Source organism: Prevotella sp. khp7 (assembly GCF_900109055.1).
In the GTDB taxonomy this organism is placed as follows: Bacteria; Bacteroidota; Bacteroidia; order Bacteroidales; family Bacteroidaceae; genus Prevotella.
On sequence record NZ_FOIV01000002.1, the window covers coordinates 461,372 to 519,042 of the forward strand.

Here is a 57,671-nt window from a genome sequence, read left to right on the forward strand (position 1 = left end):
CTCAAGATCGTCGCCCTTCATCATCATGCCAGGCACTTTGGTCAGCATCTCCATGGCTGTTCCCGACAGGCCGAGCACGGTTCCCTGAATGGTCGTCAACATAGAGTTTCCCGTCAGCTTGGTTTTCGGCATCTGCCCTTTCACGGTAATCTCGCTGAGCATGGTCTGGTCTGGCTCCATCTGAACGGCACCAATTTCTGAACCGTTCACATCAACATATTGTGTCTTGTAGCCAATATATGAGAATCGCAGGATACAGCACGTTTCTGTTGTCTTAATCTGAAAGCACCCGTTTACGTCGCTCGTGGCGCCTTGTATATAGGTAGAATCCGCCGTAAGTAGTGCCACACTGACAAATGGCAATGGGTCACCCTTTGCGTCAATCACGCGCCCGCCAACGTCTTGAGTTTTTGCCTGAACCGTCAGGCTCATCATCACTGCAGCCATGACTGCAGTCATCTTAATCATTCTTTTCATATCTTTTTTTTGCTTAAATGTTCTTTACTGACGGCAAAAGGATATGAATTAGTTGCAACGATGCTCGATAAAAAACACCTAACCACCTAACCCTTTCTTCCGAATCCTTAGTATTTACTAGGGTTTCAGAGGGTTAGGTGTTTGTGCAACACCTAACCCAACACCTCACTCTTTTCTGGGTTAGGTGTAGGGTTAGGTATGGGGTTAGGTGTTGGAGGACTCTGCTTCCGTGTAAGTCGTTTTGTGTGAGGCTCTTAGCAAAATCGCGGGTTAGGTGGTTAGGTGTTTTTGCAAAATCATTCGCTTACAAGATACCAACAGACTTTCTCGTAAGGAAAGTGGTAGTTTCTCGTAAGCAAACTCATAGTTTGTACTATCCAAACTCCCCTTGAGAACTATCCTCGTTCTCGTTGCGCAAACAGGCTAAAGAGCCTGTCTACGCTATGTTTCACAATGTGAAACCAATTGAATTCAGCGTGAATTCTCATCGAAAGAAACATTATTTCCAGAACTTTCTTCCTTTTTCCAAAAAACTTTCGTACCTTTGCCCTCGAACATTGGCAGCAAGCCTCAGAGGAGGTGCCAGTGTGACTTTTGTGGGTAAAAAAAGAAATAAGCGTTTGCTGTTTATTCAATAACGTTCGGGAAACTTGGCGGTGGAAAGAACGAAAAAACAGAGTAACAGTGGATGCTCACGTATGTGGGCACTACTACATCTGTTTTTTCAGGTTTCCGCCAAGTACCTCCGAACGAGATGTGGTTCAAGGTGTCCACTTCTCGTTTCTTCTAGGTGCTTGGCGGAAATTGTTGTTATCTGAATTTTATTCGGCTTGCTTGACTTTGATGATGTCCCACATCATTAAACAGTTAAGATTATGGCGGTAATTAATGACCTGATTGATAGAATCAGTGATCCAGAGCTGCGTCGTCGAATCAATGACGAGGTAGTACGTTTACAACAACAGAAGAAGTTCGGACTGGTGTTTGAAGAACATCTGCCCGAAGCTACCCCACTCTTTGATGTCCCCATCAAGGTGAAGTCGTTAGTGGCTCGTAAAGATGGTTACTTCAAAGAGTTCTTTCGTGTAAAACGGATAGAGGGAGAAACGTTGCTTTGCGAACGAGAAGATGACAGTCATGAGCAGGTAGAGTTAAACAAGAATGAAGCTGTAGCCGTTGCCCTCTTTGGTGAACCTATCTATCCATACCTAAAACCAATGGACGCTGTGAAAAATGCGCCAGACAGCGACTTGTGGCATACATTAATAGAGGCCGATAACTATCATGCCTTGCAACTATTGGTGTATCTTTATGGTGGCATGGTGGATTGCATCTATATTGATCCACCATATAATACTGGAGCAAGGGATTGGAAATACAACAATGACTATGTTGATGGTTCTGACACCTATCGCCACAGTAAATGGCTGAGCATGATGAAAAAGCGCTTGGTACTTGCAAAGAAATTGCTTAATCCGAAGGATTCTGTGCTAATAGTCACAATTGATGAAAAGGAGTATCTGAGATTAGGGTGTTTGATCGAAGAACTCTTTTCGGAATGTAGAATTCAAATGGTAAGTAGCGTTATTAATTCTGCAGGTGTAAGTCGTGGTGACGAATTCTCTCGTTCTAATGAATACATATTCTTCATCAAATCAGGATCATCTTCTCCATGCCGTCTCCCTTTGGAAGACGAATGGCGTGGAAATATGAAATCCAAGAAGAAGAATAAACTTGTATGGAACCAATTAATGAGGGCAGGTACAAATGCTCGTCGTATTGATAGACCAAAACTATTCTACCCACTTTATATATCTGATGATGGTTTGAAAATTGTTGAAATAGGTGAACCTCTACCACTTGAACACAATCGAAATGAGGTATTCTCAATGGAAGGTGTTAAAGCTGTATGGCCTATTCGTTCAAATGGTGAGGAGGGAAACTGGCAAGTTGAACCAAAGACATTAAGAGAACTTTATAAAAAAGGATATGTTAGACTGGGAAGTTTCACTAATAAAGGAATGGCTATTACTTATCTAAAAAGTGGAGAGCAACAGAAAATAGAAAATGGCTTTTTTAGAATCGTTGGCTATAGAAAAGATGGATCAGTAATAGAAGGAGAAATGGAAAATGAAAGGGAGTTTATACCAGGTTCACAATGGGACATTCCTTCACATAATGCAACATATCATGGTTCTCAACTCCTTAATAAAGTGCTGGGACAAAAACGTTTTGATTTCCCCAAATCCCTTTATGCTGTTCACGATACCATTCGTTTCTTTGTAACTAACAAACCAAATGCGCTGATTGTGGATTTCTTCGCAGGCAGCGGCACGACATTGCAGGCTGTGAATCTGTTGAATGCTGAGGATGAAGGGAATCGACGTTGTATCATGGTGACGAATAACGAAGTATCCGAGGCAGAAGCAAAGTTGTTAAGAAAACAAGGCTATCAACCTGGTGATGAGGAATGGGAGAAATATGGCATTGCCCGCTATGTAAACTGGCCTCGAACTATTTGTAGCATTGAAGGTCACGATATCAATGGACAGCCTTTGAAGGGAAATTATTTAGGAAGCGACATTCCTATGCAGGATGGATTCAAGGCAAATGCGAAATTCTTCAAGTTAGGTTTTCTTGATAAGAATTCTGTAGCAGCTTATCGCCAATTCCGTGAATTACTGCCATTACTCTGGATGAAAGCCGGTGCTTTCGGCGAGTGCCCATCATTGGAAGGAAAAGGTATTCCATCGTTCATGATTTTGGATGAGAATAAGATGGCTATTATGACAGAAGAAAGCAACTACGCCGTATTCTTAGATCAGATGAAAGATAGGAAGGACATTAAGACCATCTTCTTAGTTGTGGACTCAGAGATAGGTTTCCGCGAGATGGCAGCACCATTTAAGTGGGCCAAGACCTACCAGCTTTATAAAGACTATTTAGAGAACTTCACGATTAACTACGAGAAATAATATGGCTATAGCATCAGAACTTTTCCCTTTTCAGATAGAGGCATTAGATAAACTGCGTTCGTTCTGCAAGAAAGCAAAGCGCGACTATGAGGATGATGGCGAAAATACCATCATTACACTGGCAGCTCCTACAGGTGCAGGCAAGACCATCGTCATGTCGGGACTGATAGAGAAAATACTCTGTGGTGATGAAAACAACAAGAGCGAACGAGACTCCATCTTTATCTGGCTGTCGGATGACCCAGAACTGAATGAACAGTCCATGCACAAGGTGGAACGCGAGACAAGATTCCAGTTGCCAATCAATAGTCTGGAGATAATTCGTGAAGACTCTTTCGACAAAGCAGAATTAGATGATGGAAAGATATACTTCTTGAATATACAGAAGTTGAGCAAGTCGAGTAATCTGACCAAGAAAGGTGACGGACGAGATTACACGATCTGGCAGACGCTTCAAAATACTATCGAGAATAAAGGTCATCGGCTTTATTTCATTATTGATGAAGCACATCGTGGTACATCAAAAGCCAGTGAAACAAAACAGGCGAATAGTATCATGCAGAAGTTTATCTTTGGAAGTCCTGACGATGAACTAAACAGAATGCCTATCGTGATAGGCATGAGTGCCACTGTAGATCGATTTACTGAACTAATTAAAGACTCTGGTTCTACTACCCGATCATGGACTATTGATGCAGAAAAGGTAAAAGACTCAGGACTACTGAAAGATGAAATAGAAATCAGTTATCCTGACGATAATCAGATGCAGCGCGGTATGGCAATATTGAAATATGCCACGCATGAATGGATGGAGAAGTGTAAGCATTGGGAAGACTATTGCAAGAGGGAGCATGAGCCAATAGTATATCCTGTCATGGTGATACAAGTCGAGAACGGCCAAGGAGATAAGATTTCGGAAACGAATCTCGATGAATGCTTAAAGACAGTTGAAGAAGAGCTTGGCAGAAGTCTGTATGAAGGTGAAGTGGCTCATTCGTTTGGTGAACCTAAAACTGATATTAATATTAATGGTCTGAAAGTTCCCTATGTAGAGCCTTCAAGAATCGACGAAAGCCAAAAGGTAAGGATTGTGTTCTTCAAGGAGAGTCTTTCTACAGGTTGGGATTGTCCAAGAGCAGAGACCATGATGTCGTTCAGAACTGCTAACGACTACACTTATATCGCTCAGTTGATGGGACGTATGGTACGCACACCATTGCATCGCAGAATAGAAGGTGATGAATCGTTGAACAACGTACATCTATTTTTGCCTAACTATAACAGTGAGAATGTTCAAAAAGTCATTGATGCCCTAAGTAGTAAGGATGGTGAAGGAATACCTTCAAATATTAAGAAGAATACAGTAGGTAGCTCCGATGAACAAGAACTCCATGTAGCAGAAGATAAAAAGGATGTCTTTGAATGGCTGAATGATTTACAGTTGAAGACATGTGTTCTGAATAAGTTCAAGGTAAACAATTATCTGACCTCGTTGTTCAATCTGGCATATCTTGCAGCTAATACACAAGGATGTGATTCTGATGCTGCTGTCAGAGTGTCAAAGCATATAAGCAAGATGATATCCGAGTATATTGAAGGTCTGAAATCGGAAGGTACATATAATAATAAAGTACTCGACATAAAACAGTTTATCCTGACAGAAAGCAAAATGGAGTATCTTACAGAGAATAGGCTGAAAGATGCTTCAAACCTTGTATTAGAATTGACAGACTATGACATTGAGCGCGAATTTGCAAGAGCTGACTCAAAACTGAAGAACGTAGGACAACGCTATATTCGAGACAACTATGATGAAGAAGACCCCATGAAGCCAAAAGTGGAGGTGATTCTATTTGTTCAGTCAGAGGAATGTATGGCTGAACTAGATAAATATGCCAAAGACACGTTCTATCAGTATAAGCGCGACTATCGGAAATACTTATCGAAGTTTAGTGAGAATGTTAAGAGTAAATACGACAAATACACTCGAGAAGGTGAAGAAGTAAGTGACCATTCTTGGATGCTGCCTAATACCATTTATCTGCCTAAGGGGGAAGAGCAATGGGAAGATCATAAACATCTTTTTGTTGATTATGAAGGAAGGGCATTTTTCCCATTGAATAATTGGGAGAGGGAGGTTATCATCGAAGCAGAAAAAGATCCAGACTTTGTCTGTTGGTTACGTAATCAGGACCGAAAGCCATGGGCTTTATGTATTCCATATACAATGAATGAAAAAGTGCATCCATTCTACCCTGATTTTATCATTGTCAGAAAAGATGGACGAGGTAGCTATCTTCTGGATATTGTTGAACCTCATAAAGAGGATGAGGACAATGTTCCAAAGGCTAAAGCTATGGCCAAATATGCAGAAGGAGCTGATGGTGACGTTGAACGATTTGAAATGACAAGAATGTACGGAGACAAAATGTTTAGGCTTGACTTTGCAAATCCAGCAATCAGTCATTTGCTATCTGATGCGAACAAATACGATGACGACTATCTGAATGATTTGTTTAGGAAAATGAAAACGTCGAGTCAATGATAAAATCCATGGAATAATAAACCTCCACCTTTGCAAGGACAGATAGCAAAGGCGGAGGTTTATATTAGAACGATTGTCTGTCAAATGTTTCGAGTTGTGTGTAGCCTTAATTTTTGTAGTTTATAACTAGCAAATGGTCGAAAGCCAACTCTTTATCTATTCGTAATCCGTAGGGTCGGGGATGCCGGCATCGGCGAGGGCTTCCTTGCGCTCTACGCAGGTGCCACACTTGCCACAGTGCTTGTCGCCTCCACGATAGCACGACCAGGTCTTGCTGTAGTCGATGCCCAGCTCCTTGCCACGGGCGGCAATCTCGCCCTTGGTCATATTACAATAGGGTGAGAGCAGACGCACACCATTGAAGGTGCCGGCATGGACAGCAGCATCGAAGGCCTCGACAAACTCTGGGCGGCAGTCAGGATAAATGGTGTGGTCGCCTCCGTGGTTGGCCATCATGATATACTGCAGCTCGTTCGACTCGGCCATTCCTGCTGCGATGGCGAGCATGATACCATTGCGGAAAGGCACAACAGTCGACTTCATGTTCTCGCTGGCGTAATGGCCTTCGGGGATGGCAGCGTCGCCTTCGAGAAGCGAACTGCGGAAGTACTGACTCATGAACTCGAGGGGAATGACGATGTGTCTGATGCCCAGCTGCTCGCAATGCCAGCGGGCAAAGGGAATCTCCTTGGCGTTGTGGTTAGAACCATAGTCGAACGAGATGGCCAGGGCGATGCGCTCCTGGTAGTCGTATAACAGGGTGGTGGAGTCCATGCCTCCGCTGAGAATCAGTATACTGTCTTTTTTCATTTTCTTCTATTTATCAGGTGAGATGGCTTTATCGAAACCCAGCTTGATCACTTTAGGATATCTGGCTAGAAACTTGATGACTGCCAAGCCTAAGCGGCTGTAAAAGAGATTTGCTAACGTCTGCTCGCGGCGCTTTTTCTTGAATATCTTGTGATTAACCTTGCTGAAGGGTGTTCCCTCGCTGATGGCCTTTGCTGCATTCATGCCTGTGGCTATGGCATAGTATAGTCCCTCATAACTCACTTTGTTCGGAAATCCGCCAGCATCGCCTATCAGGATGATATTATCAAGGTCTGATACCACTTCTTTCACAGGAATATAGGCACCTCTGAGCTTTGTCTCTTTGATGCCGCGCTCGGCCAGTATCTGGCGGAAGCCCTCAATGGTTGTATTCTGGTCGCCAAAGCCTACTACATCGTAATCTACGCCAGGAAACAGGTAATAGTAGCCTTTGCTGAATTTCTCGCTTGACAATTCTATCTCCACCGCATCTTTCGACTTTTCGACATATTGCTCTAAACAGAGAATCTTTGGAGTTGTGCCTTTCATCTGGTTTCTTACGCGGCTATTAGCTCCATCGGCGCCTACCAGGTAGTTACATAGTATCTGCTGTCCTGACTTCAGCGTGACGAGTATTCGTCCGTCAGGCTGTAAGTCGTATCTCGCAAAACTTCCTTGCTTAAACTGTCCGCCAGCCTGCAGGTATTGTTGCAGTAGGCCATAGTCGAACACCTTTCGGCTAACAATCCTCAGTTCGTCGGCTGGCTCAAATTCAAAGACGGTATTCCCCATCTTTACCTTGACTTTCTTAATGCTCTGATAGTCGTATTTGAAGTCTGGCATCAGCTTGGCGAGTAATGTGTATGCCTTCGTTGTCAGTCCACCGCCGCAAATCTTGTCGCGCGGGAATTCTGCCTGATCCAGCAACAGACACTCTATGCCCGCCTTTCTCAACTGATAGGCACACGTGGTGCCCGCAGGTCCTGCGCCAACCACTACTACTTCCGTCGTTTGTTGTTCTTTAACCATTGCTCTCTTGCTTTTATCTGGTACAGACCCTGTATAAGGATTGCCATTTCGCTGCAAAGGTACGATTTACTAAGCACAATACAAAAGATTTTTCTTCTTTTTTGTCAAGACCCAGGTGCTTTCGCCATACTAATACAGAATTAAAGAGGACGGAAATCACGCCTGACCCCGCCCTCTCACGATAGAAACTACTAACGTATCAACCTTTTAAACATGTATTTCTTATCTTCATTAGTGTTTTGATGCAGGTTTAGCTGTCTCGTTTGAATATGAATAAGGGAGGCAGGAAGCCTGAGTGCCACGCTGGTGGTTGGGTTTGGACGACATACGGTAGTCGATGCTGCCGCCAGCCAGCAGATCGGTGTGTTCCAGATAGTTCTTATCATAGGGCGCACCATTCAGGGTCATCTCGCTTACATAGCAGTTTTCTGCGCTGTTGCTATCGGCGCGGATGACCAAGGTCTTGCCTTCGGGCAGATGCATGGTGACACGCTTGAAGTAAGGCGCACCAAGCGCATACTGACCTGATCCTGGGCAGACGGGATAGAAACCGAGTGCTGAGAATACATACCATGCAGAGGTTTGTCCGTTGTCTTCATCGCCACAATAGCCGTCGGGCTTTGCCTGATAGAGGCGGTCCATCGCCTGACGTACCCAATACTGAGCCTTCCAAGGTTCGCCAGCCCAGTCGTAGAGATAGATCATGTGCTGGATGGGCTGATTGCCGTGGGCATAGTTACCCATGTTCATGATCTGCATCTCGCGGATTTCGTGGATGACGGAGCCGTAGTAGCTGTCGTCGAAGACTGGGGGAAGGTTGAACACAGAGTCGAGCATGGTCACGAAGTGGTCTCGACCGCCCATCAGACGGATGAGTCCTGCGGGGTCGTGGAATACCGACCATGTGTAGTGCCAAGCGTTGCCCTCAGTAAAGGCATCGCCCCACTTCAACGGATTGAAGGGACTTTGGAAACTGCCGTTTTCATTGCGGCCACGCATCAGATTGCTCTCGCGGTCGAACACGTTCTGATAGTTCATGGCGCGCTCTTTAAATGGCTTCAACTCCTTCTTTGATTTGCCGAGTGCCTGCCCTAGACGATAGATGCACCAATCGTCGTAGGCATATTCCAGCGTACGGGCTACACTCTCGTTGATTCCTACATTATAGGGCACGTAACCCAGACGGTTATAGTATTCGAAGCCAAGACGACCTGTGCTCGAAACCTGGGGGTGAACTGCATTGGCACCATGTTTTACGGCTTGCCACAGTGTCTCAACATCATAGCCGCGCATACCCTTCAGGTAAGCATCAGCCACTACAGAGGCTGAGTTGTTGCCTACCATGCAGCCTCGATGACCCGGACTGGCCCATTCGGGCAGGAAGCCACTTTCCTTATAGGTGTTGACCAAGCCCTCCTGCATCTGCTGGCTCATCTCGGGATAAACCAAGTTGAGCAGTGGGAAGAGCGAACGGAATGTGTCCCAAAAACCAGTATCAGTGAATAGTCGGCCGCTGTGAACCTGTCCGTCGTATGGGCTATAGTGTACTGTCTCGCCTGCCTGATTAACCTCATGGAACATGCGGGGGAAGAGTACTGAGCGATAAAGGCAGGAATAGAAGGTGCGCAGATGGTCGATATCTGGATCATCGACCTCCAATCGGCCTAAGACGCTGTTCCATCGGTCGCGACCGTCTTTGCAGACGGTATCGAACGAACGTCTTGCAACCTCTTTCAGATTCAGGCGTGCCTGTTCGGTACTGATGAACGATGAGGCTACACGCAAGGTAACCTGTTCGTCACGTGTTGTCTCGAAGCCTACCACGGCACCAGCATGATTGCCTTGGAATTCATGCTTACCTTTCATAATCTTTCCATCAGCAACGGTAGAGATGAATGTGAAAGGCTTATCGCTCTCTATGACAAAGAAATTCTTGAATCCTTCGGGTACACCACCGCTGTTCTTAGTAGTATAACCCTCAATATGTTGGTCGTCGACAATGCGAATCATGGAACCATTATCGAAAGCATCGACGACAATGCGGGCTTCAGATGACTCTGGATAGGTGAATCGCATCACAGCAGCGCGCTCGGTAGGGGTCAACTCGGCAGTGATATCATAATCGGCCAGATAGACCTTATAATAATAGGGGCGGGCCGTTTCTGCCTTATGTGAGAACCATGAGGCACGCTCATCTTCATCGAACACTGTGCCGATAGTTGGCAGGAGGGCAAACTGACCGTAGTCGTTAATCCATGGCGAAGGCTGGTGGGTCTGTTTAAGACCGCGAATCTTGCCTGCGTCATAGGTGTAAGCCCATCCATCGCCCATCTTGCCCGTCTGCGGCATCCAGAAGTTCATGCCCCAGGGCAGGGCAATGGCTGGATAGGTGTTGCCTGTGGAGATGGCGTGAGTAGACTGAGTGCCTACCAGCGTATTGACAAGGTCGGCGGGGTGAGTAGCAGCCATAGCGCTGTCTCCCAGAAACAGTGCTATAGCCAGAATACTCTTTATGACATTCATTTTCATACTAAAAAACTACTTAACTAATAATCTCATCCAGTATCCACCAACTACCGATCTGGCTTTGAAGCCAATCATTAGACCAGTCTTGGTGTCATGCCAGTCGCTGGTGGGAACGCGCGATCCTGTCTCGTCCATATATTTGTAGATGGGCTCAACAAACTTCAGGAAGGTATCCTTATCGTTGGCCATGGCGGCACTCCACATGATCCAGTCGGTCTTGGTGTAGTCCTTACGGATGTCGAGAGGTAGGCCATAATCGTTCTGCTGCTTCAGATAGTAATTCAATTCGCGCTGCATGACCTCATCGCCAAACAGATTGGTGTTCCACAGTTTGTCCCATATCATGTTGTACTTCTGGCTCCAAGTGTTCTCGCGGTCGAAAGCCAGTTTGTAGTGGTCGCCCTCGCGAGCATCTGCCTCCCACTTTTTTGCCATCTTTCGGGCTGTATCCATATAGTGGTCGGCAGTAGCGTTGTCGCCCTTGATGCGAGCCATCAGCGCATAGCCTGCCACGCCCATGATGGCTTTTACAGAGAGGTTGCAGTTATGAGGCCAGTGGCCTGCAAAGTCGTCAGTACACAACTGGTTTGATGGGTCCTGTCCGTTCTCCACCAGATAATCGGTCCACTGGGTCAGGATATCCCAGTATGGCTTTACGTAATCGATGTTGCCATCCTGGATGCAGAGCTGTGCGGCCAGAGTCAGCATGTTGCCAGCCTCTTCGATAGGCATGTCGCCACCATATACCTGTCCGTTGGCAATGGGGTAGGTGCCCAGATCGTGGGCGGCAAAGGGCTTAGTCCAGCGGCCAGAACGACTGTACTCAAAGATACTGGTCATCATGGCTTTCTGCAATTCAGGGTTGTAAGCCAGGAAAAGCGGTGCCGATGGATAAGTCAGATCTACGGTATTCACGCAACCATTTGAGTTGTTCTCCTTTGAGAAATACAGCAGATGCCCTTCGTTATCCTGAAAAAGCTTGTGTGCAGCCAATACATGGCGATAGACACCTGAGAGAATTTCGGCATAGTGGGCATTACCCACCTTCAGGGCATCGTCGTAAATCTGCTTATCCATGGCGCGGCAACGCTCCATGATGCTCTTGTAATTACGGTTCAACTTATTGAAAGCGTCGAAGATATCCACCTTGCCACCATGTGCCCAGTAGGCCTTGTAGCGCTGGTACATATACTCGATATCCTCTACCTCGTCGTAGCCAATCAAAGAGAACGACGACTGAGGCTGCTGGTCAACCTTGCCGAAGTTATGCACATAGGCCAGTACAGGGGTATCGTTCTGTTTGTAAGCACGCACCTGCTGCTGTCCACAGGTCAGGTCGCCCTTAGTCATAAATCCGTCGATAATATTGTTGTAGCTGTCGAGTGATACCTTTCCATTGAAGTCGGCTACATACAGATAGCCCCAATCGATACCGATGCCGTCGCCTTTCTTGGCCAGAATGGGCTGGTCGATAGTTCCTGTTTTGAGGTACTTCACGCCATTAACAGATACTACCGATGACTCTGTGGGCTGATGAGGCTTGTTGGTTGCTATTTGTGGACTTGCCAACAGTGCAAACTGCACATCGTGCTTCTTACGGTCCAAACTCTTTACCTGGTACGAAACATACGAAACGGGGGTAGAAAGCAGGTCGAGATCGTTAATCAGCATGGGTGATGTGAATACTACATCCAGTGCTACCGGACCACAGGTAAATGTGTAGTAGGTTGAAGTGGCCATCACGTCGACACTCTTCTGTACGGCAGTCTTAACTGAGGTGGCTTCGATGCCGATGTTGGCATACAGACCAAAGTCGGCATAGGCGCCGCCAGCGTTGTTGTACACGTGCAGGGCCATCACGTTACGTCCCTCGTGCAGCAACTGCTTCTGCTGGGCATTCAGGCGTACCGACTCGTTGAATACTGCATCCATACGGCCTGTTGCTACCTGTGTGCCGTTGATGTACAACTCGCAGGCATCATCGTGTGAGTACAAGGCATAGAGGTCGCCTTTCAAATCCTCGGCTGTGAGGTTAATCTCACGGCGGATATAGATGTCACTATGCTCCTTGCTCCAGCCGGTGCGAATATTGTCGCCTGCATTACCAAATGCAGCACGGCCTGTCTGCCAGCCATTGGCCTTGAAGTCGGGCTTTTGCCAGCCATCGGCCTGTTTGGCCTCGGTGTACTGGCCCTCCCAGGCGGCCTCGTCGCTCATAGGGGCAAGTGCCTTCAGTACCTTATGCTCTTTGTCGCCCATAAAGCGATAGGTTGTGCCGTCGACTCTAAGCAAGCCCTCTAAAGGCTTCTCATCGCCAGTCCAAAGGCGTGTGTTGCCTTCAGTCAAATTGTCGTAGGGCGACCAGATGGAGAAATAAGGATCGTTGACCACAATGGGAACTGCCGGAAGGCGGAGCGATGTGGCTTTATAGGGTGAGAAGAACTCTGACTGGGCAAAGGCGCAGGTTACTGTCAGCGCCATGCCTAATAAGGAAATAATTTTTTTCTTCATAATAGAATATTTAGATGCTATGGAATAATGACTTCAAAGGGTTCGCTGTAGTTCCAACGACGGGTACCACTGCCTCGTGGAGTATCATAGTTGATGCGGGCTGCTGCACGCACAAAGACGTGACGGCCAGAAGGAATGGTCTGTCCATTGGCAGAACGAATGGTAATGGGCTGTCCCTCGAACTCGTCGAAACTATCACCTGCATAATTAATCTGATTAGACCAGCGCTGGTCGCGGGCACGATACCCAACACTCGATGACATCGAAACAAATAGCTGTATATCGGTGACATTGGTGAAGTCGTCGCTATAGCCGCCCATTGGCTCAATCAGATTGCGGAACTCGTCTTTCGTAATGCCGCGGCTCACTCTGACTTTGGCTGTAATCTGACCGTTTGATACAGATGGAGTCTCTACAAATTCTACTTTCAGGAAGGGATGTACCTCAAACTTCACTTTGGTAGTACCTGAGATGTCGCCGTACCAGGTATCGTCGGAAATGACAGTACCATCGTCGGTGTCGCGATAGATGGGTACAAACGGTCCGTCAATACGTATGTTATAATTTCCTTTAAAGACCTTGGTATTGCGGAAAGTGCCATCTGGACGACAATAAAAGTCTGGATTATGGTCTACATTATCACCATAACTAAGCTCTGTAAGACGGACACGAATGCCCTCAGAACCTTGATCAGTCAATACGGGATCGCCAGTCTTGGCATCAACCACAATACCTTCAATGGTCTCACCAGGTTCTTCATAGTTGTCAATCTCAAAGGCGTCGCATGAGCTGAGCAAGAACGCCGCTAAGAATAGGTGTAAATAGCATTTTATTATTTTCATTGTTTATGTCATTTATTTAATTAATCATTATATTATCTGTTGGGCTGCTGATCGATGACAGAACTCTTTGATACCTCGCCACCAGGGATAGCAAAATAGTAGTCGATGGCATTGAACTCGCACTCGTTCTGACCCAGATACTGGTAGTGGTAGTCGAAGAAGTATTTACCCGACTGGGCAGACATGTAGGGATAGAGACCGTGGAAACGGTATCGGCTGTTATCACTATAAGAATCCTTATCACGTGTGATACCCCAGAAGCCATCACGGTTGTCATAGTCCTGCACGCGCCAGCGACGTAGGTCGTACTTGGTCTTCTGTTCAAAGGCCAGTTCCTTGCGGCGCTCCTTGCGTACGATGTTACGACTCTTTTCATTGGAAGTGAGATTGCTGGTCATGACATTAGCACCAGCACGCTCCTGAATAGAGCGAATAGCCTCGCTAGCTATAGATAGCATGTCGGAACCGTCAGGTGAACTGATACCCTGAAGAGAAAGTTCAACAGCGGCCTCTGCATAGTTGAGAAGCACCTCTGCATAACGCATCAGGATGAAGTGCTGGTCGCAGACACCTTCGCCGCTACGGGCATCGCTACCCTGATAGAGCCATTTGCGAGAGTACATACCAGTTACACCACCCTCTGCCCAACTATAGAAGGGACCATCGGCACCAGTGGCTTGCGTAGTCACACCCTTTACATCAACAGTCTCAACAGTACCCTGATTGGGACACATAAAGAGAGTCTTTGGCTTGTCACTATAGGCTTTAAGAGTCTGAGGGCCTTTGCTGGCATTACCATAAGAGTAATCGGCACTAGGATCGGTAGAGAACAGTGGCTTAATAGGTTCTGATCCAGTATAGATGCCCTGACGGATTTCAATGACTTTTCCACGGAACACGTCGCCAGGTACAATGACCTGAGCACGAAGACGAGGTTCGGCATTCTTGAAGAAATCAAAAGGATTATCGTAAAGTATATAGTTGCCCTGAGCATCCGTTGTCTTGATTGAACCATCTGCGTTTACAGGGATACCGTCGAAGAGCGAGATAAAGTCGGCTGTAGGACAGGTTCCACCTGACAATGGTGAGTGGATGGTACAAGGGGTGTTGTACGAGTCGTAAGAGTGTACATAGGTTGGATAGCTATATTCACGAGTCTGAATGTTCTCAGGACTGTCAGAGTCAGAGAGCATGTTAACCATCGACTGCATGATAGCATCCTTGTTACCAGCCTCCCAGCCTTTCTTATAGAGTGAATATCTACCGCTGTCGATAATCGCTTTGGCAGCCAAATAGGCCTCTTTGAACCACTGGTTGGCCAGATTATTGGCTTGACTATCTTCAAAGCCCATAACACGAATACCTGTCTTCTGACCAACGCCTGTAAGATGACCAGTAACGGTTTGATTATATTTGGCTATACATGCGGCATAGAGGGCGGCTTCCGATTTCCACGCCAGAGCTATATACTTATTGGCATATCCGTCTTTCAGACTGATTGGCCCCATCAGTTCGGCAGCCTTGTCGTAATCGGCCAGAATCTGTTTCCAGGTATCCTCCTCACTTGAACGTGGAACCTCTAGCTCGTCGCTTTCTGCAGGATAGTCTATGACTTTCGTTACCAAGGGAATACCACCATAGCGTCGAGCCATAGCGTAGAAAATGGTGGCACGACAATAATATGCATCGCCAAGGTACTGATTCAGAGTTGGCTCTGGCAGACTGCTGGCTGTGGCGGGAAGATCGCGAATGAGTTGATTGATCTGGCGTAAGGTTTTGAATGCCTGACTCCAGTAGGGATTACCCTCACCACGCCATGCGTTCATGAAACCTTCACGACCTACACCCTCGCCGATACCCTCGGTACCAAAGCTTACGAGCCAACCATTGTTGGTGAAACCCTCGCTAAAGCGATATTTGAAATCCTCGAAGGGCATGTTGCTATAGATGTTGGCAAAATAAATATCAAGGCCGGACTCATCGCTAATCAACTGGTCCTCGGTAACCACATTGTTAGGTGGCACATCGAGACCAACACATGAATTAAACAGAAGGGCGATGCCGGCTGTCATGATGAATAATATCTTTTTCATATCTTATTTTAACTAAATATGTTCAACTTAGAATGACAATTGCAGACCAAAGGTGTAGGTTTTATTCAGAGGATATAAACGGCCGAGGTCGCTATCGGGGTGCTCTGGGTCTACGAACTTAACACCAGTAAAAGTGAGCAGGTTGTAAGCATTGGCATAGATACGGAGCGACATGCCATTGAGCGACTTCATCTTAGGCAGGGTATATCCCAGCTCAACGCTCTTCAGACGCAGATAGGCTGTGCTGACACGATTAAACTCAGAGTTTCCATAAGGATTGTGGTTCGTATAGGCATAATAACCAGATACCCACTCCTGTGTAGGATCCCATGGATCGGCTGTTGGGTCAACCGGATGCCAACGATCCCAGAACTGCTCGAGCGTACCACCTGCAGCCGCCTCGTAACCCCAGATACGATAGAGAGGCTCCTCGTAGCGCATGCTACCCATGGCTGATCCCTGGAAGAGAATGTTGAGGTCGAAATTTCGCCAGCTAGCATCGATGTTGAACGAGTAATTCATCCATGGTGTCTGGTCGTATGCGAAAGGATGCTCATCGAGACCGTTGATTTCGCCGTCACCATTCCAGTCTTCATATTTGTAATCACCAGGTAATACATCACGCTCATGATAGATGTCGTAGTTCCAGATGTCCTCCCAGCTGGTGAAACGACCTGCTGAAGTATATCCGAACTGCACGCCCTGGTAACGATTATTCAGATTGTCGTGACGCCATTTGTCGTAGCTGTTGGCATAGGTGGCGTTCTGAACGGCAGTGAGATATTTATTGCGTGTCAGACTGAAGATACCTTTCAATCCATAGTTTACCTCGCCAATACGATTGCGATGCGAAATCTCGAGTTCTACCCCCATGTGCTGGTCGCTGTTGGCATTGAGTCGAGGTGCATCAGCACCGATAACTGTAGGGAAGTCGCCTGGCTGCATGTAGAGACCAGTACGCTTACGGATGAAGTAGTCGAAGGTGATGCCCAGCTTACCATCCCATGCGGAAAAGTCGAAACCAATGTTGAAACTCTTAGACTTATACCATGAGATTGACTCATTAGGCATGGCTTTTGGTGAAGCACCATAGATAAACTGTCCACCAAACATCCATCCGGGAGCATAACCATTATACCAGCCCTTGTTGCCATCGCCGCTACCGCCTGAAGGATAAGAGTAACCAGCAACCCAGTCGTAAGATGCACCAGAGTCATCACCCATCTCGCCATAGCTGGCGCGAACCTTCAGGTTTTGGATGAAGTGCAGGGCATCGATATTTTTAAAGAAGGGTTCCTCGCTTACACGCCAACCGGCACTAGCAGAAGGGAAGAATCCCCAACGATGATCTGGGGCGAACTGTGAGCTCCCGTCGTAGCGGAACTGACCCTCAACAAGGTAACGGTCGGCATAGTTGTAGTTGAGTCGTCCGATGAATGAGTTGTAGTTGGCTGCGTGGATATCGCCAGCGTTGGCATTACCCACCTGACCTTCGTCAACGCCATTAAACAGATAAGGGCTGTTGAAGGCAAGATTCCGACGAGCATAGAAGCCATCGTAAACCTTCTGTTGAGTCTCCAGACCAATCATAGCGCCTATAGTATGTGAAGATATGGTGCGATTGTAGTTCAGAGTGAACTGCATCAGCTTCTGTGTGTTGTCATAATGCTCTTTACGTAGTTGGGCAGGTGAGCTACCTGAATAAACTTGTTGGATATAGCTGTCTGTTATAGGATCATAGGCATATTGGTTGTACTGCCGGCGATAGATTTCGTTCTTGTCCATGTGGAAATCGTAGGAATACATGGCGCGGGCAGTAAGACCTTTCAGTGCGTTGACATACTTGCCGAAGTCGAATGTGAGTGTGCCTTGGGTCAGCATCTGGTAACGCTTGTATTTCCTGTATCCACTGATGTCGCTTGTCATCTCGGCAACGGCATTCTCTCCCAAATCCAGATTCTGATAGTTGAGCATGGTGTGTTCTGGATCTGCATAAGCTGCTGCGAGTGGACCTTGACGCCAGTAGTTGCGGATGATGTCGGTTGTCGATGTGTAGGGGTTGTTGCGATTGTCGAGCATGCCGTTTATCTGCAGTTCGAAGTCTAGGCCTTTGACTATTTCGGCATTGATCTTCGACGTGATGTTGAACTTGTCATAATTCAGGTCGCCACTCTTTAAGAAGCCTTCCTGATAGAGGTAACCAAGACTGACAAAGTACTGCATCTTGTCTGAACCTCCACTGATGGTCATGTTGTGATTCGTCTCAGGGGCCGTTTCTGCAAAAATCAGGTCGTTCCAGTTGGTGCCCTGTTTGGTGCCATTGCGATATTCATCAATGGCCTCTTCTGTAAACATAGGAGCGCCACCATCGATATTATTCTTTTTCAATTCATTCATCAGAGTCATTGCACGAACGGGATCGAGCAGTTTGGGCATACTTTTAGGTGCTTGGATTGTGAATGAACCGCTATAGCTTACTTGCGTCTTGCCCATACCTCCTTTCTTGGTAGTTACGAGCAGTACTCCGTTAGCAGCACGCAAACCATAGATGGCAGCCGAGGCGTCTTTCAATACTGATATATCCTCAATGTCGTTGGCATTCATGCGCTGGAAATCCTCAACAGAACGGGGCACACCATCGATAACGATTAATGGAGCACCTAAACCGCGTACATCGAAGTTGTTACGGTAGGTTCCTGGTTCAGAACTCTGCTGCCACACACGGACACCGGCGATGCGGCCAGTGAGCATGTTTTGCGTATTCTCATTATTGGTTTTCAGCATCTCCTGACCACGTAAAGCACTTACAGAACCAGTGATAGACCCTCGTTTCTGGGTACCATAACCTACTACAATGACATCATTAAGTTCTGAAACATCCTCGGTCATCGTAATATTGATAGTCTGTCGATTCTGTACATTCTGGCTCACTGCCTTCATGCCGATATAGACGAAATCAAGTGTGCCGTTATCTGCTACAGAAATAGAATAGTGACCGTCAAGATCGGTAACTACAGCAGTTTTTGTTCCATGATAGGTTACTGTGGCTCCAATAACAGGCTCATTATTCTGGTCGGTAACTTTTCCTTTTACGGTGATGATACTCTGTGCCTGCAAGCCAATGCTGAAAACTGCAGAAAGCAACAGAAGTATACATTTTTTAGTTGTAAAATTCATATTGTTGTTTTATTTTAGTTATTATTGTAATACTGAACTTACCAGCATGCCATACTCAGAAGCGTATGCAAAGGCCACTAAGGCACGCACGTCATTCTGTGCATCATTATTACTCCAACCTCCTGTAAGTCCGCGAGGCAGTGTCTTATTAAGTAGGAAGTTGTCCCATGCATAGTCAAGGTTAGTTTGGAAAGTTTCGACTCCTTCTTTTGTATCTACTCCAATTTCACCAGCAGAAATCCATCCACGCATCAGTACATCATCGAACCAGCGACTGAAGTTACTATATGCATAATCCCAGTTGCCTTTTGAATTCTTTTTGGGAAAGTACGAGAAGGTGTCGTTATAAAGTTTACGGGTGTCGTCTAAGTAACGGGTGTCGTGAGTAAGAGAGTATAGGTCGGCTCCACCGCTAACCATCGTACCACTATTATAGGTGTGTTTCGTTCCTCCTGCGCCTGTACCTGGATTTGAGATACGATACTGTACTCCATCTACAACTTCATATCGGATATTGTTGTTTGCTCCAACCATGTCTAGATATATGCCATCCGATGCACGAAGATTATACTGTTGCCACTCGTATATCTTCTTTGCCATCATCAGGTAATAATCTGCTTTTGTAGATGTAATATCCTGACGCTTCCCGTCTGCACTAATAGTGCGATACGTAATCTTGTCGGATTTCCCTTGGTAATACTCTGCCAGCCATACAAGTGGAGATATGAAAGGCCCATTGCTGCAAGCATGTTTGGTGCAATATGATGGGCCCCATGTGATGCCGCCAACTTCATTACCCCAAGTGTTTTGTTTATCATCAAGGCACCAGTCCCAACCGTCAAGAACGTAGGCTGTGAGATATTCTGCCTTATCTAGATATTTCTGCTCGCCAGTGGCTTTCCACGAACGTAATAGTTCGCGGATAATCCACTGCTGATCGTCGTATACGTTCTGGTCGCCATCTACTCTGGCACCACCTTTCATACTACCACGATGTACACCGTATACAGTCCATTCTTGATTATTTAGAGTATAAGATGTTAGTTTGAAGGTTCCTGCATAATACTCCAGACCGTCATAGAGTTTCTCAAGCTGGGCTTTATATTCAGATGCCGTTCCCTGTTCTGGCTTCTTTCCTGCCTTTGTCAGAGAGCTATACCCCTCAAGGATACTATTGCAAGCTTCGATAGCGGCTGTATATGGCCATACATCTGCTTCGCCAGAGGGCTTGTCTGTTGACGGATTATACATATCGGCCATTTTCATTTCACCACTAATATAATGCTGCATGGCAGCATCAAATAGGATGGTTGCTCTTGTGAGATTTCGAACGCTAATATCGTTATTCTCAACGGGCTGAGGAGTAACGGGCGTGTTAGGGCTATCTGGTAAAATGTCGTTGTTGCTACCGCAACTAGCCGTTGTGGTTATGGCAATGACAAGGCTAGCCATAGTCAGAATTCCTTTTTTCATTTTCTTATTCATATTATTGTTTAATTCAAGTCGATACTATAGATGGTTACCTTATTCTCATCGCCATTCTCCTCGCCCTTATAAACAGCAAGAACAAGTGTTACGTTCTTACCTTTATATTGTGAGAGATCGAATACGAATTTTCCATAGTTCTCAGGGTGTCCTGTATCGCCATTCTTATGCTTGAACTTGATGGTGCCGTCGGGGCCCTCTGCCAGTTCGTCTACTTTCGAATCCTTAGTAGGCTGGAGATATTTCACGTTCATATCATCTGTGATGGCAATCAGTTTGTAGTATGTTGGATAATCACCGAAGTTGCGTGCACGGAGGGTAAATGTCTTATTGTTATCATCGATAGCGAACTTGCTATAGAGATAGCTCTCGGCTTTCGATGTGCTGACAATACCGTTGCTACCACGTGTTTTGATGGTGTAACCCTCGTTAGTGAACACGTCACAGTCCTTGGTGATTGACGTCATACCCCAGTATGCAGCTACGTGCCCTGTCTTATTCCAGTCACGATATGCCCATACATATTCATCACGATCCTTACGTCCATCGTAGGTGCTTATTCCTGTAAACGACTTTCGCTCGTTTGGCATAGTACCACGCACCATCTCTTGTGTCAGATGTAAATCTTCGAGTGCATCATTGATAGGACTACCTGGTAACCAAGCAAGACCGTTGGTGGCTGAAGGTGCAAAGCTGATACGACGCAGTACAAGTTGAACCCACTCGCCAGAATAGTATGTTCCTACGGCAATGGCTATGTCTTTGCCAACATACGCACTGAGGTCGAATACAAAGTTCTTGTAGTTGCCATCTTGGAATGAGATGTTGTCACCCAACTTCTTTGCCTGTGGCTTCGATTCGTTTAAGTCTACAATAACTACATTCCATATTGCAGGCCCTTGATGGGTACGGGCAAAGATTGTCATAATCTTATTATCTACTGTGATATGCTTTCTACCATATATAAATGTGTTAAGATTTTCCAAATCAGGGGAGCTACTCTTACTTTCATCTACTCTCATCGTGGTCCCCTCATTCTGTTCTTCCCAGTTACCCGTCATATCAAGAGTACACATATAATCGACGCTCCAGTCAAATTGAGGATAGTTGTCGGCATTACGACCACCACGATATTCGTTATACATCCAAGGAGTACATGACTTTAAATCGATCAAAGTTAGCCCTGGTAGGATTTCTTCACCGCCCAGCAAAATATCAGGCAGTTGGGCAATACCGTCTATAAAATCGTCAATCTTCACATTTCGTGTCACAATATTATAGTCGGCATACGAGAACGTTACGGAATAATTGTCTAAGGGTAATTGTGATAGGGTGTAAATACCCTCACTGTTTGTTTGAACAGATGTACCACCTAGAGAAACCGAAACTCCTGCTAAGGGTTTTTTGCCGTTTTTTGCATCAAGGATACGGCCAGTAATACGTGCAGCAGCATAACGCAGGGATGTTCTGACGTAAGCCATACCACCAACCCATGACTTTGGTGCTACAGTGCAAAAAACAGTCTGATAGTCTGTTTTGCTAAATGAAATAACATGCTTACCAATAGGTACTCCTACTAAGGTGTAGCTACCAGAGGCATCGGTTGTTGTACTTATGTCGGTGTCAATTACCGTCACTAATACTCCTTGTAGAGGTGAATTATGATCATCAACGATGATACCACTTACATCACCTTCTCCTAAATGATTTGCATCATTGTTGGTGTCGTCACTACAACTGAAGTTGATAAACACCATGAAGCATATTGCGAACAAATATGCTACAATCTTTGAGGTCTTGGTTCTTTGATTCATAAAAATGTTTTTTGTTAATTAGCTATTGTTAGAATCCTTTTTAATTATTCTCAGAAATCGAAAAAACGAAATCGGATGCAAAAATAGTTTCGTCAACTTAATCAATGGGTTAATTATGGGTTATTTTACGATTAAAAGTGTTAATCCTGGTTGTATTTATCGTTTTTATCCCTCAAAAATGTTACATTTGCACCACCTAATATAACTGTATGCCCAAATTCTACAAAATACTATTGCTTGTACTGATTATAGGCAATATCATTGAATCATCGGCTCAAGGACTCAGGTTCTTGAACCCTACCGACTCTATCGATGGCCGAACCTCGTATGTTGTGTTTAAAGGAAAGAGACCTGTATTTACGCAACAACTGAATATATCATTTGACCTTCAGATGCCACGAGTGGATGAGGTGGGATATTTACTGCATCTGATAGATGAGAAAAGAGGAGTGAACTATAATCTTTTCTATGATGGAAGAGGTCATGATTGGTTTGAGTTTAATGAAGAGGGTAAGACAACTCTTTTCAGAAGTCATTTTGACAAGAAAGCGTTATTAGATAAGGGTTGGGTTAAGTTCTCACTTTGTCTGGACCTTGACAGGAAAAAGATACTAATGACCATAGACGGAAAACAGACACAGGCTCAAGTGGACAACCTGCCTGCTGTGTTATCACCGATGATAGTGTTTGGACGTTATGATTATCTGATCGAAGTACCATCAGCTACTATCAAGAATTTGCATATTCAAGGAGGTGGAGCAACCGATTATTTTTTTCCTCTATCGCAAAGCAGAAGTAATGATGTGTATGACCAGAACCAGCGGAAGGTGGGGCATGTAGACAATCCGTATTGGGTTATCAATGATTGTTACCATTGGCAGAAACTTGTCAGTATGCATTTCTCAAACAATGCCGGAGCCAATTTTCATCCCAAGCGTCATTTGTTTTATGGCTATACGCGTGACACCTTATTTATATATAATGCAGATAATCACGACATTCTTTATCGTGCTTTCTCGGCAGCATGTCCTGTAGATATTAATCTTGGAATGAATTTCATTGATACACGATCTGATAGACTATATACATACGAGGTGTTCAAATATGATCGGCTAGAAGACAGACCGCGTGATGAACCTTCTATTGCCAGTCTGGACCTCAACACATTCGAATGGACGCCAGAGTCTTATGACCAATTACCAACCCAACTGCATCATCATGGAAATATTCTCGATACACTAAGGAACAGATTTTGTATTTTTGGCGGATTTGGCAGCATGTTATATTTCCGTAATCTTAACATCTATGACATAAAAGAACATCGTTGGGAAGAAGCCAAAACCCTTAAAACATGCACTCCGCGCTATTTTACTTCGCTTGGTATTGATTCGCAGTGCCGTTATGCTTACATCTTTGGTGGAATGGGAAATGAATCTGGTAATCAGTCTGTAGGTAGACGATATTTATATGATCTTTATCAGGTTGATCTGGAAAACTACTCTACCAAACTATTATGGAGTCTTGAACGGGGGAAACAGCAAAATACTGTGCCAGTTCGCAACATGTTTATCATGGGCAATTATTTCTATACGCTCTGCTATCCAGAAGCTCTTTCTGAATCTCACCTCCGACTCTGCAGATATTCACTTGCTGACGGAAGTATGGAGATGTTGGGCGACTCTATTCCCATACAGTCAGATAAAATAGCGACAAATGCCAACATCTACTACGATCCCATCGTAGATAAGTTCTATGTCTGTGTCCAGGAGTTCACTGATGATATCGCCTCAACAATAACTCTCTATTCCATTCAATTGCCAGTATTGTCAGATGCTGAGTTTGCCAGAGTCTCAAAGCTCCCCATTGACACCAAGTTGATATATATTGGAATAACGTTGTTCGCAATGTTTGCTGCTGCATTATTCTATTTGTATTATAGACGTTGTAAGCAAAAGAAGTTGGTAAGGTATAATGAAAAACTTGATGTACAAGTAGCGGAGAGTAGAGCAAATGCCATCTATCTTTTTGGTAATTTTACGGCGTTTGATCGAAAGAATAAAGATATTTCCTATCTCTTTACAGACAAGTTGCGTGAACTGACATGCCTGTTGTTCTGGTACAATAAACGAGGTGGCATCTCTTCAAAGCTTATCGGAACGATGCTATGGGGAGATAAGCCTGCAGACAAGGTTAAGAACTCGCGAAGTGTAATCATGAATCATCTAAGAAAGGTGCTTGAAGAGATAGATGGTATCGAACTGGCTTATGTGGATGGGTTCTATCAATTCATCATTAAAAAACCTTTCTATTGTGACTATCTGGACTATGAGCATCAGGTAATGACAGAGACATATACAGAACAAAGTCTGTTGAGTATTCTTCGTCGAGGCAAATTCCTGCAATCACAGAACATGCCTACTCTCGATCAGTTTAAATCAGAAACAGAGCGTGTTATGTCGCCAATCATTCTGCGTCTTATGAAACGTACCTATGCTAATAGCGAGCTGAAGTTGACGTTATATCTGACAGAGGTGATGCTCTACATTGACCCTTATCATATTGAGGCGTTCTCATATCAGATGAAAGCACTGAAACGTTTAGGGAAAGTCTATGAGGCCCAGGATATATCAAGGGCTTTCCACGAGGAGTATATCAAGGCATTTGGCGAAGATTTCACTAATAGCTAAAATATCAGTATGCTCTTCGCTGTCTTTTGGAGATTTTTTCATATCTTTGCAGCATGAAACTAAAAACAATTTTTCTAACCGCATGGATGCTGTTCGCCTCGATGACTGCTGTGGCGCAAGTATGGCAGTTTGTCGATCCGAGAATAGGTAGCGAGGGTGTAGGACGAACGTTTCCAGGACCTTCGATGCCCTTTGGAATGTGTAAACCAGGCCCTGATTGCACAGTGAAGCCAAACGCTGGTTGGGCGAAGATGCCTGAAGTGGTAACAGGTTTTTCGCAAACTCATGTCAGTGGTACTGGTGGTGGGCAGAAATATGGTAATATACTTATCCAACCAGGTGTCGTGCCTCAGCTCAGAGTGAATGAGGAATTTTCATTAGGCTATTATACGACGACTTTCGAAAATGGCATCCGTACAGAGATTACGACATCAGAGCGATGCGCTTTCTATAGAATACATTATCCGAAAAATGGGGAGTTGCTCATTGATGCTACCCACTACTTAGGCAAGAACCCTATACCCGATTTGCGTGAGCAGCAACAGTTTATTGGTGGTGAGGTAGAAGTGGTTAGTGCCCATGAGGTGCGAGGCTATTCGCGGGTTCGCGGAGGCTGGAATAATGGCGAAGCCTATACAGTCTATTTCTGTCTGATGAGCGATAAGCCTTTTATACGGAAGAGCGAAAACACAATAGAGTTTACAGACTCTTTGTTAAATATAAAGGTCGGCATCTCGTATGTCAGTGAGCAACAAGCCAAGCGGAATATTCCAGAATGTGGCTTTGATGCCCAACTGACACAATTGCGTGAGAACTGGGAGGTATTGCTGAGGCGTGTTCATATTGATGGCACAGACCAGCAGAAGCGTATGTTCTATACTGCCCTTTATCACACGATGCTGATGCCTGTAGATAAAACAGGTGAGAATCCCAAATGGACAGAAAGGCCTTATTATGATGATTACTATGCCATCTGGGATACCTATCGTTCCAGTTCGCCACTCATTACACTGATAGACGAGAAACGTGAGGCGGATATTGTTAATTCGCTCATAAATATCTATAAGCGAGAAGGTTACATGCCGGATGCCCGTAGTGGAGACTCCAGCGGAAGGACTCAAGGCGGTTCGAATGCAGAAGTGGTTATTGCTGATGCCTTTGTGAAAGGTGTGAAGGGTATCGACTATGACTTTGCCCTTGAGGCAATGTTGAAAGATGCCGAAGTGGATCCTGGAGCAGATCATGAGAAGCACGGACGAGGCGGACTGAAGGAGTATTTGGAGTATGGCTATCTGCCCTATGGCGTCGATCGAGCTGGCACACGAACCATAGAATATGCCTATAACGACTATTGTATCGCTCAGGTGGCGAAAGGTTTGGGTCGCATGGATATCCATGATCGGTATCTGAAACAGTCGCAGAACTGGAAAAACCTCTGGCGTTCTGACTATGAATGGGACGACGTGAAAGGCTACATTATGCCAAAGGACGCAAACGGCCAATGGCTCGACTCTGTGCCCTGGGGTAAGTCGAAAGTCTTCCATCCCACAATACCCTACACCCCAGTAACAAAAGTGGCTCCTTGGTATCTGCCTTGGTGGAGTACGTTTTTCTACGAAGCGCTCTCTGCAGAATATTCATTAAGCATCCCTCACGATGTTGAAGGTCTGATTGAGGCTTGTGGCGGGCCAGAGACCTTCCGCAAACGTTTGGATATGTTCTTCAGTCGTAAACGCTATAACGTGGGTAACGAACCTTCGTTCCTCACCCCATGCCTGTATCATTGGATTGGTCGCCCTGACTTGACTTCGGATTGTGTCCGTCAGATTATCGCGGAGAATTACAGTGACCAGCCCGACGGACTGCCTGGTAATGATGATAGTGGTGCCATGTCTTCGTGGCTGGCTTTCCATATGATGGGCATCTATCCCAATGCAGGACAGAGCTACTATCTGTTACATGCGCCATTGATTCCAAAATGGACTTTACAACTCACCAATGGCAAGACGTTGCGTGCAATAATTAAAGGCAAGGGTACTCATTTTGAAAAAGTAACGCTGAATGGCAGACAGCTTGATGGCGCTCGCTTAGAACACGCGGACTTGATGGAGGGGGGAGAACTTGTATTCTACATCTCATCAAAGCGACAGGAAAAAGTGCACTCAGGCTATATTCCGAGCACACTCGAGCTTGGGCCTGCTATCAACGGGGCGCAGAAAGTCCAGTTTTCCTCGGAGCAAAGTCCTGCTCCTCTCGGAGCAAAACGCCAGTCGTGTACGCCCTTCTATTCAGGAAAGATTGCTTTTACGCTGAACAAGCAGTTCCGAACATGGCCTCTTACCTATCGTTGGCAAGACAATGTGATGAGTGTCTCCTGTAAAGAGGCAATCTATCAGATACCCGAGTCTGTTGTGGAAAATGGCAAAGGCTTCTGTTGGGAGATGCCAGCAGACGGCGCAGAGTATCAGGTACATGGAACTTTTGCGTTCATCTCTCGTCAAGCTCTCCGCAATTTAAAGGAGAATGGCAGTTTTGTTTATGATGGTATTACGTGGCGACTTTTGGATCAAACGAAGGATGCCTTACATGTTCGTGCTGATATTGATCGTACAGAGATGTGGATTTCACCCAATGAAAGACTTCCTTTGGTGCTTGAAATGCGAAATAATCCATTAGGGATTGATTGGAAAATAGAATAGACATCATGAGAAAACTACTACTTGCTACTTTACTATGCATCTGTGCTCTTGCGAAAGCACAGCAAAAAACAAACGAACAGATGGGAGGCGTATATTATGCCTATCCCGTCGAGAAAACAGAACTTGCTGAGGCTCCTGAGGGTTACGAGCCTTTCTATATATCGCATTACGGGCGTCATGGCTCACGTTGGCTGACAAATGACAATAGGTATCTCTGGGTGAACCAGCATTTCGAGGACAAGAAAAATCTTACGAAGTTGGGTAAGAGTGTTCGCAAGCGATTGAAAATGGTGTGGAAGAACGCTAAAGGCAATGGTGGATTGCTAACACCCTTAGGAGGTCGTCAGCATCGGGGAATTGCTCGTAGAATGTTCCATAACTTTCCACAGCTCTTCACGGCCGATGCTCATCTCACAGCCCATTCCAGTACATATCAGCGTTGTAAGTCGAGTATGAATAACTTCGTGTCTGAGCTGCAGTCGCTCAATCCTTCTATACATATCGACCCAGTCACCCGAGAGGAGGATATGGCTTGGATTGCCTATACCTCACCAGAAGAGAAGGCTTTGGAGAATCGCACCAATGTGCCCTTGATGATATCGCCAGACAGATTCATCAAAGCCCTTTTCATGGATCCATCGAAGATAGAGAACCCAACGAAACTGCTTACAGAACTGCATACCATCGCATCGGATATGCAGGATGTAGAGCTCAATGTTTCGCTTTACGATATTTTTACTCCTGAGGAACTGAAGGCGGTTTACAATAAGAATAATCGTAGCATGACAATAGTTCATGGCGACCTGATTGAGAACGAAGGCATCCCTGCTCGTAGTGCCATCTCTCTTTGGCAACGCATTGAGAATGAGGTGGATGCGGCAATCGTTCGTGGTGGAACAGGGGCTGATCTTCGCTTTGGGCATGATTCTAATCTCTATCGCCTGATGACGCTGATGGGGATAAAACTTCGAGGTGTAGAAGGAGTAAGAACAGAGCAGTATGATTATATGGATAAGATTCTGCCGATGGCGGCAAATCTCCAGATGATATTCTATAAGAATGCACAAGGTGATGTGCTTGTGCAATTACTGCTTAACGAAAAAACTGCAAGCCTTGGCGAATTTGATTATAAGGCTTTTTATAGTTGGAAAGAATTAAAGCAGAAAGTAAATGACAACATCCATTTCTTTGAACATCTTCGCCAACTGAATGCCTTGAACACAATGGTAGGCACAGCTCCTGCTAACACTAAGACAGCAGGTCTGTTTGGCAAAGGTTCTGAGGAACATGGACAAACCTTGCCTGCAGTACTCGTGCCCAATGGTCAGAACTTCTGGACTCCACAAACTCAAGATACAGAGAAGAAGTGCATAGCACCTTATTATTATACAGACTCGCTGTTTCAAGGCATTCGCAACAGTCACTGGATAGTAGGTGGCTGCACTCAGGATTATGGGTCGTTCACCCTTGCTGCACTTAGTGGCAAACTACGTAAAACTCCCACAGAGCGTGCTACACCCTTCTCGCATTCGCAAGAGGTTTCACATCCTCATTACTATGCAGTCCGTCTGCCTAAAGAGCGACTGAAGCTAGAGGTAACTGGTTCTAGTCACGCAGCCATCTTCCGCATCACGCCAGAGGTGGATGGGCCTATCCACATAGTGCTTAATCATAACAGCGACTACAAGGAGGGCTATCTCGAGATAGACAATTTGGCCAAGACCATCTATGGCTACAACCCTGTGCATCGTATCTATCAGGGTTGGGGCGAACAGACCGGTTTCGAGGGCCATTATCTGTTGCAGTCCTACGATGAAATCAAGGATTTTGGTGTCGATAGTCTTTGCGCTTGGTTTACTTTCGATGGCAAGGCTAGTCAGCCTATCATATTGAAAGCAGCCTCATCGTTCACATCAAAAAAGGGTGCCTATAATAACTTTGCCTTCGAGGCAGAAGCCTACGATTTTGACGGTATGATGGCACAGACAGCCCTGCAATGGATAGACCGCCTACATACCATCGATGTAGAAGACACGAATACTGCTCGCGCCAATCAGTTCTATGGTGCGCTCTATCGCTGTTCGTTCCTCCCTCGCGAGATGAGTGATGTTGACGGCACATATCCCAAGTTTGCTGATGGGACACTCCAGACATCAAAAAAAAGGAAATACTATGGCGACTTTTCAATGTGGGATACCTATCGTGCCTTGCATCCGCTCTATACGCTGATAGCTCCGGACAAAGCTGCTGATATGATGCAATCGCTGGTCACCATGTATGAGGAGGGAGGATGGCTACCAATCTTCCCCTGCTGGAACTCCTATACCGCTGCCATGATAGGCGATCATTGTAGTGCTACTTTGGCTGATGCATATATAAAAGGAGTTCGCAATTTTGATGTAGAAAAAGCTTATGAAGGCATGCGGAAGAATGCCTTTGAAACACCCGTTCTTTTGGAGTATAAGAATGGTATGGGGCGTAGAGCGCTTGAGAGCTATCTGAAGTATGGTTATATACCTTTGGAGGATGGCATAAAAGATGCATATCATCAGGATGAGCAAACCTCGCGCACTTTGGAATATGCTTTTGATGATTTTGCTGTAGCTCAACTGGCCAAGGCTTTAGGCAAAAAACAAGACTATACAGAACTGATGCGCCGTTCTGAGAATTGGCGAAACGTAATTAATCCCCAAACGGGCTACTGCGATGGTCGTCATCAAGATGGAATGTTCGAGAACAACACCGACTTTATCCATCGTAAACCTTATATTACAGAGGGAGCTACTTGTCACTATACATGGTATGTACCACATAATGTGGAGGGACTGGTTGAAACTTTGGGTGGCAAGGAAAAGTTTGAGGCAAGACTCGATTCTATGTTCACAGCAGGTAGATATTGGCATGGTAATGAGCCTTGTCATCAGATAGCTTGGCTCTATGATTATATTGATAAGCGCGAGAAGACAATCGAGCGTGTGACCCATATTCTCGATACAGAGTATAACGACACTCCTGGCGGACTCTCTGGCAACGATGATGCTGGTCAGATGTCAGCATGGTATGTCTTCGCGTCCATGGGTTTCTATCCTGTCTGTCCAGCCACAGATCGCTATATGTTGTCTGTGCCTCGTTTCGAGAAGGTTACGTTGAACCTGATGGATGGCAGGTGTTACACTATTACGCCAACATCCCTGCCAGCAGACAGAAACTACATTACTCAAAGCGAGATTACTCGTGGAAATTAATGGTGCTTCTCTGTGCCCGTCCATTTACGGAGGCGACGAGAGAGGGATTTAAGAATATGTTTGAAGTTCCCATAACGCAGGTTTAGAAAAAGTTCTTCGACAGAATTCTGAACCTTTATCCATGGATGGTTCCAGGCGTTGGCTTTATAAAGACGCTCCAGATATTTTTTATTTTCTGCTACAACGGCAGGGTGTTTCAATGGAAACGGCAATTCATGGCGCATCATGGTAAACATTTTGCGAATCCTGTGTGGTGTGGTTTTCAGTTCTGCAGAGAAATGAGTAGAGTCAGTCATCAGTCCGATGTTATTGATCTGATTCTTAGCTGGCATAATCGCCAAGGAGTCGTGCAACAGCATATCTGCCCAGTAAATCGTCTCAAAGTATTCTTTACCACTCTGACTGTGGTCATGAAACATCTGCAAAATATCGCTGCGCAGATGTCTTTCTCTGACGATACGCTCCAGTTGTCGGTGTTTCTCTGGGTCGCGCATAAAGCCATAGCCTGAATCCCAGCGTTCTGCCACCCGTCGCCACGATGCCCACCCCCAGATGCTAAAGGCTGACGTAAAGAAATAACTGTCCTCACAATCAGGTGATACCTCATCGATATTGAACCCTGCAATCATCGAGATACGTTCGTTATTCTCGTATTTATCGAGCATTTCTTTACAAAATGGGAAGAACGATTGCGAAGGCACCACATCATCCTCCAACACGATGACCTTATCTGCCAGTGAGAAAGCCCATTGGTGGGAACGGAAACCAGAAGGATCGCAGCCTTCGTTATGGTCCAAATAGTTACGATGCACCTCGCATTCCCAGTCGATATTTTTATCGCTTGCAATCTCACGACACGCCTCGACATCTTCCTTATCGCATTCACCGCGAGGGCCGTCTTGATAAAGCAACAACTTAGAGGGACGAGCCTTACGTACAGCTTCAAACACTTGCTTAAAAGTGTTGCTGCGATTAAAAAACAACAACAGAACTGCAATATCGGTTTTGGCAGGATGCTTCATATCAACACTTTTTCGCTGCAAAGATACAAATTTTCCCTAAAAAGTTGTACCTTTGCGCCAAAATAAAGCGTAAACCGATATGCAAGCAATCATTTTGGCGGCAGGAATGGGTCGCAGACTTGGAGAATTGACAAAGGATAATACGAAATGTATGGTTCCTGTTAATGGAGTGCGGCTGATTGATCGTCTGCTTGGACAGCTCTCTCAACTCTCTCTGAATCGTGTCATTATTGTTGTAGGGTATCAGGGACAAAAGCTGATAAACTATATTGGCCATCGCTACGACGACAAGTTGAAGATTGAGTATGCTGATAATCCTATCTACGACAAGACAAATAATATCTACTCTCTCTCACTTGTGAAGAACCAGTTAATGGAAGATGACACTCTGTTAATTGAAAGCGACCTCATTTTCAGCGACCGCCTCTTTTCTATGATTCTTGACAATCCCTATCCCAATCTGGCGCTTGTTGCTAAGTACGAATCATGGATGGATGGGACGATGGTACGCCTTGATGGTGATAACAATATAGTAAACTTTGTACCTAAGAAGGCATTTAAATATGATGATGTAGACCACTACTACAAGACAGTCAACATCTATAAGTTTTCGAAAGCATTCTCGCAGCATAAGTATGTTCCTTTTCTTGAGGCCTATTGCCATGCTTTGGGTAACAATGAATACTATGAACAGGTATTGCGTGTCATCACTTTACTCGACAACGCCGAGTTGAAAGCTCTGCCTATAGGTAGTGAGAAATGGTATGAGATTGACGATGTGCAAGATCTTGACATCGCTGAGACTATTTTTGCTGAAGACGAGGAGATGCTCCGTCGATTTAACTATCGCTATGGCGGCCATTGGAGATTTCCCAAGATGCTTGACTATTGTTATCTGGTGAATCCTTATTTCCCAACCCAGCAGATGAAAGATGAACTGCGCAGCAGTTTTGACACGCTGCTTACAGAATATCCTTCGGGCATGTTTGTAAATTCTCTATTGGCAGGGAAGTATTTTGGAATCCGTCAAGATTATGTGGTAGTGGGTAATGGCGCAGCGGAGCTTATAAAAAGCCTAATGGAGGATTCTGATGGTAAAATGGGTGTTATATACCCCACATTTGAAGAATATCCGCATCGCTTGAGGACAGAGAATATTGTTGCTTTTTCACCACAGAATAACAATCTGAAATATACAGAAGACGACCTTATCACCTTCTTTAGTGATAAGAATATACAGAGCTTGTTGCTAATCAATCCCGATAACCCCTCGGGTAACTTTATTGGCATGGAAGGACTTCAGAAGCTGATTGATTGGAGCCGAGAGTTGGGTGTCCGTCTGATTGTCGACGAGTCATTTGTGGATTTCAGTGATGATTTTGAGCACAACACATTACTTTCCAATGATATTCTTTCTGCAAATCCTCATCTGGTAGTGATGAAAAGTATCTCTAAGTCGTATGGTGTGCCAGGCTTGCGTCTTGGTGTACTAGCTAGTGGTGATACCGAGCTCATCAAGTGGGTTAAGAAAGATATCTCGATATGGAATATCAACTCGTTTGCTGAGTTCTATATGCAGATTTTTGGGAAATACGAAAACGATTACAAGAAAGCGTGTCGCCAGTTTATAGCTGAGCGTCGGCGTTTTGAGGTACAGCTAAAGCAGATACCTTATATGCGTGTATTGCCAACTCAGGCCAATTACTTCTGTATAGAACTTATTGACAAATACTCTTCTACAGAACTCACAAAACTTCTTTTAGCACGCTATAACATCATGATTAAGGATTGTGATTCAAAGAATGGGCTCAAGGGAAGGAATTTTATCCGTGTCTCTGTTCGCAGTCAGGAAGATAACGATCAACTGATTGGTGCTCTGAAAGAACTGGCATGAAGACTAATGTATGTATCTGTGGTGGCGGCAATTTAGGCCATGTGGTGACGGGATTTCTCGCTGCCCATGATAATTGTGAGGTTTCATTGCTAACGCGCCATCCTGAGCGCTGGCAGAAACAACTGTCTATCAATACTCCCGAAGGAATACATTTGCAAGGTTCTGTCAGTCATATAAGTGCAAATCCTGCAGAGGTGATTCCTGAGGCCGATATCGTGCTGCTCTGTCTTCCTGGTTTCTCCATCCGCGAGGAACTACAATTGATTTGTCCATTCCTTAGCACAAAGACTGCTGTGGGCTCCATTGTCAGCAGTACAGGTTTCTTTTTTGAGGCAAAGGCGATTCTTCCTGCTAAGACCCCGTTGTTTGGCTTTCAACGCGTGCCATTCATAGCACGAACCACAGAGTATGGACGCTCTGCAACCTTGTTGGGCTATAAACCAACGTTACATGTGGCCATCGAGCAGACGGAGGAGAAAGAATCTCTTCGTGCTCTGATAGAGCAACTACTATCTACACCGACGGTGCTGATGGAGAGCTTTTATGAAGTGAGCCTTACAAACAGCAATCCCATTCTGCATCCTTCACGTCTTTACACTATGTGGAAGGACTGGCATGAGGGCGTAATTTATCCAGAACCCTCCTTATTCTATGAGGAATGGACTGATGAAGCCTCGCAACTGCTCATCGATATGGATCGCGAGTTCTTTAAGTTATTGGACGTACTACCTGTTCGTAAAGGCAGCATCCCCACTATTCTCGACTACTATGAGAGTACCGATGCCCCTTCCCTTACTCGAAAGTTACAATCTATCGAAGCCTTCAAGGGTATTCATTCGCCCATGAAGCAGGTTGAAGGAGGTTACATCCCCGATTTTGACAGTCGTTACTTCACGGAAGACTTCCCCTATGGATTGTATATCATTCAGAAGTTGGCTAGAGAATATCATATTAATACGCCCATCATCGATAAAGTGATGGCATGGGGGCTTCGTTCTCGTTTTAATCTCGAAGGCTCACTTTTACGTCGCCAGCAAATGCGGATGCTCGAGATATTGCTCGAGGTGGATAAGATATGCAAGAAACATCACATACGCTATTGGCTTAGTAGTGGTACTTTGATTGGCGCCATGCGCCACAATGGATATATACCTTGGGATGATGATCTCGATATAGAGATGCTTCGTTCTGATTATGTGCGATTGATGGAGGTCCTGCCAAAAGAGTTGCCAAACTGGCTCGCTCTTCAGAATAGCGATACAGACCCTAATTATTTCTACTTTTATGCTAAGGTGCGCGATCGTCGTTCTCGCATGCTTGAACAGAACGGTTACGACCGCTTGTGGCAAGAGCAGGGCATCTACATCGATATCTTTCCAATGGAACAGCACCCCATCTGGCTTCATAAACTCACAGAGAAGACCGTGGGGCATATGTATAAGATATGGCGTACGAGTACTAATGATAAAAAGGCAATCCGTTCTGTACGTCGTATTTTTAATATAAATAATAAAGTTTTATTCCCGATTCTGCGCTTAATCTGTAAAATACTGCCAGGGAAAGTGATTACAAGTGGCATGGGGATTCCCTTCCATAACCCTCGATATATAGATGAGATATTCCCACTTACTACCCATGAGTTCGAAGGTCATCAGTTGCCTGTTCCAGGTAATGCCGATGCCCATCTGCGTCATATCTTTGGTGACTATATGCAACTGCCAGATTTAAACAAACTAACACTTCATGTTGGAAAACTTGAATTCCTCGATTAAGAAGTCACGTATGGGGTGGCTCGATGCTCTGCGTGGCTTTACTATGCTACTTGTGGTTACCAACCATATAGCCCTTAAGTCGTTTGGCATGCAGATCCGTTGGTCAGCTGCCCTCCAGTTCTTCCTGCTCTTCCGTATGCCGTTGTTCTTCTTTATCAGCGGATTCTTAGCCTATAAAGCCAGTCGTGTATGGAACGGACAGACCCTTCGCGAACTATCCTGGAAGAAGTTCAAGGTGCAGATTATCCCTACAGTGGTGTTCTTCCTACTGTACTTAGCCATGATACCCAGCGAACCCTTCGCCAAGAGCTTTTCTGATGCGATGGCTTCATCGATGAAAGCTGGCTATTGGTTCACGCTGGTATTACTCTATATGTTGCTGACCTACTATGTCTTCTCGTACGCAGAGAGTAAGCTGCGCATCAAGTCGTGGATACCCATTACCCTACTTTTTGTTATTTCATTGGGTTTCTTCGAGACCTGTTATCTGCCTCGCTATTTCTCTTGGGCATTAGGACATAAGGGACCTCAGAACGAGTTTCTCAACTATACCAGTTTAGTTGAGATGATGCGCTATTTTCCTTTTTTCCTCTTCGGAAATATCGTGCATCGTTATTGGGACAAGGCTCAACAACTGATGGATAGTAATTGGTTTTTTCCTATAATCACCATATTGGCTGTGGTTTGTACACTCGATGTCATTGTGTGGCACAATTTGCGACACGAATGGACTTCTTTGCCACATACTTTGGCCATGTTTCTGTTGCTCTCTATGGTTTTTATGTTCTTCAGACACTATCAGGAGTTTTTCTCTGATAAGACAATGGTAGGTCGGAGTCTTCAGTTCATTGGTCGTCGGACGCTCGATATTTATCTGCTTCACTATTTCTTCCTGCCAAAGATGACAGCAGTAGGCGTCTATTTCCAGACCAATCGCCACAACTTTATACTCGATAGCACAGCATCGTTTGCGGTTGCCCTGATTGTTGTAGGCTTCTGCATCATTACCTCTCAATTGCTTCGTGTGAGTCCTTTCTTCAAGAAATACCTTTTCGGAAGATAAAGGCCATGATCTCCTTCAGAATCACTGTTCCTGCCAGGCGCATCACAACAAGATAGAGAATGGTGGCCATCACCACCCTACTCAGTAACCTTAGCCAAAGGGCTGATATGCTCTGTGTGGCTAAACCCGTCACTACCATCACTGCTGCTGCTGCCAAGGCAAACGGAATGATGTCTTTCAGGAAAGCCAGAAGGCGATAGTTCATCAATCGACGAACAAAGAAATGCCACACAAATACCCATACTATATTTAATAAGGTATAAGCAATCACCATGGTGTAGATGCCTTCTCGCCAAAGACTTACCATCAAGCCTATCTGCAGGATACCTAAAGCAACCGTACTCCACAGATAGATATCGCTGCGATGCTGACTAATGATGGAATCCGTGAGCAGTGTAGAGAGGGGTATAAAGGCGCCACAAAGACAGAGTAGGGGCAACAGCGAAGCCGAGAAAGCCCACTTCTCACCAATGGCCAGCACGATAAACTCATGCGACACCAACCCCAAGCCAAAAAGCAATGGGAAAGAGATAAAGGCAGTAAAGCGCATCATCTTACGGAGTACAGCTAATTGGCGTTCGCGTTCGTCATGCAGTCCGACCAATACGGTCTGGTCTACTTGTTTCAGCATATTCCCCACCAGCATAAAGCACTTGGAACTCCACTGATAAGCCTGATTATAGTGGCCAGTATTCGTCTCACCATAATAACGTCCCAGCAACAGATTCATGATGTTATTGTTCACTTGCGTGAAGATGGCAGAGAGCATGATCTTAAAACTAAAGGGGAAAAGTCTTTTCAGGGGTGAGATGAGAGATGAGAGAGGTGAGAGTGTAGGACGCCACTCGCTGAAGTACCATAATAACAAGGTGTTGACAGCAATATACATCAGATACTGTGTGGCGAGGGCCCAATAGCCAAAACCAAGGGCAGCCAGTATCACACTGACAATACTCGATGTCAACGTGGCTGTCATACCACACTGGGCTATCTGCTTTATCTGCATCTGTTTGGTGAGATAAGCGGATTGTGCCATACCGAAACTCGAGAACACAAAGCCTAAAAAGACATAACGGCTCAGGGGAATCAGATCGAGCTTGTCGTAATAATCAGCTATCAGAGGCGCACAGAACCATAGTACTACATAGATAAATGTTCCCGCGAGAATATTAAACCAAAACACAGCATTATAGTCTTCGTGCTTGGGCTCTTTCAGATTAATGAGCGCAGTTTTAAATCCGCTTGATTGTAGTTCGTTGGCTATCACAGAGAATACTGCCAACATCGCCGTCATACCATAATCTGAAGGATCGAGTAGTCGGCCTAAGATAATGCCAAAGGCTAGACCGAGCAACTGCTGCACGCCGTTGTTCATTCCGCCCCAGAAGAGCCCTTTTGCAGTTTGTTCCTTCAATGTTCCTGCCATATTCTGCTGCAAAGATACAAATAAGTGATTGAATAACCAAATTCATGTGGGTATTATTCGCTTGAAGATTTTCATTTGATTAACAGTTTATATTGTGGTTTTCTTTGGATTTGTGCTACCTTTGCATCCCGAATGAATTAATTACCGATGAAGAAAACCTTATTTGCCGCAATTCTATTATGCTGCTTTCAGACTATGAAGGCACAACTTGTTATCAACGAACTCATGCAGTCGAACATTGACTGCGTGATGGATGATTTGAAAGAATTCCCTGATTCATGGGTGGAACTATATAATCCGACTTCGCAAGGCGTCAATCTGCAAGAGTTTCGATTGGGTACTAGTGACAAAGAGAGTGAATCATGGATATTGCCTAACGTGATGGTGGGGGGTGGTCAGTATGCGCTTATTTATTGTGACAAAGAAGCCAAATACTTGCATACCAATTTCCGTTTAGACTCTGGTAAAGGCTGTTCTGTGTATTTGTTTAAATCGGGCGATATAATTGATAAAGTGGAAAACCTGAAAAAGCAGCCTGCACCCAATATTGCCTATGGACGCAAGACAGATGGAGCAGAAGAATGGGGTTACCAGTTGACTCCAACACCCAAAGAAGCTAACGCAGGTAATATCTGCGACCATGATCACATTTTGGGTGAGCCTGTGTTCAGCGAATTGGGACGTGTGATGAATGGAGTTCAGGCTTTCAACCTGCAACTCTCTTTGCCCGAGGGCAGTCCGGAAGGCACGGAGATTCATTATACTACTAATGGTACTGAACCAACGATTTACAGCACCAGATACACCGCAGAGATACCCATCAATAAGTCTACGGCCATTCGTGCCAAACTGTTTTGCAAAGGCTGGCTTTCACCTAGAAGTAGCGTTCAGTCGTACATCTTTCATGATCGAAAGTTGTCAATACCAGTTATCAGTATTGTGACAGACAACAAGTATCTCAATGATTATAGTATCGGTATCTTTGTAAACAACAAGACGCATGAAAAGAACAGACAGGTAGACTGGCGTCGCCCCATCAATATAGAGCTTTTCGATGAAGAGGGACAGCCTTCACAGATTAATCAGCTCTGTGAAACCCGTATCACGGGAGCCTATTCGAGAGAAGCCAATAGACAGTCGATGGCCATATACAGCCATAAACGTTTTGGGAAGAAGAATATGGATTATGAATTTTTCCCTGACCAGTGCCCAAACCTTACCAATTATAGGTCTATTGTGCTCCGTAATGCTGGTAATGATCGCGATTACATCTATATGCGTGATGCTGTAGCCCAGCGCTCTATGGCAGAATATACAGATATTGATTATCAGGCTTGGCGCCCAGCAGTTATCTATATCAATGGTAACTATTGGTGTATTCTGAATATCCGCGAGCGGGCTAACGAGAACAATATCATCACCCACTACGACGGACTGGAAGATATTGATTTGATAGAAAATGGTGAGTTGAAAGAGGGAACTATCGATAACTTCAGTGCTTTTACCAAATTTTATAACGAACATGGCCACACGTTGGCAGAATATGCAGAGCTCATGGACTGGGAGGAGTATATCAGAATCACAGCTATGAACTTTTATTTTAATAATCTCGACTATCCTGGCAATAACAACGTGATGTGGCGCCCAAGAGCAGAGGGTGGCAAGTGGCGATGGATAGCCAAAGATCTTGATTATAGTATGGGCCTTTATGGAGGTAATGCTGGTGAGTCAGGAGGGTACGATCATAGGATTATCGCCCAGTGGTATAACCCGAATGACTGGAATCTCCATAAAGGTGCCAACTTCTCTATCACCAGTGAGTCTACTCGTCTTTTCCGTCGCCTGATGGAAGATAAGGATTTCTGTCGCGAGTTCATCGACCGTTTTAGTATCTATATGGGTGACTTCCTGAATGAGAAAGGCATTCGAGCCATCTGGGATCCGATGTATTTGAAAATAAAAGATGAATGGAAACATCACAGAAGTGTTGTTTATGATAATCCATGGTGGCCTAACTATGACGATGAGTTGAGAAATGCTCGTAATTGGGTGTCGAGACGTACTGCGGAGATGTATAAGCAACTTGGCGAGCAGTTTGATTTGGGTAGTCCTATTCCTATGACAGTTAACACATCGGTTTTCCCTATTGATGGTTTGGAGATGAAGTTCAATAATGTCCCTCTCAGTCGTGGGCGCTTCGATGGCAAGTTCTTTGCCAATCATACTGTCACCTTGGAAGGGCGTGCGCCTGAGGGTAAAGTGATTACTGGCTGGAACATTATTAGTAAGACGAGCGCAGGTATCGAAGAAAGTCAGCTAAAAGGAAGTTCTTGTAGTTTCGTCATGCCTCAATGCAGCTCTATTTCCATTAATGCAATTATAGGAGATGCTTTAGCCATTAATGCGGTAGAGGAATCTCTTTGGACTTGGCATAAGGATGGCAGTTGCCTTTGGCTCACAGGGGTTCCTGCTGGTACGAGAATTGATCTTTATGATTTACGTGGAATGCTGCTCTCTTCAACCGTCTCTGATGGCTCTGTAATCATGTTGCCCTTCCATGCAGGACAGTTACATGTGTTGAAGGTTGGCGGAAAAGCCATAAAACTTAAATAATATTTGGTTTTTCGTGCGATTTGTTGTACCTTTGCCCCAAATTATAATAAATTAAGGTACACATGATACAGTCAATGACAGGCTATGGTAAGGCAGTCGTAGCCTACAAAAAGAAGAAAATCCATGCAGAGGTGAAGTCGCTCAATTCAAAGCAGCTTGACCTGAACACGCGTATTGCACCCCTCTATCGTGAGAAGGAGATGGAAGTGCGCCAGATGGTGGCTGAGGCTCTTATCCGAGGGAAAGTAGATATGAGCATCTGGATAGAGAAGGAGATGGCCGTAGACCCTACACCTATCAATGCTACTCTTGTTGAGAATTATTATAAACAGATAAAGGATATTGCTGATAAAACAGGTATTCCCCAGCCTGAGGATTGGTTCTACACCCTGCTTCGTATGCCAGACGTGCTGACTAAGACAGATGTTGAAGAGTTGGATGAAGAAGAGTGGAATGCTGTAAAAGGAGCTGTTAGCGAAGCTCTGAAAAATCTGGTAGACTTCCGCATTCAGGAAGGTGCTGCTCTTGAGAAGAAGTTCTCAGAGAAGGTAGATAATATAGCCCAGTTGCTGGCTGAGATTGAACCATATGAGAAGAGCCGTGTTGAGAAAATAAAGGCTCGCATTGTAGATGGTTTGCAACAGATTCCTGGTGTGGAGTATGACAAGAACCGTATGGAGCAGGAGTTGATATACTACATTGAGAAACTTGACATCAGTGAGGAAAAGCAGCGCCTGACAAATCACCTGAAGTATTTCCGCGACACGATGAACGAGCCAGCTGGTCAGGGGAAAAAGCTTGGTTTTATTGCTCAGGAGATGGGGCGTGAAATCAATACCACTGGTTCGAAGAGCAATCAGGCTGAGATGCAGAACATTGTGGTGAAGATGAAGGATGAACTTGAGCAGATTAAAGAACAGGTGTTAAATGCATTGTAAATGAGAGGCAAGTTAATCATTATATCGGCTCCCAGTGGTACGGGAAAATCTACGATTATCTCGTGGCTGATGAAAGAGCACAAAGAACTGAACTTGGCTTATTCTATCAGTTGTACCTCGCGTCCGCCAAGAGGTTCTGAGCAGAATGGCGTAGACTACTTCTTCCTGACCCCAGAGGAGTTCCGTCAGAGAATAGAGAACGATGAGTTCCTTGAGTATGAGGAGGTGTATACCAATCGCTTCTACGGTACGCTGAAATCACAGGTTGACAACCAGTTGGAGGCGGGTCAGAATGTGGTGTTCGATGTTGACGTGAAAGGTGGTGTGAACATCAAGAACTATTATGGTGAGCAGGCTCTGAGCCTGTTTATTCAGCCTCCCTCGATAGCGGAATTGCGTAAGCGTTTGGAAGGTAGGGCGACTGATGCCCCTGAGGTGATAGACCAGCGTATAGCCCGAGCAGAGTTTGAACTGACCTTTGCAGAGAAGTTCGACAAGATTGTGGTGAATGATGTGCTGGAATATGCTGAAGCTGATGCACTGAAGGTGATACAGGAATTTCTGAATGATTAGAACAGGAATCTTCGGAGGGTCGTTTAATCCGATTCATAACGGGCACATCTTGCTGGCCAGACAACTGAAAGAGCGGGCGAGACTTGACGAAGTGTGGCTGATGGTATCACCACAGAATCCTCTGAAGAAAGGCGATGACTTGCTTGACGACGATAAGCGCATGAAAATGGCCCGTATGGCTGTAGCAGACGAAAAAGGCATCATTGCCAGTGACTATGAGATGCACCTTCCCAAACCATCTTACACATGGAATACGCTCGAAGCGCTGAAAAGAGACTATCCTGATCGCGAGTTCGTGCTTATGATAGGGGGCGACAACTGGGAGTTGTTCGACAAATGGTATCGAGCAGATGATATTAAGGCCAACTATGAGGTTGTTGTTTACACAAGAACCCCTGGTGATGAAGGCTTTATCGACATTTCCAGTACGGATATTCGGCAGCGTGTGAAAGCAGGTAGGAGTATCAGAAGCCTTGTGCCTAAGGCCGTTGCAGATTTTATTAAGAAAAACGGATACTATGCATAAACGACAGAAGATGAACCCGCTGAAATGGATAGGCTGGCTGTTTGCCCCTATTGAGAAGAACGGTGCATTCTTCGTCTTTATGTTTGTGCTGGGGTGGCTCTGTACACAGTTGGAAATCATGCCTTACTATCTGAGAGGCAGAGGTGCAAAACCTTATGAGCTCTCCCTCCCCGAGCTTTTTCTCGATATATATGTGGTATGCGCCATCCTTGCGCTGATTCCCAGAAAGATACGTATCTGGATCAAAGCCCTGTTCTATATAATCCTTTATGGTGTGGCTTTGGTAGATATGTATTGCTACGAGCGTTTTGAGTCGACACTGACCCCTACGATGCTGATGCTGGTAGGCGAGACCAATGGGCAAGAGGCTCAGGAGTTCATGCAGGGCTATCTGAGTTGGGATGTAGTAAAGAGCAATGTGGGCTGGATTCTGCTGTTAATACTGATACATATCCTGTGGACCGTCATTCGCCAGCGACTCTCCAAACTGCGCAAACGAATGATCCTGCCTAAGGTGAATCCTGGTTTCATAACAGGACTCAAAGCAGTGCTTGGGTGCTTGGTGGCTTGGCTGCTATATAGTAGCGTCTGTCAGACCTGGGATAACAAGGTGGCTATGCATAGGCTCTTCTCCTGTAATACAGTAGGACAAGTAGAGCATGAGCTGACCAAGAAGGATCAGGCTAAGCTTTATGTTCCTGTCTATCGCTTGGCTTTTGGGCTTTACGCTAACCATCTGGCCAGCCATCAGGTAGTACAACTGAAGAAGGCCAGCCAGCTCGTACAGGTTGACAGCTGTAGCTATCGTGTGCCCAATATCATACTCGTAATAGGCGAGAGCTATAATAAACACCACTCTCAGCTGTATGGTTATGAGAAGCCGACTACTCCCAGACAACAGGCGATGGCGGCAGAGGGCAGTCTGATACCCTTTAGTGATGTGGTAGCCTCGTGGAATCTGACGAGTTTTGTTTTCAAGCACATGCTTTCTCTTTATGCTGTTGGTGATAGTGGCGAGTGGTGCGACAAGCCTCTCTTCCCCGAAGTGTTCAGAAAGGCCGGCTATCAGGTGACATTTATCACTAACCAGTTCCAGCCTAAGGCAAAGGAGGCTGTCTATGATTTCAGTGGAAACTTCTTCTTAAACGACCCGTCACTGAGCAAGGCGCAGTTTGATGTGAGGAATGCGAGAACCCACCGCTTTGACGACGGGGTGCTGAAAGAGTATGACGCACTTAGTAAACAGAAGGCAGAACACCAGATGGTTATTCTCCATCTGATGGGCTCCCATGTAGACTATCGGGCCCGCTATCCCCAGCCTCAGTTCAGATTGTTTACACCTCAGATGTACAATCGTCCAGAGCTGACAGACAAACAGAAACGGATACTCTCCGACTACGATAATTCTTTGTTGTATAACGACTCTATCCTCTTTGCCATTACCCAGCGCTTCACGGATAAGGACGCTGTGGTAATCTATGTGCCAGACCATGGTGAAGAGATTTTCGATGGGAAACCTTATATGTATGGACGTATGCACGGAGCTAATATCGACTATCGTCTGGCCCGCAATGAGATGGAAATCCCTTTCTGGATATGGGGCTCTCCCAAGTACCGGGAGAACCATCCTTATGGCTGGCAGGCCATTCAGGCAGCCAAGGATCTGCCCATGATGACAGATGCCCTACCGCATCTGCTGCTCTATCTTGGTGGCATCGCCACACCTCTCTATCGCCCGGAACTGAACATTATCAGTTCTGAATACAACAAGCAACGCCCCCGCATCTTAAAGGGAGTGACTGACTATAACACGCTGAAGAAATGAAGGAGATGCTGACACGGACAGAATGTGAAGCTATGCGAGGTATTGCAATTATCGCTATCGTGCTCCACAATTACTGTCATTTTATCGGTAGAATCGTGAAAGAGAACGAATACCAGTATCTGGGTTTCAACAACGACCGTTTGTGGCAAGTGCTCACAAATCCTGACGAGCTGCTGCCTGTACATCTGTTCTCCTATTTCGGCCACTATGGCGTGCCCGTTTTCCTGTTTCTGAGTGGCTTCGGGCTGGTAAGGAAGTATGAGAGATTCCCGTATTCTGCCGGGACTGGGGCATTTCTCCGCTATCATTATCTGAAACTGTTCAGAATGCTGATAGTGGGTTTCTCACTGTTCGTGTGTGTGGATATGGTGACACCAGGTCGTTTCCCCTTCCATTGGGACAACGTGTTGGCTCAGCTTTTCATGTATATCAATGTATTGCCTGAGCCTGATAAGATTATCTGGCCAGGTATCTACTGGTTCTTTGGCCTGATGATGGAACTGTATATAGTCTATCGTCTGTTGCTTTATCGCAGGAGTTCGTGGCTCGTGGTAGCCTTGATTGTCGCCTGTTGGCTCCTTCAGGTGTTCTGTGCTCCTGATAGTGAAACGCTGAACCGCTTGCGTTATAACTTCATCGGAGGCGCTCTGCCTTTCGGGGTCGGTATACTCTTCGCCAGAGTTTCCGCGGAGCAAAGTGGAGGTCTTCTCGGAGTAAAGTGGGAGTTTGTTCCGAGTAAAGTCCTGGTGTGGTTATTGCTTCTGCTTCTCTCCGTCGTTCTGACTGTCGCCACGAGCTATCATTTCCATACGTGGTTCTGGATACCTGTTGTCGTTATCCTTGGCACCATCGCCTTGGTAAAGCTGATGCCAGAGTATGTGCAGAAGTTATTCGTTTGGTTTGGGGGCATCTCGGCAGCCATGTTTGTGGCTCATCCCATTGCCCGTAAGCTCTTCATCACCGTGGCCTGGAAACAGGATATCTACGACGGATTGATGCTCTACGTTGTCGTAACGATTGCTCTTTCGTGGGCTATCAAGCAGATTATTGACCGTATCCCGTCGCCAAAGCTATGAGAATCAGGGAGATAGAACTGGCTGATGTGAGTCGCTATCGTGGCGAACTGATGGGGGCAGCCATTCTGTTCATCATCCTCTTCCACGTGCCGCTGGCTCGAAACGATATGTTCTTTGGCTTGCGCAGATGTGGGAATATCGGTGTTGATATGTTTCTTTTCCTCAGTGGGGTGGGACTTTGGTATTCTTGGGTGAAGCATCCTTCCGTCAAATACTTCTATAGGCGCCGTCTGTTGCGTATCTTTCCCACCTGGCTGGTCATCTCGTCTTTGTTCTATCTCCAGCGTTTTAACTTCGAGACTGGCGACTATGTTGACTTGTTTCTCGACATCACCGTTAACTGGGGCTTCTGGCTTAACGACGAGCTAACCTTCTGGTATATGCCAGCCATTATGATGCTTTATCTTTGGGCGCCGCTTTATATGATGCTGATTCAGAAACATCCTGTGTTCCGATGGCTGCCTGTGCTGATGGTGTGCTGGTGCTGTATCGTGCAATGGGTCGTACCGATTCATCAGGCTGTGGGCCATATAGAGATATTCTGGAGTCGCGTGCCTATCTTCTTCATTGGGATAAATGCTGGTGAATTGGTAAGAAAAGATACTCGCATCGAACCTGCGGGTCGCTGGCTGGTGCTCATCATTTTCCTGATGACTGCTACAACATGTATCTGGCTGGAACAGATGAGGCATGGGCGTTTCCCGCTTTTCGCAGAGCGGATGATTTATATACCGCTTACGATCTCTCTGATTCTTCTGCTCGACGACCTTTTTCGAAAGATGCCCAAATGGCTGAATCATGCGTTCTTCTTCTTCGGAGGAGTGAGCTTGGAGATCTATCTTATTCACAATCATTTTGTGATGCAATACCTGATTCCTTACCGTCTGGGCTATTGGCCTACGGTGCTGCTGACGATTGTCCTCACGTTGCCACTTGCATGGCTTCTTCAACAAATCATCAAACGCCTCTTGCCTTCATGAAGAAAATCTATGTCTTTGATTTCGACGGAACGTTGACTACGAGAGATACGCTGTTGCAGTTTATCCTCTACGTTTGGGGCAGAAGGGCATTCTGTATAGGACTTCTGTGCTATAGTCCTTTGCTTGTGCTGATGAAACTAGGGGTTTATCCTAACTGGAAAGCAAAGCAGAAGGTGTTTGCTCATTTCTTCAAAGGGATGACTCTTGAGAAGTTCAATGATTGGGGGCGGCAATTTGCGGAGAGCGCTCATCATTTGTTGAGAGAGAAAGGGCTTGAGATGTTACGACAGGCTCAGGCTGAAGGTTCGGAAGTGGTCATCGTGAGTGCATCTATCGACAACTGGGTGCAGCCGTTCTTTACAGGGCGAAGCGGTATTCCAGAGGTGAAGGTCTTGGGAACACAGGTAGAAGTGGAGAACGGACGACTGACAGGCCGCTTCCTCACGAAGAACTGCTACGGACAAGAGAAGGTGAATCGAATGCTCGTCCTCTATCCGAATCGTAGTGAATACAAACTCATAGCCTTTGGCGATAGTCGTGGCGACAAGGAAATGCTGGCTTTCGCTGACGAGGCATATTATAAACCTTTTCGCGTATGACACCTTTCAAAATCTTTAAGATCAAGCCCGAGGAACGGGTGCAGGCTTTGGTCATGCTTGCTGTGATAGTGGTATTCAACGCCTTGTTCATCTATCGCATGCACGATTTGTTCATGCAGGAGGGCTTCGGCCCTTACTGGAAAGTGTTTGAACGTGAGTTGCACCTCTCTGGTTATGACCCGCTTACCTATCTCGGAGTGAGCAACTGGGACGTGGTCTACAATGTCTATCGCCATCCGCTGCTGGCCTTCCTGATATGGCCTCTCTATCTGTTGAACGAGGGGCTGACGGCCATCTTCGGCATCAACTTTGTACAGTATATCGTGGCTGTCCCCGTCATATTCGCTTCGTTCTATTCTTACATATTTACATATAGAATACATCGTGAGGTGATACAGTTGCGGCGCTATGATGCCACTCTGCTTTCTGCCTTCTATTTTTCTATGGCCTACATCATGCTATCAGTGATAGTGCCCGATCACTTCACCATCTCCATGTTCCTGTTGCTGATAACGCTTTACATCTCTGGTAAGTGTATCCAGAAGGGCAGGGAGCTCCGTTGGTGGCAATCGGCCATCTTCTTCTTCATCACGGCAGGTGTGACGCTGAGCAATGGCGCAAAGATATTCCTTTCTGGCTTCTTTGTTAATCTGAAGCATTTCTTCCGTCCTAAGTATCTTCTGTTGGGAGTTGTTCTCCCAGCCGCTCTGTTGTGGGGCGTAGCAGTGACGGAATATCGCACCTCTGTGCTCCCCAAGGAGAAGGCACGTAAGGAGGCAAAGATTGCCAAACAGAAGAGGTTGGAGGAGCAGCTGGCTCTGATGACGCCTGAACAGAAACAGGCATATGAGCAGAAGCAGTTGCAGCGCAAAGTCCGTCAGAGACTTCAGGCGGCAAAGTCAGGAACCCCCATGAAGCAGTATGGTTTCTGGAAATGGACCGATGTCACCACCTCACGCACCAAGACCATCTACGAGAATCTCTTTGGCGAGACCATCCAGTTTCATCAAAAACACTTCTTGGAAGATACGCTTGTATTCCGTCCTGTGTTTGTGAAATACGACTGGCTGTGGAATTATATCGTAGAGGCCGTTATCCTCCTGCTGGCAGCGATAGGCATCTGGTGTGGGCGCCGTTCACGATTCCTCTGGCTCGCGCTCTCTTACTTTGGGTTCGACATGTTTATCCACCTGATACTGGGCTTTGGCATCAATGAGATTTTTATTATGGCGCCCCATTGGCTCTTCGTCATTCCCTTTGCCATTGGTTATGTCTTCTACCGCTCAAAAGGTTGTCAGCACAAGATTCTCCAACTCTCCGTCCTTGGGCTGACATGTTATCTCTGGGCCTACAACGGCTGGCTGCTTCTGAACTTCCTCCGCACGCCCATCAGTGCTGTGCTGTAATACTGATTCTTTGTTTCGGACAGAATTGTAAAGAATATATGCCTGAAAAAGCGCTTCCTGAGTTGCTCAATCTAGAGCAGCGGAAGGCGCTTTTATGGGTTAGTACTGACAGAAAACGGGTTAGTCGTAAGGAAACTATGGGTTATATTACGACAAGCCCAGGGTTTCATTACGACAAACTTAGGGTCTTTTCAGGTAAAACAACTTGTTTTACTTTTGTGGAGATAGTCTCCAAAGGTGGAAGAGATAGCCTCTTCGAGTACAAAACAACTTGTTTTGTTCCGAAAGATGACGCCTTAACGAGCGCTAAGGATTGTCTGCTTCTGTAACAGGCATGTTTTCAGGCATTTACGAAAACGGCTCAAAACTCGCGTATTTGCAGCCAACATACCATCTGCTGACTAATATGCGAGTTTTGAGAACCGTTTTGTTAATATAATTATAAGTTTGATTATTGAGCCTCAAGGCTGAGGACGCGGCTCGACCAGTCGTTCTTCTTCGAGTGTTCTGGCTCGTTGCGGTAAGGCATCTCCAGGCCGTGGTTCATCAGGTAAGCACCGCTGAACACCTTACCTTCTACATCCATTGGCTGCAGGTCGATGCGGTTCAACTCGTGTATCTTATACATCTTGTTGGCATCGAGGCCGGCCATCTTTACTCGAGGCAGATGCTCGTTCTGGAACGACTCCGTCTTCCACCAGAAGAATACGCTCTTGGTCTTCTGTTCATTAACGTACATCAGCGAAGCCAGACCCAGCTTGTCGTAAGGAGAAACCAGGCGGTAAAGGTCGCCGAACTGCACGATGGGACGAATCTGCTTATACTCTGCGATGGCGTTCTTACAAAGTGCCTTTTCCTCGTCGCTCATGTTCTTGGGCTGAATCTCCATGCCTAAGCGGCCGCTCATGGCCACATCAATGCGATATTTCATGGCTGTGGTACGGAAGACGGTATGGTTGGGAGTTGCCGAGATGTGCGAGGCCATAGCGATGGCTGGGAAGAAGTAGCTGGTGCCCCACTGCATGTAGATGCGCTGGAGGGCATCGGTGTTGTCGCTCACCCAGAACTCATCGAAATAAGGCAGCACGCCCCAGTTGGCTCGTCCGCCACCAGAGGCACAGGCCTGAATGGTCAAATCGGGATATTTGGCACGGATGCGCTGACAGGCCTTCTGCAATCCACGGTGATACTCGATATTGAGATGGCTCTGGTCGTTCATGGTGAGATACTGGGAACCGTGATTCAGAATAGGCATGTTGGCGTCCCACTTGATATAGTCGATCTCTGGGTATTTGGTCATGAGGTTGTCCACGATAGAGAACACAAAGTCCTGCACTTTCGGATTGCTCATGTCGAGCACCAACTGGGTGCCGCCGCGGCCTTGTATGGCTTCACGCTTAGGCGCCTTTACAATCCAGTCCGGGTGGGCGTCGTAGAGCTCTGATACAGAGTTTGTCATCTCGGGCTCAATCCAGATGCCGAACTTAATGCCGTGTTTCTTAGCATCGCGCAACAGCCCCTCAATGCCTTCAGGAAGTTTACTCTTGTCTACCACCCAGTCGCCAAGGGCACAGTTATCGGTCTTGCGGGGATACTTGTCGCCAAACCATCCGTCGTCCATCACAAAGAGCTCGCCACCCATAGAGGCAATGTCGCCCATCATCTGGTCCATACCCTTCTGGTTGATGTCGAAGTAAACGCCCTCCCATGAGTTGAGCAGAATCTTTCGCTCCTTATTGCCATGCATGAGCATATACTTACGGCCCCATTTGTGGAAATTGCGTGAGATGCCGGACAGTCCGCGCTGAGAGAAGCTCAGCGCTACCTTTGGTGTGGTGAAAATCTCGCCTTTCTTCAGGTGGTACTCGGAGTTGTCGGGATTGATGCCAGCGAAGAAGTAGTGAAAATCAGTATCGTCGGTATCGATTTTCAATTGGAAATTGCCAGAGTAGCAGAGAGCCGCACCAATTACGTCGCCGCAATTTTCCTGACCTTTACCATCGAGCGAGAACATCACCTCAGCATGGTCGGTATGTGAGTTGCGGGTGCCGTCTTTGTTCTTGATGACCTTCTCGCCTGGCAGGATGGGTTCTTCTACAAGGCGAGTCTCATTACCCCAGGAACCGTGGAAGTGAGAGAGCCACACGTTGCCACGACGGATGGGCAGACTGATAGAGGCAAACTGCGTCAGCGTGACGGGCTTGGCCTCACCGTTTCTGACCTCTGTCCACGTCTCAATCATGTCTTCGTCCTGATAGGCTTTGTAGAAGAGTGTAACGGAAGTGGGATATACTGGGTCTTTCAGAACGATGCGAGTCAGGTCGCCTTGGCGCTCGATATCTGTGGTATAGAGTTCTGTTGACATGTTGCCGTCAGCATGTTTCATGGCAAAGGCTGCTTCAGCAGGGCAGTTCATACCATAGGCAGGATAAGCGTCCATACGTCCGCCTCTTGGAGCCTGCAGGTGCTTCAGGTCTGTGTCGCTCAGCGAAGCACCATAATAAACATACTGGGGTTGTTTCCCTTTTTCTACCTCAAGAACCATTGTAGAGTTCTTGGTGTTGATAACCACTTGCTCGGCCATTGCCATCTGGGCACTGGTCAAGAGTAGCGCTACTGCTAATAGTTTTTTCATTTAAAATTGATTTAGTTATTGTTAATTTGAATCCAGTGTGCAAAGATACAAAATAATTTAGAAACGAGGATGACGAATTAAGAGTTTTTTTGTAATTTTGCAGCAGAAATGAAGGATTGAACAAATAAATACTATATGAACCTGCTTGATATCATATTGTTGGCTGTGGCTTTGGCAATGGATTGCTTCGCTGTCTCCATTGTGAGCGGCATTACCAATGGTCGTGGGCGATGGGTGATAAGGATGGCACTGCTCTTCGGCTTCTTCCAGGCCATGATGCCTCTTATTGGCTGGCTAGGTATCTGTCATTTCAGTCGGATGCTGGAGGCTTATGATCACTGGATAGCCTTTGGCTTGTTGCTGCTGATTGGTGGAAAGATGATTCGTGAAGCTTTTGGACCGGAAGAGGAGCAGCACTTTAATCCCCGTAACCTTCATGTCCAGTTTCTGTTGGCCATCGCTACGAGTATCGATGCCCTTGCCATTGGCATCTCTTTTGCCTGTATAGGATACAACCAGTTGTCCCAGCTCACCATCCCCCTTATTATAATAGGTGTGGTGTCTTTCCTTTTCAGCATCTTCGGTAATTTCCTTGGCGCCCGTTTTGGCAGGACTATTGCCCGTAGACTAAAGCCAGGGCTCCTGGGCGGTGTTATCCTCATTGCAATTGGCGTAAAGATTCTTGTTTCTCACTTACTTGAGTGAGAATCATCAAAAAAAACTGATAAAGATACATTAAATAGAAAAAAATGTTTATCTTTGCAGCACGATGACAGACGGAGAAACAATACAACTTATAAACCTTGGCATCGGCTACATGACGAAGCATGGCGTCAGAACGGTGGCCGAAGGCATCAATGGAACTATCCGTAAAGGAGAGCTTACTTGTTTGTTGGGAGCTAATGGCGTCGGCAAGTCTACCTTGCTGCGTACACTCTCGGCCTTTCAGCCTATGACAGCAGGTGAGGTGCTAATTGAAGGACATGATATGACATCCTTCTCCGACAAGGAAATGAGCCGTCTGATAGGTGTCGTGCTGACAGAGAAACCCGACGTGAGGAATATGAGGGTACGCGAGCTGGTTAGCCTTGGTCGCTCTCCCTATACCGGTTTCTGGGGAACTTATTCCAAAGAGGATTTGAAGATTGTCGATGAAGCCATCAGCCTTGTCGGCATCGACACGCTGAGCAGGCGCATGGTACACACGCTGAGTGATGGTGAGCGACAGAAGGTGATGATAGCAAAGGCGCTGGCTCAGCAGACGCCCGTCATCTATCTCGATGAGCCGACGGCTTTTCTCGACTATCCCAGTAAAGTTGAAGTATTGCAATTGCTTCGTCGTATCAGCCGTGAGGCGGGGAAAACCATATTCCTCTCGACCCACGACGTTGAACTGGCTTTGCAGCTGGCCGATACGGTCTGGTTGATGAGCCATGAAGAGGGCATGACTGTAGGAACGCCACGACAGCTGGCTCAACAAGGGGCTCTCAGTCGGTTTATAGAGCGTGAGGGAATAACTTTCGATGCTGAGACGCTGACAATCAAAATCAAGAAGATTGACTGATTGACAAGATAATATCTGCCTATGATTTACGGACACGGCGACGATGCCTTTCGTTATGGCGATAAGATTAAGATGAATTTCAGCTCAAATGTGTATAGCAGGGCTGACTATTCAGAACTCAAGGAGTATCTTTGGGCACACTTTGATGTTGTAGGGCATTATCCTGAACCTGACGCCCGCACTTTAGAGCGCATGCTCTCAGAGCGGTTAAGTGTGCCAGAGGATTCGATTATGGTGACTAATGGTGCCAACGAGGCCATCTACCTGATTGCACAGCTATACAGAGGCTGGGCTTCTGTTATTCCGCAGCCAACGTTTACTGAGTATGAGGATGCTTGCAGAACTTTCGGCCATCTGATATCATACGATTGTGCTGATGAACTGGAAGTGCTTCCTGACGACCGTATCTATTGGCTTTGCAATCCCAATAATCCCACAGGCAATGTGTTGGGGAAGAGCCTTATTAATCACATTATCCGCAAGAATCCACGCTATTTGTATGTAGTCGACCAGTCGTATGCCGATTATACCTTATGTCCAATGCTTGAACCCAAGGAGATGACAGATTGTTATAATCTGATGCTTCTTTATTCCTTGTCAAAGAAGTATTGTATTCCTGGTTTGCGACTCGGGTATGTGGTGGCTTCTCCAATCATCATCGACCGATTGAAACAGATTCGTCAGCCTTGGTCTGTCAATGCTTTGGCAATAGAGGCAGGCAAATTCCTGGTGCAAAATGATTCCAAGATGATTCCTGATTTGGAGGAATATCTGTCTGAGACACAGCGGCTTTTCAAGAATCTATCTGAGGTTGAGGGCGTGATGGTATTGAAAACCGATACAAACTTTATGCTTGTGACTATTGACAAGGGCAACACTCATGAGCTGAAGAACTGGCTGATTGATAATTATGGTATTCTGATTCGCGATGCCTCTAACTTCAGGGGACTTGGCAACCATTGTTTTCGAGTAACTGCCCAGACAGCAGAGGAAGACGACGTGCTTGTTGAGGCCTTGAAGGCCTATCGGGCTACTTTATAGCAATGCCTTTGCGATATCCCATACCTGTGACGTGACAGATAAGTCGCCCTTCCTGATTGGTGACGCTCACCTCTACGGCTGGTATCTTATGATGATTGGCCACGCTGACGACTTCAGCCCTGAGCGCATCGCCAAGTCGTGCACTTGATACAAACATCATACTGTTCGAGATGCCGAAAGTCAGTTCTCCTCTAAAGTTCATCAAAGCCGCAATGGCAAGATCGGCCAGGGTGAAGAGTGCACCGCCCTGACAAACGTTTCCACCATTCAGATGATTTTCCGTTACAGTCATCACAGCCACCGCATGGTGCTCATCCACTTCCGTCAACTTGCAACCGGCCTTAGCTGCAAACCTGTCTGTCCTATTCAGTAGTTCCTTAATATCCATTGTTAGATCATCAGACGTTTTTGTCTGCCTCTGCAAAGGTACTGCAATATTTCTCTCCCACCAAAACTTTTTCTCGAAAAAACACCCTACTACTTGAGAACTATCCTCGTCTCCATTGCGTAAACATGCAAAAGAGCTAGAGGTACAGAGCGACAGATTATATCTGAATTAGCCAAATAGTAATTATTGATTCTTCTTTTTCAAGAGAAATGTGTACCTTTGCATTCTAAAAAGATGGATGCAATGACAAACGAATATAATGAAAGGCTTTTTGCTTTCACCCGCTCCAGAGAGATGGAGGAGAAAATGAGGTTGTTTACCGATGCCGGGCTCTATGAGCAGGATCGGTATATTGACTTTGAACCCGAGGAACATATCTATACTTACAAAGGACAGACGAGACTGCTGCCAGTCAGTTCGCTAATTGCCTATTTCTTTGAGCAGTTCGATGCTCAAGCCGCGGCCCAGCGCCAGTGGGAGCGCTATCATATTCCTGTGGAGGAATCGTTGACAAAATGGGAGCGGATAGGTAAGAAAGCCAGTGAGGTGGGTACTTTCGTGCATGCCCAGACGGAGAACTATTTTCGTGACGGGTCGTTCGAGACCGAATGCCCTTTCTGTTTCAGAGGCGAGACAGAGGTGGTAAGTGTGGAGCAAGAGAAACAGCATTTTCTCCATTTCATCGATGATTATAAGATACGTCCTTATCGTCAGGAGTGGCCTGTCTACGATACGAAGCTGAACATTGCCGGTACCATCGATATGGTTTGCAAGGAGCAGGATGGTGAGTTGACCATCTACGACTGGAAGCGCAGCTCAAAGGTGGTGAATCCTCTGGGGCAGCCTATTGTTGAGGCTTTTGGCGGCAGGACTGGCTTCAACGGCATTACGCTGCCTGATACGGCCTTCTATCACTACTGCATGCAACAGAACCTGTATCGCTATATACTGGAGCAGCATTATGGAGTCCGGGTGAAGGCTATGAACCTGGTGGTGCTCTGCCCTGACTATCCCACTTACTATGTGGCTCAAGTACCAAAGATGGACGAGGTAATCGATCAGATTGTGGCGGCATGCCATAGGGAAGACTTGGGCCACAGGCTGATTAAGAATAAAAATTCTTAATTCTTACACTTCTTACTATAAATTAATAAAATAATTCTTAACTTTGCACCTTGTATGATGCGCAGTTTGCTGAATGCAGCCTTAACCATGTCGTGTTTGCTTGCGATAACGGCAAACGGACAGGTGGTCCGACATGATACCATAGCGGATAGGGAGCATCAGTTACGAGAGGTGACCATCACAGAGAGTCGTCGTCAACACGAAGCGACAAGTACAGCCCCCTTGCATATTATTGACAGAGAACAGATGCTGAGTCTGGGCATTACCGATGTGGCTGATGCGTTGCACCGCATTCCTGGTGTGACCATTCGCGATTATGGTGGGGCTGGAGGTATGAAGACGGTCTCAGTAAGAGGTTTCGGAGCGAAGCATACGGGAGTGAGCTATGATGGTATCATGATCAGTGACTGCCAGAGCGGTGAGATCGATCTGTCGCGTTATAGTCTTGACAACGTGGATCAGCTCTCGCTTGTGATTGGCGATAACGATGATATTTTCATTCCTGCCCGTAATGCCTCGACACCTGCTTTGCTGAACATACAGACCATAGGAATGCCTACAGACGACAGCAATCTGCACCTGACAACCCAGTTGAGGATGGGCTCGTTTGGTTATGTGAATCCTTTTGTGCGCTTTGAAAAGAACCTGACCAACAAGGTGGCTCTCTCTATGATAGGTGAGTACATCTATGCGGAGAATGACTATCCGTTTGAGTTGCGTAATGTCTCAAAGATAACCCATGAGCGACGAACCAATAGTCGTATGAACCAAGGACATGCGGAACTGAATCTGGTGTGGAAGATTGACAATATGAACTGCCTGAGCGGAAAGTTGTTCTATTATGACAACGATCGCCAGTTGCCAGGACAAGTGCATTACTATACCGACCTGAATAGGGAGACACTACGGGACAGGAACATCTTCGGACAGATACAGTATCAGAGGCGTAACCAGTCGGGATGGTCGACGAAATGGAGCTCGAAGTACAACTGGAATGCCTCAATCTATCATGATCCGTTAGCTCCCAATAGTCATAATGATGCCAGTTACTGGCAGCGTGAGGCCTATACCTCGCTAGCTGTACTTTTTGTGCCTTCAGAGGTGTGGGCCTTCGACTATTCTGGCGACTTGGCATATAACAACCTGACTAGTTCGGCAGAGAGGACAGTGAGCAACAAGCCCTTCAGACTCACCATGCAACAGTCTTTGACAGCCAAATATCGCACAAGACGGCTGACGGCCTTGGCGCGACTTCTGCATTCGGTTTATCTGAACGATTCGAAGGGTGGAAACTCAGCAAGGAACATGCGCAAGCTTTCTCCGTCGTTATCGCTGTCGTATCGTTTGCTGGAAGATGAAAATCTTCTAATAAGAGCGTCGTATAAGAACATCTTCCGCTCGCCGACTTTCAACGAGAGCTATTATTTCCACTATGGTAGTACCGACCTGTTGCCTGAGAGTACAGACCAGCTGAATGTCGGTGTAACTTATAATTGTCAGGCATCAAACTTTGATATACAGATGACAGCCGACGGTTATTATAACCATGTGAAGGATATGATTGTAGCTGTGCCCTATAATATGTTTATATGGACCTGCGTGAATGTGGCTAAGGTAAATGTGTTAGGGGCCGATGTGACGTTGGAGGCATCGCGTCAGCTTTATGAAGGGCACGCTCTGAAGTTCTCAGGCAACTATAGTTATCAGCAAGCAGAGAACCGTACAAATCCCGAGTCGCCTTACTATGGTAATCAGATAGCCTATATGCCAAAGCATTCGGGAAGCGCTGCCGTAGGGTGGGAAAATCCGTGGGCCAACATGTCTGTTCATGTGACAGGCGTGAGCAGTCGATGGGCCAACAATCAGCATTATGATGGAACAGAAATTGACGGTTATTGGGACATGGGTCTGACCGTTTACCGCACCTTCCGTTGGAAAGACCAGAGTTTGGAGGCCAGGATGGACGTGAAGAATATTCTCAACATGCAGTATGAGATAGTAAGGTTCTATCCTATGCCAGGACGCAGTTGGCAAGTGTCAGTGAAGTATCAACTATAAATTAAATAATTAACAACATGAAAAAGTTTCTTTTAAGTTTCGCCGTGATGCTGATGGGTTCATCCCTCCTCACGAGCTGTTTGGAAAGCGATGACAACAAAAATCAGGTACAGGAGTATGTTGCCACCCAAGGTGCACTGATTATCAACAATGGTAGTGTATCCAGTGGTATTGACGGCAGCCTTACTTTCCTCGACTTTACGACTGATCCTTATTCTGTTCAGCAGAATGT

General features: G+C 45.9%; 36 protein-coding genes and 1 pseudogene (2 of these 37 running past the window's edge). 23 read left to right on the top strand and 14 right to left on the bottom strand.

Annotated features, from left to right (window positions below; genetic code table 11):
• Window positions 1-477: the beginning of an outer membrane beta-barrel family protein gene (locus BMX82_RS05590; protein ID WP_091766785.1), read on the bottom strand. The gene continues 1,890 nt to the left of window position 1, outside the view; the window shows 477 of its 2,367 coding nt (coding positions 1-477); its start codon is at window positions 475-477; the stop codon falls past the left edge of the window.
• Between the two features lie 875 nt (window positions 478-1,352).
• Between BMX82_RS05590 and BMX82_RS05595 the strand changes: the two genes are divergently transcribed.
• Together BMX82_RS05595 and BMX82_RS05600 are read left to right on the top strand one after the other, a co-directional pair.
• Window positions 1,353-3,452 carry a site-specific DNA-methyltransferase gene (locus tag BMX82_RS05595; protein WP_091766788.1) on the top strand — a complete coding sequence of 700 codons (2,100 nt, stop codon included), beginning with the start codon at window positions 1,353-1,355 and terminating at the stop codon, window positions 3,450-3,452.
• Between the two features lies 1 nt (window position 3,453).
• A complete protein-coding gene (locus BMX82_RS05600) occupies window positions 3,454-5,997 on the top strand; it encodes a DEAD/DEAH box helicase (protein WP_091766791.1) in 2,544 nt (847 codons plus the stop codon).
• Window positions 5,998-6,153: 156 nt separating this feature from the next.
• On the opposite strand, the gene queC is transcribed toward BMX82_RS05600, so the two are convergent.
• From queC to BMX82_RS05645, 9 genes are all read right to left on the bottom strand, one after another.
• Window positions 6,154-6,807, bottom strand: coding sequence for a 7-cyano-7-deazaguanine synthase QueC (queC, locus tag BMX82_RS05605; RefSeq protein ID WP_091766795.1), 654 nt, complete (start codon window positions 6,805-6,807; stop codon window positions 6,154-6,156).
• Window positions 6,808-6,813: 6 nt separating this feature from the next.
• Entirely contained in the window at window positions 6,814-7,836 is a 1,023-nt protein-coding gene (locus tag BMX82_RS05610; RefSeq protein WP_091766798.1) for an NAD(P)/FAD-dependent oxidoreductase, read from the bottom strand.
• Window positions 7,837-8,067: 231 nt separating this feature from the next.
• The gene (locus BMX82_RS05615; protein ID WP_410524403.1) at window positions 8,068-10,359 is read right to left on the bottom strand and encodes a GH92 family glycosyl hydrolase; all 2,292 of its coding nucleotides are present in this window, start codon (window positions 10,357-10,359) and stop codon (window positions 8,068-8,070) included.
• A 15-nt stretch (window positions 10,360-10,374) separates the two neighbouring features.
• Window positions 10,375-12,873 (bottom strand): glutaminase family protein, encoded by a 2,499-nt coding sequence (locus tag BMX82_RS05620; protein WP_036914269.1) that lies wholly within the window; start codon window positions 12,871-12,873, stop codon window positions 10,375-10,377.
• Window positions 12,874-12,890: 17 nt separating this feature from the next.
• Window positions 12,891-13,715, bottom strand: a complete 825-nt coding sequence (locus BMX82_RS05625) for a DUF3823 domain-containing protein (protein ID WP_091766804.1) — start codon at window positions 13,713-13,715, stop codon at window positions 12,891-12,893.
• 32 nt (window positions 13,716-13,747) lie between these two features.
• The gene (locus BMX82_RS05630) at window positions 13,748-15,808 is read right to left on the bottom strand and encodes a RagB/SusD family nutrient uptake outer membrane protein (protein WP_091766807.1); all 2,061 of its coding nucleotides are present in this window, start codon (window positions 15,806-15,808) and stop codon (window positions 13,748-13,750) included.
• Window positions 15,809-15,835: 27 nt separating this feature from the next.
• Entirely contained in the window at window positions 15,836-18,985 is a 3,150-nt protein-coding gene (locus tag BMX82_RS05635; RefSeq protein WP_036914264.1) for a SusC/RagA family TonB-linked outer membrane protein, read from the bottom strand.
• A 21-nt stretch (window positions 18,986-19,006) separates the two neighbouring features.
• Window positions 19,007-20,458 carry a glycoside hydrolase family 76 protein gene (locus BMX82_RS05640; RefSeq protein WP_177172026.1) on the bottom strand — a complete coding sequence of 484 codons (1,452 nt, stop codon included), beginning with the start codon at window positions 20,456-20,458 and terminating at the stop codon, window positions 19,007-19,009.
• A gap of 20 nt (window positions 20,459-20,478) precedes the next feature.
• Complete coding sequence (locus BMX82_RS05645) at window positions 20,479-22,284, bottom strand: carboxypeptidase regulatory-like domain-containing protein (protein ID WP_091766813.1); 1,806 nt, start codon at window positions 22,282-22,284, stop codon at window positions 20,479-20,481.
• A 209-nt stretch (window positions 22,285-22,493) separates the two neighbouring features.
• Here BMX82_RS05645 and BMX82_RS05650 point away from each other — a divergent pair, with 209 nt between their 5' ends.
• Genes BMX82_RS05650 through BMX82_RS05660 form a run of 3 tightly spaced genes read left to right on the top strand, consistent with a single transcriptional unit; the run spans window position 22,494 to window position 30,915 of the window.
• Complete coding sequence (locus tag BMX82_RS05650) at window positions 22,494-24,971, top strand: hypothetical protein (RefSeq protein ID WP_091766816.1); 2,478 nt, start codon at window positions 22,494-22,496, stop codon at window positions 24,969-24,971.
• A gap of 53 nt (window positions 24,972-25,024) precedes the next feature.
• Window positions 25,025-27,670 carry a GH92 family glycosyl hydrolase gene (locus BMX82_RS05655; protein WP_091766819.1) on the top strand — a complete coding sequence of 882 codons (2,646 nt, stop codon included), beginning with the start codon at window positions 25,025-25,027 and terminating at the stop codon, window positions 27,668-27,670.
• Window positions 27,671-27,675: 5 nt separating this feature from the next.
• The gene (locus BMX82_RS05660; RefSeq protein WP_091766822.1) at window positions 27,676-30,915 is read left to right on the top strand and encodes a GH92 family glycosyl hydrolase; all 3,240 of its coding nucleotides are present in this window, start codon (window positions 27,676-27,678) and stop codon (window positions 30,913-30,915) included.
• On the opposite strand, the gene BMX82_RS05665 is transcribed toward BMX82_RS05660, so the two are convergent.
• Entirely contained in the window at window positions 30,912-31,937 is a 1,026-nt protein-coding gene (locus BMX82_RS05665) for a glycosyltransferase family protein (RefSeq protein WP_091766825.1), read from the bottom strand. The two genes, BMX82_RS05660 and BMX82_RS05665, sit on opposite strands and share 4 nt — an antisense overlap.
• A gap of 79 nt (window positions 31,938-32,016) precedes the next feature.
• Here BMX82_RS05665 and BMX82_RS05670 point away from each other — a divergent pair, with 79 nt between their 5' ends.
• From BMX82_RS05670 to BMX82_RS05680, 3 genes are read left to right on the top strand one after another with little or no spacing between them, the layout of a single operon-like run.
• Window positions 32,017-33,831 (top strand): aminotransferase class I/II-fold pyridoxal phosphate-dependent enzyme, encoded by a 1,815-nt coding sequence (locus tag BMX82_RS05670; RefSeq protein ID WP_091766828.1) that lies wholly within the window; start codon window positions 32,017-32,019, stop codon window positions 33,829-33,831.
• The gene (locus tag BMX82_RS13160) at window positions 33,828-35,603 is read left to right on the top strand and encodes an NAD/NADP octopine/nopaline dehydrogenase family protein (protein WP_091766832.1); all 1,776 of its coding nucleotides are present in this window, start codon (window positions 33,828-33,830) and stop codon (window positions 35,601-35,603) included. Before BMX82_RS05670 ends, BMX82_RS13160 begins: the two co-directional genes overlap by 4 nt.
• Window positions 35,575-36,666 carry an acyltransferase family protein gene (locus BMX82_RS05680; protein WP_091766835.1) on the top strand — a complete coding sequence of 364 codons (1,092 nt, stop codon included), beginning with the start codon at window positions 35,575-35,577 and terminating at the stop codon, window positions 36,664-36,666. The genes BMX82_RS13160 and BMX82_RS05680 overlap by 29 nt, the downstream gene beginning before the upstream one ends.
• Here the strand turns inward: BMX82_RS05680 and BMX82_RS05685 are convergent.
• Window positions 36,641-38,092 carry a lipopolysaccharide biosynthesis protein gene (locus BMX82_RS05685; RefSeq protein WP_091766838.1) on the bottom strand — a complete coding sequence of 484 codons (1,452 nt, stop codon included), beginning with the start codon at window positions 38,090-38,092 and terminating at the stop codon, window positions 36,641-36,643. The genes BMX82_RS05680 and BMX82_RS05685 overlap by 26 nt on opposite strands.
• Window positions 38,093-38,287: 195 nt before the next feature.
• On the opposite strand from BMX82_RS05685, the gene BMX82_RS05690 reads away from it, so the two are divergent.
• The 9 genes from BMX82_RS05690 to BMX82_RS05730 all read left to right on the top strand — a co-directional run bounded on the left by BMX82_RS05690 (window position 38,288) and on the right by BMX82_RS05730 (window position 48,628).
• Window positions 38,288-40,705 carry a CotH kinase family protein gene (locus tag BMX82_RS05690; RefSeq protein ID WP_177172027.1) on the top strand — a complete coding sequence of 806 codons (2,418 nt, stop codon included), beginning with the start codon at window positions 38,288-38,290 and terminating at the stop codon, window positions 40,703-40,705.
• A gap of 62 nt (window positions 40,706-40,767) precedes the next feature.
• Entirely contained in the window at window positions 40,768-41,643 is an 876-nt protein-coding gene (locus BMX82_RS05695; RefSeq protein ID WP_091766844.1) for a YicC/YloC family endoribonuclease, read from the top strand.
• Entirely contained in the window at window positions 41,644-42,216 is a 573-nt protein-coding gene (gene gmk, locus BMX82_RS05700; RefSeq protein ID WP_036914237.1) for a guanylate kinase, read from the top strand.
• Window positions 42,209-42,742 (top strand): nicotinate (nicotinamide) nucleotide adenylyltransferase, encoded by a 534-nt coding sequence (nadD, locus tag BMX82_RS05705; RefSeq protein ID WP_091766847.1) that lies wholly within the window; start codon window positions 42,209-42,211, stop codon window positions 42,740-42,742. Before gmk ends, nadD begins: the two co-directional genes overlap by 8 nt.
• On the top strand, window positions 42,735-44,567 hold the full coding sequence (locus BMX82_RS05710; RefSeq protein WP_091766850.1) for a phosphoethanolamine transferase: 1,833 nt from the start codon (window positions 42,735-42,737) through the stop codon (window positions 44,565-44,567). Before nadD ends, BMX82_RS05710 begins: the two co-directional genes overlap by 8 nt.
• Window positions 44,564-45,643: an acyltransferase family protein gene (locus BMX82_RS05715; RefSeq protein WP_255396550.1), complete on the top strand. Its 1,080-nt coding sequence runs from the start codon at window positions 44,564-44,566 to the stop codon at window positions 45,641-45,643. The genes BMX82_RS05710 and BMX82_RS05715 overlap by 4 nt, the downstream gene beginning before the upstream one ends.
• Window positions 45,640-46,623 (top strand): acyltransferase family protein, encoded by a 984-nt coding sequence (locus tag BMX82_RS05720; protein ID WP_091766853.1) that lies wholly within the window; start codon window positions 45,640-45,642, stop codon window positions 46,621-46,623. The genes BMX82_RS05715 and BMX82_RS05720 overlap by 4 nt, the downstream gene beginning before the upstream one ends.
• Window positions 46,620-47,222 carry an HAD-IB family hydrolase gene (locus tag BMX82_RS05725; RefSeq protein ID WP_091766856.1) on the top strand — a complete coding sequence of 201 codons (603 nt, stop codon included), beginning with the start codon at window positions 46,620-46,622 and terminating at the stop codon, window positions 47,220-47,222. Before BMX82_RS05720 ends, BMX82_RS05725 begins: the two co-directional genes overlap by 4 nt.
• On the top strand, window positions 47,219-48,628 hold the full coding sequence (locus BMX82_RS05730; RefSeq protein WP_036914227.1) for a DUF6080 domain-containing protein: 1,410 nt from the start codon (window positions 47,219-47,221) through the stop codon (window positions 48,626-48,628). Before BMX82_RS05725 ends, BMX82_RS05730 begins: the two co-directional genes overlap by 4 nt.
• A gap of 451 nt (window positions 48,629-49,079) precedes the next feature.
• Here BMX82_RS05730 and BMX82_RS05740 read toward each other — a convergent pair whose 3' ends face one another.
• Window positions 49,080-51,263, bottom strand: coding sequence for an alpha-galactosidase (locus BMX82_RS05740; RefSeq protein ID WP_091766859.1), 2,184 nt, complete (start codon window positions 51,261-51,263; stop codon window positions 49,080-49,082).
• 135 nt (window positions 51,264-51,398) lie between these two features.
• Here BMX82_RS05740 and BMX82_RS05745 point away from each other — a divergent pair, with 135 nt between their 5' ends.
• From BMX82_RS05745 to BMX82_RS05755, 3 genes and pseudogenes are all read left to right on the top strand, one after another.
• Window positions 51,399-51,968, top strand: a complete 570-nt coding sequence (locus BMX82_RS05745; protein ID WP_091766862.1) for a manganese efflux pump MntP — start codon at window positions 51,399-51,401, stop codon at window positions 51,966-51,968.
• A 64-nt stretch (window positions 51,969-52,032) separates the two neighbouring features.
• Window positions 52,033-52,797: pseudogene (locus BMX82_RS05750) on the top strand (ABC transporter ATP-binding protein); the annotation flags it as partial.
• Window positions 52,798-52,848: 51 nt separating this feature from the next.
• Window positions 52,849-53,868: a pyridoxal phosphate-dependent aminotransferase gene (locus BMX82_RS05755; protein ID WP_091766865.1), complete on the top strand. Its 1,020-nt coding sequence runs from the start codon at window positions 52,849-52,851 to the stop codon at window positions 53,866-53,868.
• Here BMX82_RS05755 and BMX82_RS05760 read toward each other — a convergent pair.
• Entirely contained in the window at window positions 53,858-54,256 is a 399-nt protein-coding gene (locus BMX82_RS05760) for a PaaI family thioesterase (protein ID WP_091766868.1), read from the bottom strand. The genes BMX82_RS05755 and BMX82_RS05760 overlap by 11 nt on opposite strands.
• Before the next feature lie 234 nt (window positions 54,257-54,490).
• Here BMX82_RS05760 and BMX82_RS05765 point away from each other — a divergent pair, with 234 nt between their 5' ends.
• The 3 genes in view from BMX82_RS05765 to BMX82_RS05775 are tightly spaced (at most 54 nt apart) and all read left to right on the top strand, a layout consistent with a single transcriptional unit that may run on beyond the window.
• The gene (locus tag BMX82_RS05765) at window positions 54,491-55,381 is read left to right on the top strand and encodes a PD-(D/E)XK nuclease family protein (protein ID WP_091766871.1); all 891 of its coding nucleotides are present in this window, start codon (window positions 54,491-54,493) and stop codon (window positions 55,379-55,381) included.
• Window positions 55,382-55,435: 54 nt separating this feature from the next.
• Window positions 55,436-57,439, top strand: coding sequence for a TonB-dependent receptor plug domain-containing protein (locus BMX82_RS05770; protein ID WP_255396551.1), 2,004 nt, complete (start codon window positions 55,436-55,438; stop codon window positions 57,437-57,439).
• A 17-nt stretch (window positions 57,440-57,456) separates the two neighbouring features.
• On the top strand, window positions 57,457-57,671 hold the beginning of the coding sequence (locus BMX82_RS05775) for a YncE family protein (protein WP_143058327.1). The gene runs 937 nt beyond the window's last position; the window shows 215 of its 1,152 coding nt (coding positions 1-215); its start codon is at window positions 57,457-57,459; the stop codon falls past the right edge of the window.

Coding starts and splice junctions, on each gene's coding strand:
- BMX82_RS05755 (WP_091766865.1), top strand. CDS start 52,849: ATGATTTACGGACACGGCGACGATGCCTTTCGTTATGGCGATAAGATT.
- queC (WP_091766795.1), bottom strand. CDS start 6,807: ATGAAAAAAGACAGTATACTGATTCTCAGCGGAGGCATGGACTCCACC.
- BMX82_RS05690 (WP_177172027.1), top strand. CDS start 38,288: ATGAAGGCACAACTTGTTATCAACGAACTCATGCAGTCGAACATTGAC.
- BMX82_RS05695 (WP_091766844.1), top strand. CDS start 40,768: ATGATACAGTCAATGACAGGCTATGGTAAGGCAGTCGTAGCCTACAAA.
- BMX82_RS05760 (WP_091766868.1), bottom strand. CDS start 54,256: ATGGATATTAAGGAACTACTGAATAGGACAGACAGGTTTGCAGCTAAG.
- BMX82_RS05730 (WP_036914227.1), top strand. CDS start 47,219: ATGACACCTTTCAAAATCTTTAAGATCAAGCCCGAGGAACGGGTGCAG.
- BMX82_RS05650 (WP_091766816.1), top strand. CDS start 22,494: ATGCCCAAATTCTACAAAATACTATTGCTTGTACTGATTATAGGCAAT.
- BMX82_RS05680 (WP_091766835.1), top strand. CDS start 35,575: ATGTTGGAAAACTTGAATTCCTCGATTAAGAAGTCACGTATGGGGTGG.
- BMX82_RS05655 (WP_091766819.1), top strand. CDS start 25,025: ATGAAACTAAAAACAATTTTTCTAACCGCATGGATGCTGTTCGCCTCG.
- BMX82_RS05670 (WP_091766828.1), top strand. CDS start 32,017: ATGCAAGCAATCATTTTGGCGGCAGGAATGGGTCGCAGACTTGGAGAA.
- BMX82_RS05725 (WP_091766856.1), top strand. CDS start 46,620: ATGAAGAAAATCTATGTCTTTGATTTCGACGGAACGTTGACTACGAGA.
- BMX82_RS05715 (WP_255396550.1), top strand. CDS start 44,564: ATGAAGGAGATGCTGACACGGACAGAATGTGAAGCTATGCGAGGTATT.
- BMX82_RS05660 (WP_091766822.1), top strand. CDS start 27,676: ATGAGAAAACTACTACTTGCTACTTTACTATGCATCTGTGCTCTTGCG.
- BMX82_RS05740 (WP_091766859.1), bottom strand. CDS start 51,263: ATGAAAAAACTATTAGCAGTAGCGCTACTCTTGACCAGTGCCCAGATG.
- BMX82_RS05610 (WP_091766798.1), bottom strand. CDS start 7,836: ATGGTTAAAGAACAACAAACGACGGAAGTAGTAGTGGTTGGCGCAGGA.
- nadD (WP_091766847.1), top strand. CDS start 42,209: ATGATTAGAACAGGAATCTTCGGAGGGTCGTTTAATCCGATTCATAAC.
- BMX82_RS05615 (WP_410524403.1), bottom strand. CDS start 10,359: ATGAATGTCATAAAGAGTATTCTGGCTATAGCACTGTTTCTGGGAGAC.
- BMX82_RS05640 (WP_177172026.1), bottom strand. CDS start 20,458: ATGAAAAAAGGAATTCTGACTATGGCTAGCCTTGTCATTGCCATAACC.
- BMX82_RS05620 (WP_036914269.1), bottom strand. CDS start 12,873: ATGAAGAAAAAAATTATTTCCTTATTAGGCATGGCGCTGACAGTAACC.
- BMX82_RS05665 (WP_091766825.1), bottom strand. CDS start 31,937: ATGAAGCATCCTGCCAAAACCGATATTGCAGTTCTGTTGTTGTTTTTT.
- BMX82_RS05630 (WP_091766807.1), bottom strand. CDS start 15,808: ATGAAAAAGATATTATTCATCATGACAGCCGGCATCGCCCTTCTGTTT.
- BMX82_RS05685 (WP_091766838.1), bottom strand. CDS start 38,092: ATGGCAGGAACATTGAAGGAACAAACTGCAAAAGGGCTCTTCTGGGGC.
- BMX82_RS05645 (WP_091766813.1), bottom strand. CDS start 22,284: ATGAATCAAAGAACCAAGACCTCAAAGATTGTAGCATATTTGTTCGCA.
- BMX82_RS05765 (WP_091766871.1), top strand. CDS start 54,491: ATGGATGCAATGACAAACGAATATAATGAAAGGCTTTTTGCTTTCACC.
- BMX82_RS05635 (WP_036914264.1), bottom strand. CDS start 18,985: ATGAATTTTACAACTAAAAAATGTATACTTCTGTTGCTTTCTGCAGTT.
- BMX82_RS05595 (WP_091766788.1), top strand. CDS start 1,353: ATGGCGGTAATTAATGACCTGATTGATAGAATCAGTGATCCAGAGCTG.
- BMX82_RS13160 (WP_091766832.1), top strand. CDS start 33,828: ATGAAGACTAATGTATGTATCTGTGGTGGCGGCAATTTAGGCCATGTG.
- BMX82_RS05600 (WP_091766791.1), top strand. CDS start 3,454: ATGGCTATAGCATCAGAACTTTTCCCTTTTCAGATAGAGGCATTAGAT.
- BMX82_RS05770 (WP_255396551.1), top strand. CDS start 55,436: ATGATGCGCAGTTTGCTGAATGCAGCCTTAACCATGTCGTGTTTGCTT.
- BMX82_RS05745 (WP_091766862.1), top strand. CDS start 51,399: ATGAACCTGCTTGATATCATATTGTTGGCTGTGGCTTTGGCAATGGAT.
- gmk (WP_036914237.1), top strand. CDS start 41,644: ATGAGAGGCAAGTTAATCATTATATCGGCTCCCAGTGGTACGGGAAAA.
- BMX82_RS05625 (WP_091766804.1), bottom strand. CDS start 13,715: ATGAAAATAATAAAATGCTATTTACACCTATTCTTAGCGGCGTTCTTG.
- BMX82_RS05710 (WP_091766850.1), top strand. CDS start 42,735: ATGCATAAACGACAGAAGATGAACCCGCTGAAATGGATAGGCTGGCTG.
- BMX82_RS05720 (WP_091766853.1), top strand. CDS start 45,640: ATGAGAATCAGGGAGATAGAACTGGCTGATGTGAGTCGCTATCGTGGC.